Annotated in this window: 55 protein-coding genes, 1 tRNA gene and 1 pseudogene (1 of these 57 running past the window's edge); 21 read left to right on the forward strand and 36 right to left on the reverse strand. The window is 62.2% G+C overall.

The window, feature by feature from the left end:
* Positions 1 to 98 precede the first annotated feature (98 nt).
* The 6 genes from MJ643_RS20910 to queA all read right to left on the reverse strand — a co-directional run bounded on the left by MJ643_RS20910 (position 99) and on the right by queA (position 6,164).
* Positions 99 to 641, reverse strand: a complete 543-nt coding sequence (locus tag MJ643_RS20910) for a glycine zipper 2TM domain-containing protein (protein WP_013971012.1) — start codon at positions 639 to 641, stop codon at positions 99 to 101.
* A 119-nt stretch (positions 642 to 760) separates the two neighbouring features.
* Positions 761 to 1,669: a protein translocase subunit SecF gene (secF, locus tag MJ643_RS20915; protein ID WP_013971011.1), complete on the reverse strand. Its 909-nt coding sequence runs from the start codon at positions 1,667 to 1,669 to the stop codon at positions 761 to 763.
* A 10-nt stretch (positions 1,670 to 1,679) separates the two neighbouring features.
* On the reverse strand, positions 1,680 to 3,542 hold the full coding sequence (gene secD, locus MJ643_RS20920) for a protein translocase subunit SecD (protein ID WP_013971010.1): 1,863 nt from the start codon (positions 3,540 to 3,542) through the stop codon (positions 1,680 to 1,682).
* Between the two features lie 64 nt (positions 3,543 to 3,606).
* On the reverse strand, positions 3,607 to 3,942 hold the full coding sequence (gene yajC, locus MJ643_RS20925; protein WP_003259111.1) for a preprotein translocase subunit YajC: 336 nt from the start codon (positions 3,940 to 3,942) through the stop codon (positions 3,607 to 3,609).
* 42 nt (positions 3,943 to 3,984) lie between these two features.
* A complete protein-coding gene (gene tgt, locus MJ643_RS20930; protein WP_013971009.1) occupies positions 3,985 to 5,100 on the reverse strand; it encodes a tRNA guanosine(34) transglycosylase Tgt in 1,116 nt (371 codons plus the stop codon).
* 14 nt (positions 5,101 to 5,114) lie between these two features.
* On the reverse strand, positions 5,115 to 6,164 hold the full coding sequence (gene queA / locus MJ643_RS20935) for a tRNA preQ1(34) S-adenosylmethionine ribosyltransferase-isomerase QueA (RefSeq protein WP_013971008.1): 1,050 nt from the start codon (positions 6,162 to 6,164) through the stop codon (positions 5,115 to 5,117).
* Between the two features lie 107 nt (positions 6,165 to 6,271).
* Here queA and MJ643_RS20940 point away from each other — a divergent pair.
* Positions 6,272 to 6,356: transfer RNA gene (locus MJ643_RS20940), tRNA-Leu, on the forward strand.
* A gap of 50 nt (positions 6,357 to 6,406) precedes the next feature.
* On the opposite strand, the gene MJ643_RS20945 is transcribed toward MJ643_RS20940, so the two are convergent.
* On the reverse strand, positions 6,407 to 7,312 hold the full coding sequence (locus MJ643_RS20945) for a LysR substrate-binding domain-containing protein (protein ID WP_169774991.1): 906 nt from the start codon (positions 7,310 to 7,312) through the stop codon (positions 6,407 to 6,409).
* Between the two features lie 107 nt (positions 7,313 to 7,419).
* Here MJ643_RS20945 and MJ643_RS20950 point away from each other — a divergent pair, with 107 nt between their 5' ends.
* Genes MJ643_RS20950 through MJ643_RS20960 form a run of 3 tightly spaced genes read left to right on the forward strand, consistent with a single transcriptional unit; the run spans position 7,420 to position 9,968 of the window.
* On the forward strand, positions 7,420 to 8,661 hold the full coding sequence (locus tag MJ643_RS20950; protein ID WP_013971006.1) for a D-amino acid dehydrogenase: 1,242 nt from the start codon (positions 7,420 to 7,422) through the stop codon (positions 8,659 to 8,661).
* 27 nt (positions 8,662 to 8,688) lie between these two features.
* Entirely contained in the window at positions 8,689 to 9,039 is a 351-nt protein-coding gene (locus MJ643_RS20955) for a RidA family protein (protein WP_013971005.1), read from the forward strand.
* Positions 9,040 to 9,065: 26 nt separating this feature from the next.
* Entirely contained in the window at positions 9,066 to 9,968 is a 903-nt protein-coding gene (locus tag MJ643_RS20960) for a transporter substrate-binding domain-containing protein (RefSeq protein ID WP_013971004.1), read from the forward strand.
* Between the two features lie 121 nt (positions 9,969 to 10,089).
* Here MJ643_RS20960 and MJ643_RS20965 read toward each other — a convergent pair.
* From MJ643_RS20965 to MJ643_RS20990, 6 genes and pseudogenes are all read right to left on the reverse strand, one after another.
* Positions 10,090 to 10,224 (reverse strand): annotated as a pseudogene (locus MJ643_RS20965) (alanine racemase); the annotation flags it as partial.
* Positions 10,225 to 10,428: 204 nt separating this feature from the next.
* Entirely contained in the window at positions 10,429 to 11,856 is a 1,428-nt protein-coding gene (locus tag MJ643_RS20970) for an amidase (RefSeq protein WP_013971003.1), read from the reverse strand.
* A gap of 4 nt (positions 11,857 to 11,860) precedes the next feature.
* Positions 11,861 to 12,544: an amino acid ABC transporter permease gene (locus tag MJ643_RS20975; RefSeq protein WP_013971002.1), complete on the reverse strand. Its 684-nt coding sequence runs from the start codon at positions 12,542 to 12,544 to the stop codon at positions 11,861 to 11,863.
* A complete protein-coding gene (locus MJ643_RS20980; protein ID WP_169774992.1) occupies positions 12,541 to 13,197 on the reverse strand; it encodes an amino acid ABC transporter permease in 657 nt (218 codons plus the stop codon). Before MJ643_RS20980 ends, MJ643_RS20975 begins: the two co-directional genes overlap by 4 nt.
* Entirely contained in the window at positions 13,197 to 13,985 is a 789-nt protein-coding gene (locus MJ643_RS20985; RefSeq protein WP_013971000.1) for an amino acid ABC transporter ATP-binding protein, read from the reverse strand. Before MJ643_RS20985 ends, MJ643_RS20980 begins: the two co-directional genes overlap by 1 nt.
* Positions 13,986 to 14,062: 77 nt before the next feature.
* Positions 14,063 to 14,935, reverse strand: a complete 873-nt coding sequence (locus MJ643_RS20990) for an ABC transporter substrate-binding protein (RefSeq protein ID WP_169774993.1) — start codon at positions 14,933 to 14,935, stop codon at positions 14,063 to 14,065.
* 99 nt (positions 14,936 to 15,034) lie between these two features.
* Here MJ643_RS20990 and MJ643_RS20995 point away from each other — a divergent pair, with 99 nt between their 5' ends.
* The 3 genes from MJ643_RS20995 (at position 15,035) to MJ643_RS21005 (ending at position 17,750) form a co-directional block, all read left to right on the forward strand.
* The gene (locus tag MJ643_RS20995; RefSeq protein WP_044039531.1) at positions 15,035 to 16,144 is read left to right on the forward strand and encodes a GlxA family transcriptional regulator; all 1,110 of its coding nucleotides are present in this window, start codon (positions 15,035 to 15,037) and stop codon (positions 16,142 to 16,144) included.
* Between the two features lie 106 nt (positions 16,145 to 16,250).
* Entirely contained in the window at positions 16,251 to 16,739 is a 489-nt protein-coding gene (locus MJ643_RS21000) for a GNAT family N-acetyltransferase (RefSeq protein ID WP_013970997.1), read from the forward strand.
* Between the two features lie 123 nt (positions 16,740 to 16,862).
* The gene (locus MJ643_RS21005; protein WP_013970996.1) at positions 16,863 to 17,750 is read left to right on the forward strand and encodes a bestrophin family ion channel; all 888 of its coding nucleotides are present in this window, start codon (positions 16,863 to 16,865) and stop codon (positions 17,748 to 17,750) included.
* Positions 17,751 to 17,880: 130 nt separating this feature from the next.
* Here MJ643_RS21005 and phnE read toward each other — a convergent pair whose 3' ends face one another.
* From phnE to MJ643_RS21025, 4 genes are read right to left on the reverse strand one after another with little or no spacing between them, the layout of a single operon-like run.
* The gene (gene phnE, locus MJ643_RS21010) at positions 17,881 to 18,648 is read right to left on the reverse strand and encodes a phosphonate ABC transporter, permease protein PhnE (RefSeq protein WP_013970995.1); all 768 of its coding nucleotides are present in this window, start codon (positions 18,646 to 18,648) and stop codon (positions 17,881 to 17,883) included.
* A complete protein-coding gene (locus tag MJ643_RS21015) occupies positions 18,645 to 19,472 on the reverse strand; it encodes an ABC transporter permease (RefSeq protein WP_013970994.1) in 828 nt (275 codons plus the stop codon). The genes phnE and MJ643_RS21015 overlap by 4 nt, the downstream gene beginning before the upstream one ends.
* Positions 19,466 to 20,260, reverse strand: coding sequence for a phosphonate ABC transporter ATP-binding protein (locus MJ643_RS21020; RefSeq protein ID WP_013970993.1), 795 nt, complete (start codon positions 20,258 to 20,260; stop codon positions 19,466 to 19,468). The genes MJ643_RS21015 and MJ643_RS21020 overlap by 7 nt, the downstream gene beginning before the upstream one ends.
* A 20-nt stretch (positions 20,261 to 20,280) precedes the next feature.
* Positions 20,281 to 21,135 (reverse strand): putative selenate ABC transporter substrate-binding protein, encoded by an 855-nt coding sequence (locus MJ643_RS21025; RefSeq protein WP_013970992.1) that lies wholly within the window; start codon positions 21,133 to 21,135, stop codon positions 20,281 to 20,283.
* 127 nt (positions 21,136 to 21,262) lie between these two features.
* Here MJ643_RS21025 and selD point away from each other — a divergent pair, with 127 nt between their 5' ends.
* Positions 21,263 to 22,297, forward strand: a complete 1,035-nt coding sequence (gene selD, locus MJ643_RS21030; RefSeq protein WP_169774994.1) for a selenide, water dikinase SelD — start codon at positions 21,263 to 21,265, stop codon at positions 22,295 to 22,297.
* Complete coding sequence (gene mnmH / locus MJ643_RS21035; protein ID WP_013970990.1) at positions 22,297 to 23,409, forward strand: tRNA 2-selenouridine(34) synthase MnmH; 1,113 nt, start codon at positions 22,297 to 22,299, stop codon at positions 23,407 to 23,409. Before selD ends, mnmH begins: the two co-directional genes overlap by 1 nt.
* Positions 23,410 to 23,532: 123 nt before the next feature.
* Here the strand turns inward: mnmH and MJ643_RS21040 are convergent, their stop codons facing one another.
* The 15 genes from MJ643_RS21040 to hmpA form a co-directional block, all read right to left on the reverse strand.
* Entirely contained in the window at positions 23,533 to 23,919 is a 387-nt protein-coding gene (locus MJ643_RS21040) for a lysozyme inhibitor LprI family protein (RefSeq protein WP_023661248.1), read from the reverse strand.
* 18 nt (positions 23,920 to 23,937) lie between these two features.
* Positions 23,938 to 24,477: a hypothetical protein gene (locus MJ643_RS21045; protein WP_039613833.1), complete on the reverse strand. Its 540-nt coding sequence runs from the start codon at positions 24,475 to 24,477 to the stop codon at positions 23,938 to 23,940.
* Positions 24,478 to 24,489: 12 nt separating this feature from the next.
* Positions 24,490 to 25,053 (reverse strand): GNAT family N-acetyltransferase, encoded by a 564-nt coding sequence (locus tag MJ643_RS21050; protein WP_023661246.1) that lies wholly within the window; start codon positions 25,051 to 25,053, stop codon positions 24,490 to 24,492.
* Between the two features lie 210 nt (positions 25,054 to 25,263).
* Positions 25,264 to 25,515, reverse strand: coding sequence for a DUF3077 domain-containing protein (locus tag MJ643_RS21055; RefSeq protein ID WP_013970986.1), 252 nt, complete (start codon positions 25,513 to 25,515; stop codon positions 25,264 to 25,266).
* On the reverse strand, positions 25,512 to 25,658 hold the full coding sequence (locus MJ643_RS21060; RefSeq protein WP_169774995.1) for a hypothetical protein: 147 nt from the start codon (positions 25,656 to 25,658) through the stop codon (positions 25,512 to 25,514). The genes MJ643_RS21055 and MJ643_RS21060 overlap by 4 nt, the downstream gene beginning before the upstream one ends.
* Positions 25,659 to 26,151: 493 nt before the next feature.
* The gene (locus MJ643_RS21065) at positions 26,152 to 26,535 is read right to left on the reverse strand and encodes a YkgJ family cysteine cluster protein (protein WP_003259127.1); all 384 of its coding nucleotides are present in this window, start codon (positions 26,533 to 26,535) and stop codon (positions 26,152 to 26,154) included.
* Between the two features lie 159 nt (positions 26,536 to 26,694).
* Positions 26,695 to 27,822 carry a hypothetical protein gene (locus MJ643_RS21070; protein ID WP_047594629.1) on the reverse strand — a complete coding sequence of 376 codons (1,128 nt, stop codon included), beginning with the start codon at positions 27,820 to 27,822 and terminating at the stop codon, positions 26,695 to 26,697.
* Between the two features lie 132 nt (positions 27,823 to 27,954).
* Positions 27,955 to 29,163, reverse strand: a complete 1,209-nt coding sequence (alaC, locus tag MJ643_RS21075; protein WP_247727000.1) for an alanine transaminase — start codon at positions 29,161 to 29,163, stop codon at positions 27,955 to 27,957.
* A gap of 339 nt (positions 29,164 to 29,502) precedes the next feature.
* Positions 29,503 to 30,390 (reverse strand): heme o synthase, encoded by an 888-nt coding sequence (gene cyoE, locus MJ643_RS21080; protein WP_013970981.1) that lies wholly within the window; start codon positions 30,388 to 30,390, stop codon positions 29,503 to 29,505.
* A gap of 11 nt (positions 30,391 to 30,401) precedes the next feature.
* The gene (gene cyoD / locus MJ643_RS21085) at positions 30,402 to 30,734 is read right to left on the reverse strand and encodes a cytochrome o ubiquinol oxidase subunit IV (protein ID WP_003259128.1); all 333 of its coding nucleotides are present in this window, start codon (positions 30,732 to 30,734) and stop codon (positions 30,402 to 30,404) included.
* Complete coding sequence (gene cyoC, locus MJ643_RS21090; protein WP_023661242.1) at positions 30,734 to 31,357, reverse strand: cytochrome o ubiquinol oxidase subunit III; 624 nt, start codon at positions 31,355 to 31,357, stop codon at positions 30,734 to 30,736. The genes cyoD and cyoC overlap by 1 nt, the downstream gene beginning before the upstream one ends.
* A 3-nt stretch (positions 31,358 to 31,360) precedes the next feature.
* Complete coding sequence (gene cyoB, locus MJ643_RS21095) at positions 31,361 to 33,379, reverse strand: cytochrome o ubiquinol oxidase subunit I (RefSeq protein ID WP_013970980.1); 2,019 nt, start codon at positions 33,377 to 33,379, stop codon at positions 31,361 to 31,363.
* Between the two features lie 3 nt (positions 33,380 to 33,382).
* Positions 33,383 to 34,327, reverse strand: a complete 945-nt coding sequence (gene cyoA, locus MJ643_RS21100) for a ubiquinol oxidase subunit II (RefSeq protein ID WP_015268993.1) — start codon at positions 34,325 to 34,327, stop codon at positions 33,383 to 33,385.
* 559 nt (positions 34,328 to 34,886) lie between these two features.
* The gene (locus MJ643_RS21105; RefSeq protein ID WP_013970978.1) at positions 34,887 to 35,393 is read right to left on the reverse strand and encodes a disulfide bond formation protein B; all 507 of its coding nucleotides are present in this window, start codon (positions 35,391 to 35,393) and stop codon (positions 34,887 to 34,889) included.
* Between the two features lie 561 nt (positions 35,394 to 35,954).
* Positions 35,955 to 37,133 (reverse strand): NO-inducible flavohemoprotein, encoded by a 1,179-nt coding sequence (gene hmpA / locus MJ643_RS21110; RefSeq protein WP_023661240.1) that lies wholly within the window; start codon positions 37,131 to 37,133, stop codon positions 35,955 to 35,957.
* Positions 37,134 to 37,287: 154 nt separating this feature from the next.
* On the opposite strand from hmpA, the gene norR reads away from it, so the two are divergent.
* From norR to MJ643_RS21165, 11 genes are all read left to right on the forward strand, one after another.
* Positions 37,288 to 38,841 carry a nitric oxide reductase transcriptional regulator NorR gene (norR, locus tag MJ643_RS21115; RefSeq protein WP_169774996.1) on the forward strand — a complete coding sequence of 518 codons (1,554 nt, stop codon included), beginning with the start codon at positions 37,288 to 37,290 and terminating at the stop codon, positions 38,839 to 38,841.
* Between the two features lie 199 nt (positions 38,842 to 39,040).
* Positions 39,041 to 39,940, forward strand: coding sequence for a chemotaxis protein (locus MJ643_RS21120; protein ID WP_013970975.1), 900 nt, complete (start codon positions 39,041 to 39,043; stop codon positions 39,938 to 39,940).
* An 87-nt stretch (positions 39,941 to 40,027) separates the two neighbouring features.
* Complete coding sequence (locus tag MJ643_RS21125) at positions 40,028 to 40,339, forward strand: hypothetical protein (protein WP_013970974.1); 312 nt, start codon at positions 40,028 to 40,030, stop codon at positions 40,337 to 40,339.
* Positions 40,336 to 41,070 (forward strand): YkgJ family cysteine cluster protein, encoded by a 735-nt coding sequence (locus MJ643_RS21130; RefSeq protein WP_013970973.1) that lies wholly within the window; start codon positions 40,336 to 40,338, stop codon positions 41,068 to 41,070. The genes MJ643_RS21125 and MJ643_RS21130 overlap by 4 nt, the downstream gene beginning before the upstream one ends.
* 328 nt (positions 41,071 to 41,398) lie before the next feature.
* Positions 41,399 to 42,562, forward strand: a complete 1,164-nt coding sequence (locus MJ643_RS21135; protein ID WP_169774997.1) for an efflux RND transporter periplasmic adaptor subunit — start codon at positions 41,399 to 41,401, stop codon at positions 42,560 to 42,562.
* Positions 42,559 to 45,651: a multidrug efflux RND transporter permease subunit gene (locus MJ643_RS21140; protein WP_169774998.1), complete on the forward strand. Its 3,093-nt coding sequence runs from the start codon at positions 42,559 to 42,561 to the stop codon at positions 45,649 to 45,651. Before MJ643_RS21135 ends, MJ643_RS21140 begins: the two co-directional genes overlap by 4 nt.
* 9 nt (positions 45,652 to 45,660) lie before the next feature.
* Positions 45,661 to 46,335 (forward strand): heavy metal response regulator transcription factor, encoded by a 675-nt coding sequence (locus tag MJ643_RS21145; protein ID WP_169774999.1) that lies wholly within the window; start codon positions 45,661 to 45,663, stop codon positions 46,333 to 46,335.
* On the forward strand, positions 46,310 to 47,698 hold the full coding sequence (locus MJ643_RS21150) for a heavy metal sensor histidine kinase (protein ID WP_169775000.1): 1,389 nt from the start codon (positions 46,310 to 46,312) through the stop codon (positions 47,696 to 47,698). Before MJ643_RS21145 ends, MJ643_RS21150 begins: the two co-directional genes overlap by 26 nt.
* A gap of 201 nt (positions 47,699 to 47,899) precedes the next feature.
* A complete protein-coding gene (locus tag MJ643_RS21155) occupies positions 47,900 to 48,124 on the forward strand; it encodes a hypothetical protein (RefSeq protein WP_208209516.1) in 225 nt (74 codons plus the stop codon).
* A gap of 205 nt (positions 48,125 to 48,329) precedes the next feature.
* A complete protein-coding gene (locus tag MJ643_RS21160) occupies positions 48,330 to 49,664 on the forward strand; it encodes an OprD family porin (protein ID WP_169775001.1) in 1,335 nt (444 codons plus the stop codon).
* 223 nt (positions 49,665 to 49,887) lie between these two features.
* Positions 49,888 to 51,378 (forward strand): sensor domain-containing diguanylate cyclase, encoded by a 1,491-nt coding sequence (locus tag MJ643_RS21165; RefSeq protein WP_208209517.1) that lies wholly within the window; start codon positions 49,888 to 49,890, stop codon positions 51,376 to 51,378.
* Here MJ643_RS21165 and MJ643_RS21170 read toward each other — a convergent pair.
* Entirely contained in the window at positions 51,375 to 51,851 is a 477-nt protein-coding gene (locus MJ643_RS21170) for a PA2169 family four-helix-bundle protein (RefSeq protein WP_013970965.1), read from the reverse strand. The genes MJ643_RS21165 and MJ643_RS21170 overlap by 4 nt on opposite strands.
* 203 nt (positions 51,852 to 52,054) lie before the next feature.
* On the opposite strand from MJ643_RS21170, the gene MJ643_RS21175 reads away from it, so the two are divergent.
* Complete coding sequence (locus MJ643_RS21175; RefSeq protein ID WP_024086284.1) at positions 52,055 to 52,276, forward strand: DUF3820 family protein; 222 nt, start codon at positions 52,055 to 52,057, stop codon at positions 52,274 to 52,276.
* A gap of 121 nt (positions 52,277 to 52,397) precedes the next feature.
* Here MJ643_RS21175 and MJ643_RS21180 read toward each other — a convergent pair whose 3' ends face one another.
* The 3 genes in view from MJ643_RS21180 to ptsP are tightly spaced (each overlapping or abutting the next) and all read right to left on the reverse strand, a layout consistent with a single transcriptional unit that may run on beyond the window.
* Complete coding sequence (locus MJ643_RS21180) at positions 52,398 to 54,137, reverse strand: PTS fructose-like transporter subunit IIB (RefSeq protein WP_013970963.1); 1,740 nt, start codon at positions 54,135 to 54,137, stop codon at positions 52,398 to 52,400.
* On the reverse strand, positions 54,134 to 55,081 hold the full coding sequence (gene pfkB / locus MJ643_RS21185; RefSeq protein ID WP_024086283.1) for a 1-phosphofructokinase: 948 nt from the start codon (positions 55,079 to 55,081) through the stop codon (positions 54,134 to 54,136). Before pfkB ends, MJ643_RS21180 begins: the two co-directional genes overlap by 4 nt.
* On the reverse strand, positions 55,082 to 56,582 hold the 3' portion of the coding sequence (gene ptsP, locus MJ643_RS21190; protein ID WP_024086282.1) for a phosphoenolpyruvate--protein phosphotransferase. The gene runs 1,352 nt beyond the window's last position; the window shows 1,501 of its 2,853 coding nt (coding positions 1,353-2,853); its start codon lies beyond the right edge, outside the window; the stop codon is at positions 55,082 to 55,084.

Raw genomic sequence — 56,582 nt, forward strand, 5'->3', positions numbered from 1 at the left:
ATTTTGCGGCCTACGGGCTAAAGCTCAAAGCGTCAGTCTTAACTGACTGGCATTACCCCTCGGGGTGCTTTTTTTATGCCTGTCGAAGCCATGCGGCCTTACTGGCCGGCTTCACTCAGGATCAGCTTGCCATTCTTGTCCAGTGGAATGGTCGAACCGGGCTCGTGATCCATCTTCACCTGCCCGACCTTGTCGCCGATGGTGTACTTCACGTTGTAGCCCACCACCTTCTCACTGATATCGTTGACCGTATTGCAGCGGGTTTGCGTGGTGGTGTAGGTGTCACGCTCCTGCATGCCCTCCTGCACCTTGTTACCGGCATAACCACCACCGACCGCACCGGCAACGGTGGCGATCTTCTTGCCGCTACCACCACCGATCTGGTTACCCAGCAGGCCACCGGCAATGGCGCCCACCACGGTACCGGCGATCTGGTGCTGGTCCTTGACCGGCGCCTGACGCGTCACGGCGACGTCCTTGCAGACCTCACGGGGGGTTTTTACCTGTTGTTTGATCGGTTGCACGTCGGTGACCTGTGCATATTCAGGCCCCTTGTTGACCAAGCTGTAGGTCGCGACAGCACCTCCGGCAGTCACACCGACAGCACCCAGTACCGCACCCACAAGCATTGATTTGTTCACATGAACCTCCTGATCATCACCCGCGGGTCCGACCCGCCTTCTCCCAGCCTTGGAGTAAAAAAAAAGGCGCGAGTTCAACACTCGCGCCTTTTTGGCCGCCAAACGGCGTGGAGCACGCCTTATGGACGGTCGTCCACACCATCGGTCTTGGCTGGCGGGATCAGGTCTTCACTGCTCAGGTTCAGCCAGATCAGTACCACGTTGGCGATATAGATCGACGAATAGGTACCGGCCATGACGCCGATGAACAGTGCCAGCGAGAAGCCGAACAGGTTGTCGCCACCGAAGAACAGCAGCGCGGCAATGGCCAGCAAGGTCGAAACCGAGGTGGCGATGGTCCGCAGCAGGGTCTGGGTGGTGGAAACGTTGATGTTCTCGATCAGCGAGGCCTTGCGCATGACGCGGAAGTTCTCGCGCACCCGGTCGAACACGACGATGGTGTCGTTCAGCGAGTAGCCGATGATCGCCAGCACCGCTGCCAGCACCGTCAGGTCGAAGGTGATCTGGAAGAACGACAGGATACCCAGGGTCACCACCACGTCGTGGATCAGCGAGACGATCGCGCCCACGGCGAACTTCCACTGGAAGCGGAAGGCCAGGTAGATGAGGATGCCGCCCAGGGCCAGAAGCATGCCCATGCCACCCTGGTCGCGCAGCTCTTCACCCACCTGCGGACCAACGAACTCGACACGCTTGACCTTGGCCGGATTGTCGCCGCCAGCCTTCTGCAGGGCTTCAGCTACCTTGTTGCCCAGCTGCGGGTCATCACCCGGCATGCGCACCAGCAGGTCAGTGGTGGCACCGAAGCTCTGCACTACTGCTTCGTGGAAGCCGGAATTGACCAGCTCGGCACGCACCGCCTTGAGGTCGGCCGGGCGCTCGTAGGTCAGCTCGATCAGCGTACCGCCGGTGAAGTCCAGGCCGAAGTTCAGGCCCTTCTGCCACCAGCTGAACAGAGCCAGCACGGTGAGGAGCACGGTAACGGCGAACGCGACATTGCGCACGCCCATGAAGTTGATGGTTTTCATCGCAGCTCCCTCAAACCCACAGCTTCTTGATGTCACGCCCGCCGCAGGTCAGGTTGACCATTGCACGGGTCACCATGACGGCGGTGAACATCGAGGTGAAAATCCCGAGGGACATGGTGACCGCAAAGCCCTTGACCGGGCCGGTACCCATGGCGAACAGGATGCCGCCGACCAGCAGGCTGGTCAGGTTGGCGTCGATGATCGCGGTGTAGGCGCGGTTGAAGCCTTCATGAATGGCGCGTTGCACCGACATGCCGGCGTTCAGCTCTTCGCGGATACGCGAGAAGATCAGCACGTTGGCGTCCACCGCCATACCCATGGTCAACACGATACCGGCAATACCCGGCAGGGTCAGGGTGGCGCCCAACAGCGACATCAGTGCCAGCAGCAGGACCATGTTGCCTGCCAGGGCGATGGTGGCGATCACACCGAAGGCGCGGTAGATGGCGATGATGAACAGCGAGACGAACAGCATGCCCCACAGCGACGCATCGATACCCTTGGTGATGTTGTCGGCACCCAGGCTTGGGCCGATGGTACGCTCTTCTGCAAAGTACATCGGCGCAGCCAGGCCACCGGCACGCAGCAGCAGGGCCAGTTCGGACGATTCGCCCTGGCCGTTCAGGCCGGTGATGCGGAACTGGCTGCCCAGCGGCGACTGGATGGTCGCCAGGCTGATGATCTTCTTCTCTTCCTGGAAGCTCTGTACGGCAACGTCCTTCTCGACGCCGTCGACGGTCTGCTTGACGTAGCGGGTGACCGGCTTCTGCTCGATGAAGATCACCGCCATGCTGCGGCCGACGTTGCTGCGGGTAGCGCGGGTCATCAGCTCGCCACCGTGGCCATCCAGGCGGATGTTCACCTGCGGGCGACCTTGTTCGTCGAAGCTGGCCTGGGCGTCGGTTACCTGGTCACCAGTGATGATCAGGCCGCGCTCGACCGCGGCGGAACGGCCGCCTTCACGGAACTCGAACACCTCGGTGGTGGCCTTGGATGCGCCTGGCTCGGCACCGAAGCGGAACTCCAGGTTGGCGGTTTTACCCAGGATACGCTTGGCTTCGGCAGTGTCCTGCACGCCTGGCAGCTCGACCACGATGCGGTTGGCGCCCTGGCGCTGTACCAGCGGCTCGGCCACACCCAGCTCGTTGACCCGGTTGCGGACGGTGGTGAGGTTCTGCTTGATCGAGTATTCGCGGATCTCGGCGACTTTCGCCTGGGTCAGCGCCAGACGCAGCACGGCGAGCTCGTTGCGCTCGGTGGTGGTCAGGTCGAAGTCATTGAAATTCTTGCGGATCAGGACACGAGCCTGTTCGCGGGTAGCATCGTCAGCGAAGCCCAGCATGATGCCGCCATCCTGCTGCGGCAGGCTGCGGTAGCGGACGCGCTCTTTGCGCAGCAAGGTCTTGACCTCGCCTTCGTAGACTTTCATGCGGGCGTTCATGGCCTTGTCCATGTCCACTTCCAGCAGGAAGTGCACACCACCTGACAGGTCCAGGCCCAGCTTCATCGGGCTTGCGCCCAGGTTGCGCAGCCATTGCGGGGTAGTCTGGGCCAGGTTCAGGGCCACGACGTAATCATCGCCCAGTGCCTTGCGCACTACATCCTTGGCTGGTAGCTGGTCTTCCTGATTGGTCAGGCGGATCAGCCCGCTGCCCTTCTCACCCAGGCTCACGCCCTTGACGGCGATCTTGGCATCAACCAGCGCCTTGCTGACGCGGTCGAGGTCGGCCTGGTTCACCTGCAGCGCCGAACTGGCACCACTGATCTGTACCGCCGGATCATCCGGGTAGAGGTTGGGAGCGGAATAAATAAAACCGATCGCCAGTACCAGCACGATCAGTGCGTATTTCCACAGAGGGTATTTGTTCAGCATCACGCCGCCCGTTCAAGACGCGGGGCGCTTTGCGCGCCCCGACTGGAAAAATGAAACCGGTAACTCAGATAGCCTTGAGCGTACCTTTTGGCAGGGTGGCCGCGATGGCACCCTTCTGGAACTTCAGCTCGACGTTGTCGGAAACTTCCAGGACCACGAAATCATCGGAAACCTTGACGATCTTGCCGGCGATGCCGCCGTTGGTGACAACTTCGTCACCCTTCTGCAAGTTGCTCAGCAGGTTCTTCTGCTCTTTTGCACGCTTGGCCTGCGGGCGCCAGATCATCAGGTAGAAGATGACCAGGAAACCGACCAGGAAAATCCACTCGAAGCCGGTACCGGCTGGGCCGGCGGCAGGTGCAGCGGCGTCCGCGTAAGCGGCGGGGATCAAGAAGCTCATTGGGCACTCCTAATGTAATTTTCTAATAATGGATGCAGACAGTCAGTCCAAAGGCGGCACAGGAAGCCCGCGCTTGGCGTAGAAGGCGTCGACAAAGGCGGCCAATTTACCTTGTTGAATAGCCTCGCGTAAACCGGCCATCAAGCGCTGGTAATGGCGCAAGTTGTGGATGGTATTCAGCATGCTGCTCAGCATTTCGCCGCACTTGTCCAGGTGATGGAGATAGGCGCGGGAGAAGTTGGTGCAGGTGTAGCAGTCACAGGTCGGATCCAGCGGCGAATCATCGTGGCGATGGAACGCATTGCGAATCTTGATCACCCCTGTATCGACGAACAGATGACCGTTGCGCGCGTTACGCGTCGGCATCACGCAGTCGAACATGTCGACGCCGCGGCGCACACCCTCAACGAGATCTTCCGGTTTGCCTACCCCCATAAGGTAACGAGGTTTGTCAGCAGGCATCTGGCCCGGCAGGTAATCCAGCACCTTGATCATTTCGTGCTTGGGCTCGCCCACCGACAGGCCACCGATGGCCAGGCCGTCGAAGCCGATGTTTTCCAGGCCTTCCAGCGAGCGCATGCGCAGGTCCTGGTACATGCCGCCCTGGACGATACCGAACAGCGCCGCAGTGTTGTCGGCGTGGGCGTTCTTCGAGCGCTGGGCCCAGCGCAGCGACAGCTCCATGGACGCGCGCGCCACATCGTGCTCGGCCGGGTACGGGGTGCACTCGTCGAAAATCATCACCACGTCCGAGCCCAGGTCACGCTGCACCTGCATCGACTCTTCCGGGCCCATGAACACCTTGGCGCCATCGACCGGCGAGGCGAAGGTCACGCCCTCTTCCTTGATCTTGCGCATGGCGCCCAGGCTGAACACCTGGAAGCCACCAGAGTCGGTGAGGATCGGGCCTTTCCACTGCATGAAGTCGTGCAGGCCGTTGTGCTTCTTGATCACCTCGGTGCCCGGGCGCAGCCACAGGTGGAAGGTGTTGCCCAGGATCATCTCGGCGCCGATGGCTTCGATGTCGCGTGGCAGCATGCCCTTGACCGTGCCATAGGTGCCCACCGGCATGAACGCCGGAGTCTCCACGGTGCCACGTGGGAAAGTGATGCGGCCACGACGGGCCTTGCCGTCGGTGGCCAGCAGTTCGAAGGACATTCGACAGGTGCGACTCATGCTTGATCCTCGGGCCCGCGTGGCGCCGGATTGCGGGTGATGAACATGGCATCACCGTAACTGAAGAAGCGGTACCCCTGCTCGACCGCTGCCGCGTAGGCGGCCATGGTCTCGGGGTAGCCGGCGAAGGCCGAGACCAGCATCAGCAGCGTGGACTCCGGCAGGTGGAAGTTGGTGACCAGGGCGTCGACCACATGGAACGGCCGGCCCGGGTAGATGAAGATGTCGGTATCGCCACTGAAGGCCTTGAGCACGCCATCGCGCGCTGCGCTCTCCAGCGAACGCACGCTGGTGGTGCCGACTGCGATTACCCGGCCACCACGGGCGCGGCAAGCCTCGATGGCATCGACCACCTCCTGGCTCACTTCAAGCCACTCTTTATGCATGTGGTGGTCTTCGATCTTGTCGACCCGCACCGGCTGGAAGGTGCCCGCGCCCACGTGCAAGGTGACGAAGGCACGCTCTACACCCTTGGCGGCAATCTTCTCCAGCAACGCCTCATCGAAGTGCAAGCCTGCGGTCGGTGCGGCGACTGCACCGGCTCGTTCGGCGTACACAGTCTGGTAGCGCTCACGGTCGGCGCCCTCGTCGGGGCGGTCGATGTACGGCGGCAGCGGCATGTGGCCGACACGGTCGAGCAGCGGCAGCACCTCTTCGGTGAAGCGCAGCTCGAACAGCGTGTCATGGCGTGCGACCATTTCGGCCTCGCCGCCGCCATCGATGAGGATGACCGCGCCTACCTTGGGCGCCTTGCTGGCGCGCACATGGGCCAGCACCCGATGGCTGTCGAGCACGCGCTCGACCAGCACTTCCAGCTTGCCGCCGGAAGCTTTCTGGCCGAACAACCGCGCCGGGATCACCCGGGTGTTGTTGAACACCATCAGGTCGCCGGGGCGCAGGTACTCGAGCAGATCGGGGAATTGCCGGTGCGCCAGCGCGCCGGTTGGCCCATCGAGCACCAGCAGACGGCTGCCATGGCGCTCGGCCAACGGGTGGCGGGCGATCAGGGAATCGGGGAGTTCGAAGGAAAAATCGGCGACGCGCATGATGATGTTCGGTTCGGCAGGGCCGGGAAGTTTAGCCCAATGTGTGAAAATTGACCATGAAAGCCGATTGACCGACCAGCGGTGGCTCTCTATACTGCGCGCCACAAGCCCTGATGGCGGAATTGGTAGACGCGGCGGATTCAAAATCCGTTTTCGAAAGGAGTGGGAGTTCGAGTCTCCCTCGGGGCACCAAGATCCGGAAAAAACCGACCTTATGGTCGGTTTTTTTTTTGCCCGTCCGGTCAACGCCAGCGATCCAGCTGCCCCTGGGCACGGCTGCTGAAAATCGTCAGCAGCTCGCTCAATGTATGCGGTGACGGTTCGGCAGTGCGGGTCACCGCATACAAGGTAATCGGCAGCGCCGGGGCCAGCGGCCTGATCGCGGTCGCCCCAGGCGCCGCGCCAAGTGCGGTGAAGGGATCGATCACCGCCAGCCCAGCACCGGATTCGACCATCGCCCTGGCCAGTGAATAGGTTTGCACCGCAATGCTCACCCGTGGCGGCGGCTCCACCGCCTTGAGGTAGCTTTCGAGGCGCACCGACAGCGGGTCGGCGCTGGACAGTCCGATCATGGGCGCACCGGCCAGTGCCGCCAACCGCAGCGGCTTGCCTTCATCTTCCAGCGGCCAATAACCTGCCGGTGCCAATGCCACCAAAACCCCGCTGGCCAGCGCCTGAGCCTTGAGCGCAGGGTGATCTGGCTGTTGCAAGGTCAGGGCGACATCGATCTCCCGCATCAACAGGTTCTGCACCAGTTCGCGACTGTGGGCGCTGGACAACTCGCAGGCGATATCCGGATAACGCTGGGTCCATTCATGAATGGCCGGCGGCAGCAGCGACAGGGCCAGTGCCGGGGTCGCACCGATCCGCAGGCTGTGGCCTGGCGCGCGACGCAGGCTTTGCGCCAGGCGTCGCACCCCTTGCAGACTCTCCGTTACCTTGTCGACCTCACGCTCCAGCTCCAGCGCTTCGGGCGTGGGCTGCAGCTTGCCGCGCACCCGCAGGAACAACGGGAAGCCCAGTTGCTGCTCGGCGTGCTGCAGAACCTTGGTCACGGCAGGTTGGGAAACGTGCAGCAACTGTGCGGCACCGCTGACCGAGCCGGTCTGGCGGATGGCCTGGAAAATCTCGATATGGCGAAGGCGCATGGCAAGTCCATAACCTTTGTTTATGGCTCAGCGATCTTTATTCATTTTTCGCCACCTGTCACCTGGCCCTAACCTCAGCCTCGTTCCAACCACGACCAAGGACTGACATGGCTCAGCATGTATGCATCATCGGCGGTGGCGTCATTGGCCTGTCAACCGCTTACGCACTGGTACGCGACGGCTTTGACGTGACGCTGATCGAGGCTCGCGATTCGTTGGGCAGTGAAACCAGCTTCGCCAACGGCGGCCAGCTGTCCTATCGGTACGTGGCGCCCCTGGCCGACGCAGGTGTGCCATTGCAGGCCCTTGGCTGGATGCTGCGCGGTGAATCGCCGCTGCGATTGCGCCCGCGCTTCGATCGTGCCCAATGGCGCTGGATGGCAGCATTCCTTGGTGCTTGCCGCTCCTCGGTCAACCGCGCCAACGCAGGCCACCTGTTGCGCCTCGCGCTGTTGAGCCAATCGACCTTGCAAACCTGGCGAGAAGAGGATGGCCTGGACGGTTTCAACTGGCGGCGCAACGGCAAGCTGGTCACCTTCCGCCAGGCCAGCAGCTTCGAACATGCGCGCAAGAACCTTGCCGCGCCCCAGCAACAACAGGTGCTGTCGCACGCCGACTGCACCCGTCTGGACCCGGCACTGGCAGAGGCGCCCTTTGTCGGCGCCATCTATACCCCGGATGAAGAAGTCGGCGATTGCCACAGCTTTTGCCAGCAACTGGCGGCGCGCCTGCAGGCGTCGGGACGCTGCAAGTTCCGCCTGGGCCAGGCGGTGTCCGCAATTCGCCATGCGCATGGCGTGGTGAATGCGATTGAACTGGACGACGAAGTGCTGCCGGTGGAGCACCTGGTGGTTGCGGCCGGCCATCGCAGTGCGTTGCTGGCACTGCCGGGCATCGACCTGCCGCTGTATCCACTCAAGGGCTATAGCCTGACATTACCGATCGGCGCACAGCACAAGGCGCCGGACCTGAGCATCACCGACTACGATCGCAAGATCGTCTACGCCCGGATTGGCGAACAGCTGCGGGTGGCGGCGATGGTCGACATTGTCGGTTTCGATCCGTCGCTGGACCCCAAGCGCCTGGCCCTGCTAAAACGCCAGGCCCGTGAAACCTTCGCCAATGCTGGTGACTACGACTACGCCATCGAATGGGCCGGCATGCGGCCGGCGACCCCCAGCGGCGTACCGCTGCTGGGCGCAACGGCGTATAGCAATCTGTGGCTGAACCTCGGCCATGGTGCGCTGGGCTTCACCCTGGCCTGCGCCAGTGCACGATTGCTCAGTGAACTGATCGGCCAGCGCCGCCCCTCCATCGACCTGCAGGGTTTTACGCCCCGCGCAGCTTGAACGCTAACTCCTTAGAAGGACCACCCGATGACCATTAACCGTATCCAGCCCAATCCACGCTTGTCCGGCGCCGTGACCTTCGGCGACCTGGTGTTTCTCTCTGGCCAGGTGCCGGACGACGCCACCGATGCCGGCGGCCAGACTCGCCAAGTGCTGGAAAAGATCGACGCATTATTGGCCGAGGCGGGCAGCGACAAGGATCACTTGCTCAGCGCGACCATCTACCTGAAGGACATCGGTAAAGATTTCGCTGCGATGAATGAAGTGTGGTCCGCCTGGTTGTCGCCCGGCCAGGCACCAAGTCGCACCACCTTGCAGGCCGAACTGGCGCGTCCGCAGGTGTTGGTGGAAATAACCGTTATTGCAGCACGTCGCTAACCCCTCACCTACAACGGAGAATAACAATGCGAAAAATCACGTTGATCGGCTGCACCCTTGGCCTGTTGCTAGGCACCCAGGCCCATGCTGACGAAGCAGCGCTGGGGCCTACCCTGAGCAAGATTGCCAGAGCCAACAGCATTACCCTGGGCTATCGCGATGCTTCGGTGCCGTTCTCCTACGTGGGAGACCATTCGGGACAACCCATGGGCTACTCAGTAGACCTGGCGAAAAAGATCGTCGAGCGGGTACAGCAAAAGCTGGCACTGCCCCAGCTCAAGGTGAAGTACAACCTGGTGACATCGCAAACCCGCATTCCGCTGGTACAGAACGGTACCGTTGACCTGGAGTGCGGCTCGACCGGCGTCACCGCAGAGCGCCAGAAGCAGGTGGCGTTTTCCTACGGGTTCATCTATGTCAAAGGTCAATTACTGACAGCCAAAGACAGCGGAATCAAGAGTTTCACCGACCTGCGCGGCAAGAATGTGGTAACCACTGCAGGCACCACGAACGAACGCTATCTGAAAAGCTACAACGTCGATAACAAGATGGACATGTACGTGATCAGCGCCAAGGACCATGGTGAAGCTTTCCAGATGTTGCAGTCCGGCCGGGCGGCGGCGTTCTACATGGACGATGCGCTGCTCTACGGCGAACGCGCCAAGGCTCGCGATCCGCACAACTGGGTGGTGGTCGGGGAAGAGCAGTCGCGGGAAATCTACAGCTGCATGGTGCGCAAGGATGACCCGCAGTTCCTCGCGCTGGTGAACGCGTCGCTGGGCGAACTGTACAGCTCAGGGGAGATCAACGGGATCTACCAGCGCTGGTTCGAACAGCCGATTCCGCCTAAAGGCTTGAACCTGGAGTTCCCGATGACCAGCGAACTCAAGGCCATCTTTGCCAAGCCGGTGAGTGATCCGGTGCAGTAGCTTCTGCTCCCCGCTCATACCCATGAAGATTACGGGCCGGCAGGGACCTGCGAGCGCGGTACTGCCAAAAGTCGCTACTGCGTGAGCGTTACCACCACAGTAGCGACCACCCCCCCACTGGTTAGTCGGAAGCTTTATCCGTCACCAAGGTTTGAGGATTGCTACTCCCCCATACGGTAGTAGCAAGGTCCACCAGCAAAGTTCCGCTGAGTTCTTCAAGTTCACTCTGGGTAATTTCGCTGTCTCCTTGTTTACCGTTACGGCTCATGCCACCTGCGCTCAAGGCCAGGTGGACCTTCTCAGTCGCTGCCCATGTTTTTCTGCAATAGCGGCCATTTGTCGAGCATAATCGAGGCTACTGACCAGCTCCTCCATCTTGTACGGCAATGCCCCTTCCACCTCGGCCAGCTTGCAATGCTGCCAAGGTGATACTCAGGGATATGTCAAACCGTCACATGGATCACGCAACCGCTTTGTCTGCCAGCGCCCAGCCCTCAGGCCGTAGCGTGTGCCAGTCACTGACCTGTTGATAAGCATGGCCAATGCGCAGAATCAGCGGTTCGGCGAATGCCCGCCCCACAATCTGCATCGAGACCGGCATGCCTTTCTCATCGAACCCGATGGGCACCGCCACCGAACACAGGTTCAGCAAGTTGGCGAACCGTCCCAACAAGGCCAGCGGTGTGCCATATTCATCGACCTCATCCAGCGGCACACTGCCAATAGCGTTGGTCGGGAAAACGCAGGCGTCTATGTTGGTCATGGCCTCCTGCATGGCATGCCGAGCGGCACGGCGCTGATTATGCAACTGGATGTACGACGCTGCGTCGATGTCGCGACCACTGAGTATGCGACGTTGAACATGGGGATCGAAACGCAGATCGTCGCGCTCGAACAAGCTACCCAGGCTGGCATAACCTTCGGCGCTCATCAGTCCACCAGCGATGCGCATGCACTGTTCCAACGTGGTGGGTAGCGATTGCTCTATCAGTTGCACGCCCAACGCGGCCAGCTGCTCGAGCCCCAAATCGTAAGCCTTCAGCACCCCGGGCGCGACATGCGCTCGTTCGGCCTGTGGCAACACCCAGATGCGCAAACCGGCTACCGGCTTATTGAGACCGTTTGCGGCGCTGAATACAGGCGCCTGGGCCGAAACCGGATCCAGCGGGTCTGGCCCCAGCAATGCATCCAGCATCCACGCCGCATCCTCAACGGTATGAGTGATAGGCCCTACCGAATCCAGCGAAGGACACAGTTCGATCAAGCCATGGCGACTGATAAGCCCACGCGTGGTTTTCAGCCCGACCAGGCCGCACATGCCCGCCGGAATTCGTACCGAACCACCGGTATCGGTGCCCAACGCAGCGCTCGCCAATCCACTGGCCACGGCCACTGCCGAACCGCTGCTTGAGCCCCCCGGAGCGTGATGCACGTTACGGTCCCATGGGTTCCATGGCGTGCCCATCACCGCATTGGTGCCCCAGCCGCCGAAGGCGAATTCGACGGTATGGGTCTTGCCAAGAATTATTGCACCAGCACGTTCCAGGCGTTGCACTGCAGTGGCGGTCACCCTCGAAACACGCGGTTGCTGTGCCACTGACCCGCCCGTGATGGCCTGGCCATCGATCTCGAACAAGTCCTTGATAGCCAGAGGAATGCCATGCAGCGGTCCCAGGTGTATACCGGACGCACGCTGGCGATCAGCGGCGATGGCTGCGCTCAAAGCGCGCGAGGGATAGGTCTCGACATAGGCATTGAGCTGCTCGTCAAAGTGCTCGATGCGCGCCAGTTGCGCACGAACCAGCGCTTCGCTAGTCAGCGATCCCGCCTGCAGTGCCTGCTGCAACTGGGCAATGCTGTGGGAAGTAACTCGATCCATGATGCTCATATGTTCAACCTCGCACGGTTTTGCGCCCGCGTGAAAAGTGCTTTTCAAGCACGCGCGACAGCATTGAAAGAGGGAAGGCGATAACAAAATAGAAGAGTCCTACCAGCAGGAAGACATGCATTGGCAGGAAGGTTTCCGAAGCGATGGCCCGCGCCGCCAGCATCAACTCATCGGTGGCGATCAGAGCGCACAATGAGCTGTCCTTGAGGATTGACACGTAGGCGTTAAGCAGTGGTGGCAGTATGACGCGAATCACTTGCGGCAGGATGACGGTAGTAAACGCTCTGAGCGGCGTCAGTCCGATGGCGATAGCGGCTTCGCGCTGGCCGCGATGCAGCGAATCCAGGCCGCCACGAAGGATTTCCGCAACGTAAGCGGCACCCTGCAACCCCAGACCGATGGCCCCGGCCCAGTAGCCGGACAACGTCAACCCCAGGCTGGGCAATGCGAAATACAGGGCCAGCAGCAACGCCAGAAGAGGCACAGCGCGCATGCTCTGAATAAAGAACGCTGCCAGCCGTTTCAGGATGACACTCGGACTTCTCATCGCCCAGACCAACAACGCCCCCAGCACGACTGCCAGGGCGAACCCCACCAGGGACAATTCGGCAGTGATCCGTGCCCCGAGCAACAGGCGAGCACTCCAGTCGCTCCAGTACTCTGGGTACTGTTGGAAAAAGCTGATCATCGCGCGCTCCCAAAATGACGTTCGAGGCGAATGAATCCCACACCGATCGGTAGAATCATCGCGGCGTAGATGCACATCACAGCCAAATAGATCAGTGAAGTCTGGAAGGTGGATGTCACCAGATTGCGCGCAAGGAACATGATTTCCGGCACGGCGATGGCCGAGGCGATGGACGTGTCCTTGATCAATTGCGTGACGTAGTTGGCGAACGCTGGCAACGTCACGCGCAGGGCCTGGGGCAAGAGAATGCAGCGCAAAATCTGCATCCGGCTCAGCCCCACAGCCAACCCGGCTTCATGCTGACCGACATGCAGCGACTGCAAGCCGCTACGGAAAATATCGGCCAACACCGCGCTGCCCACCAGACTCAATCCAACGATGGCGGCCAGCCACGCGGGCAAGTTGATGCCAAGGTAGGAGAGACCGAAATAGATCAGGAACAAATGAGCCAGCGCAGGAACATTGCGCATCCACTCAATGAAACAGCCGATCACCCCATGCAACACCCGTGATCGACTGAACGTCAGCAACACCGCCAGCACTACCCCTCCGACACTCGCCAGCAGCAAGGTACATAGCACGATTTCCAGGGCGGTGAGCGCGCCTTTGAACAACAGAGGCAGTAGCCCGACAAAGACCTCGAAGTTCGCCATCAAGCGCCCTCCATGGCCATGCGCCCAAGAAAACTGCGGGTGCGCTCATGGCTTGGGTTGTCGATTACATGCGCCGAAGGCCCTTGCTCGATTATGTGTCCGCCATCCATGAAGATCACCCGATCCGCCACATCCCGAGCGAAGCGCACTTCATGGGTCACCATGATCATGGTGCGGCCCTCTTGCGCCAGCTCACGAATCACGGCCAGTACTTCCCCCACCAGTTCGGGGTCCAGTGCCGAGGTCGGCTCGTCGAACAGGATGACCTTCGGTTGTTGGGCCAACGCGCGGGCGATAGCGACTCGCTGTTGTTGTCCACCGGACAACTGCTCGGGGTAGACCTCGGCTTTATGCCGCAGATGGACTTTTTCCAGCATGGCATCGGCCAGCTCATAGGCCAGCTTTCGCGGCATACCCTGTGCCTTGATCGGCCCCAGCGCAACGTTGTCGCGTACGCTCAAATGTGGCCAGAGGTAAAAGAGCTGGAACACCATCGCGATCTCGCGACGCTGCGGAGCCATTTCCCGATCACTCATCAGACGTGTGCGTTTACCGTCCTTGACCTGGCCGATCAACTCATCCCCCAGCCAGATATCACCTCGAGTGGGTTTTTCCAGGTAATTGATGCAACGCAGGCACGTGGACTTTCCCGACCCGCTGGGGCCGATCAACGACAGGGTTTCACCGGCTTTCAACTCCAGGTTGATCCCTTTGAGTACTTCCAGATCACCATAACTTTTGTGCAGGTCATGCACTCGCAGCAACGCAGGTTCGGACGGGGTCGACATCTTGGTTAACCTCTTTTTTTTATAGACATGGCGATGAACCGGCACCGGGTACCGGGCCGATTCATCCGCTCAAGCGCTTACTTGCAGCCGGGCAGTTTCCAGTCCGCCGGACGGTCGACCCCCTGCCTCAGGTCCTTGCCTTCCGACACATACCAGACATCCTGAGTCAGGCCGTAGCGGGCACCGATCGTGCGCATTTCACAGCTTTTCCAGAGGGTCTGGATCTGTTCGTTCACGGCAGCCACCAGCTGCGGGCTGGCCTCTTTGTTGAAGCCGTAAACCACCTGACCTAGCCCCGTAAGCAGTGGGAAATTCGGATCGTTGTCGGTGAAGGCGTTGAAACGCAGGTGCCACTGCTCGTTGCGAAAAATGGCGTATTGCATGACTGGAGGATCACCGATCACTGCATCGATGCGTCCGGCGAGAAGATCGCGCACCGCAGCATCGGAGGTGTCGTACAACGCAACTTGCAACCCTTCGATCTTGCGCATCTCTGGGATGAACGAGAAACCGGTGATGGTGCCGACCTTCTTGCCCTGCAAATCTTTGAGGCTGCTCCAGTTGGTCTTGTCGGTCTGGGTGATGCCGTTCTTGAAATAGTGAATCGGGTCACTCACGGTCATGATCTTCGCGCGCTGCTCGGTCCAGCCCATGGTGCCGGCCATGACATCCACGCGGTTAGCTTGTACCGAAGCGATGGTGCTGGCCCAGTCCATCAAGGCAGGCTTGACCTTCAAGCCCAGCTTCTCAGATATTTGTTGAAGGATTTCACCGTCATAGCCGACCATCCGGCTGTCTTGATAACCGGTCCCCGGCATATCGCCAGTGAACGCGATAGTAAGGCTTCCAGGCTCTACCGTTTCCAGTGCGAATGCCGGCACCGAGGCCAGCATGGATACCAGCAAACCCGCGTAGATACCGGCAAAACGTCGAACGTTGGGCTTCTTCATCACGTGCTCCCAGATTGCTTTTTTTATGAACAGCATGGTGTTAGGCAGAAGCTCATCGTATGGTGATGATCGGGATAACTGGTTGGATGCTTTGCAGGAATGATTGAACATTTGCGACATTTCGGAGATGCACTGCCCAACGCCTCCAGCGCAAGCCTCGTGGAAGCGCTTGACAAGGGTCAGGCACGACATCCGCCAAGCCGACGCGGCGCCACCGAGTTGTCTATAGGTATCGTGCTATGGCCGCGCTTCCCCTTGCTGTCACTCTCGGGGCTGACCGATGCGTTGCGACATGCTGCCGATACCGGCGATCAGAGCCGCCCGATACGATGCCAATGGAAAGTCCTCGGTACCCCTGGGCAAAGAGTCATTTCCAGTTGCGGGCTGGATGTACCCATCGACAGTGAACTCACCGACCCTCATCAATTCGATTACATCGTGGTGATTGGTGGGCTACTGGACTACCTGGAGGCAGCGCCGAAGACTTATCCGGCATTCCTGCATCAGGCAGCCGCCGCTGACGTGCCTTTGATCGGCCTATGCACAGGCAGCTTCGTGCTCGCGCGACATAGCCTGATGGAGGGACGTACTGCCTGTGTGCATGCCTACCATTGCGATGACTGGAAACGTCTGTTCCCACGATTGCGCTTTGTCAGCAACAGTGACTTCCTCATCGACAAGGATCGGATCACCTGCGCAGGTGGTATCTCGGTGATCGAGTTGGCCATCCATCTTATCGGGATGCATTGCGGCCCGGATCGGGCCGGCAAGGTCGTTCACCAGATGACAGTTGCGAAAAGCAGTTCTGGCAGTTTCGTCGATCGGCGCAAGGCACTCGGCTACGCCAGCTCTTCGAACAGGCGCCTGCACGAAGCCGTGATGCTGATGGAAAAGCACATGACCGAGCCTTTGGATATCGACGCGATCGCGAACCTTGTCGGTACCAGTAAACGGCAACTGGAGCGTCTGTTTGTCGCCGAAACCAGTAGTACTCCGGCCCAGTTCTATCGCCAGGTTCGACTCAGGTTTGGCCGCTGGCTGCTCATCAGCTCGGATCGACATATCGGAGAAATCGCTTTCGAATGCGGTTTTGCCGATGCTCCCCATTTCATTCGGCATTTCCAGAACCTGTTCGGCATGTCCCCCGGCAAATTGCGCAAAGAGCTGATGCGAAACGCGACCCCGACCAAGGGGGAAACAGTTTCATGAATAGTGAACATTGACCCGTCGCGGGGCAGAATATGACTTCCCCGCCCCTTGTGGGAGCGGGCTTGCCCGCGAAGTGGCCCGACCAGCCAGCACACAAGGACTTGCCATGCACCTGACCCACCGCCCCGTACGGCCCGACGATATCCCTGGAATCTGCAGCTTCCCGCAAAGCCCGGCCGAACTGTTCTACATGTTCCCCAAAGCCAAGTACCCTCTCTCCCCCGCCCAACTGAACGATGCCATCGCCCAGCGCAGCGGCTCCACGGTGGTGGAGGGCAACGGCACGGTGCTGGCATTCGCCAACTTCTACAAGGCCGAACACGGCGGCGTGTGCGCCCTGGGCAACGTGGTCGTGGCCCACGCCGCACGCGGCCACGGCGTAGCGCGCTACCTGGTAACTACCATGATCGAACTGGCCCGCCAACAGTTCGCAGCCCGGGAGGTCTGGGTGTCGTGCTTCAACCACAACACAGCGGGCCTGCTGCTTTATCCACAGCTGGGCTTCGTGCCGTTCGGCATCGATGAACGGCAGGCGTGGGATGGCTCGCGGGTGGCGTTAGTGCAGATGAAACAGGTGTTTATCCAACCCGGCTGAGCCAGCGAGGCACTGCATGGGGCTGGACGAGAAGATCCAAAATCCCTTGCAACAATCACACACAGAACCTTCGCCCTACCTCGACGTCGGATCCTGCATCTGCCAATTTTCGAGGTAGCCCGCGTGAAAGACATCATTGTCCGCAAGTACCGCCTGGCGGTGAAGACCATCGGCTATATCGGCTGGTCGCTGTTCTGGCTGCTGATCTGGGATGTGCTGGTCACCATCGATTTCATGCTGTTCTTCAACAGCAAGTTCACCCTGCCGTTGATCCCGCTGACCTTGCTTGGCTCGGCGCTGGTGGTGCTGGTGAGCTTTCGCAACAGCAGCGCCTACAACCGCTGGTGGGAAGCTCGCACATTGTGGGGGGCGTTGGTGAACAGTTCACGCAGTTTCGCGCGGCAGGCGCTGACGCTGATCGATGACCCGGATGATGGCCTGAACCCGGTCAAGGCTACCCTGCTGCGTCGGCATATCGCCTATGTAAACTGCCTGGCGGCGCACCTGAAGGGCGAGCGCTGCCCGGATGAACTGATGGCGTTCATTCCGCCAGCGGAATTCGAGCGGCGCAACCGCTCGAACAATTTCGCCAACGACATTCTGAGTGGTTCGGCGGCGTTGCTGGCGCGGGAGTACCAGGCCGGGCGGCTGGACAGCATTCGCCTGGCAAGGCTGGAATCGACGCTGGTGGACCTGTCCAATGCCCAAGGTGGCATGGAACGGATCGCCAATACGCCACTGCCCTACCCTTACGTGTACTTTCCGCGGCTGTTCATCACCCTGTTCTGCCTGATCGTACCGGTGGGGCTGGTGGAGTCGCTGGGCTGGTTCACGCCGCTAGCATCGACGGTGGTGGGCTTCATGCTGCTGGCCATCGAGCGGATCGGGACGGATTTGCAGAGCCCGTTCAGGTTCAGTGAGCATCAGATCCAGATGGACAGCATTTGCGAGACGATCGAGCGGAATCTGGAGTCGATGCAGCGGGAGGCGCAGTGTGGGGAGTTGGCTTAGTGCCAGACCTCAACTGCCCTATCGGCGGCAAGCCATCTCCCACAGGGGCCGTGGAATCCTGTGACCTTGCACCGTATCTGTGGGAGCTGGCTTGCCGGCGATAGGGCCGCAACGCGGCCCCGGCTATCTGTCAGGCCCGCACATAGCGCTGGCGCAACACATCACTCAACGCATCCACCAGTAACACCAGCACCAGCATCCCCATGATCACCGTGCTGGCCTGGGCCTCCTGGAACAAACTCAAGGTTGTGTACAGCATCTGCCCCAACCCGCCAGCCCCGACAAATCCCAGCACGCTCGCCATGCGGATGTTGTTTTCCCACCGATACAAGCTATAAGCCAGCAACTGCGGCCACAGATTGGGCAAGGTGCCAAAGCAGAATGCCGCCACCTGGCTACCGCCCTGCAAGCGGATGGCAGCTGCGGGCTCCGGCGGTGCGTTCTCCAGCGCCTCGGCAAACAGCCGCCCCAGCACGCCAGCGGTATGCAGCGCCAAGGCCAGGGTGCCAGCATTCGGCCCAAGCCCGGCCGCCAGTACCGTCAGCGCGGCCCACACCAGTTCCGGGATGGCCCGCAGGGCATTCAGCAACAACCGCGCACAGGCCTGCAGCGGCCAACCGAACCGGCCAGCGGCCGGCAGCGCCAACAGCATGCCCAGCAGCATGGCCAACAAGGTGCCCAGGCCGGACATGGCCAAGGTTTCCAGCGCCCCATGCGCTACCGCGCGCAGATGCCCGGCAGACAGGTCAGGGTGCAGGAAACGCCCGGCATATTCGCCCATCTGCCCCAGCCCGCCGTTGCCGACCAGCGCCTGCAAGTCCAGCTTCAGGTAGGCGAACGAGGCCATCACTGCAGCCACGATGGCGCCGAGCACCAGCCAGTTGATGACCCGGTTCATGCAAGCCTCCAGCGCAGGAAGCGGCTGAGCAGGTCGGCCAGCATCACCAGGACCAGGAACGTCAGCAGCATGCTTGCCACTTCCGCTCCCGCGAACATGCGCATCGACAGGTCGATCTGCTGCCCCAGCCCGCCAGCACCGACAAAGCCCATCACCACTGAGGCGCGTACCGCGCACTCCCAGCGGTACACGGTGTAGGACACCACTTCGGACACCGCACTGGGCAGGATGCCGTAGAAAAACGCAGCCAGGCGGCCACTACCCGCCTGCAGCAAGGCATGCGCCGGGCGCTGGTCGACCGATTCGAAGATCTCGGCATACACCTTGCCAAGCATACCGCTGTAGGTAATGGCGATAGCCAGCACGCCCGCCGTCGGCCCCAGCCCGACGGCGCGCACGAACAGCAACGCCCAGACGATTTCCGGCACACTGCGCAAGAAAATCAGCAACCAGCGTACCGGCAGGCGTAGCAGACGCGACCACAACCCGGCGCGACCGCCATGTGAGGCGGCATGCAGCGACAAGGCTCGGCTGGCCAGCAACCCGGCAGGGACCGCCAGCAGCAACGCCAACGCCATGCCGGCCGTGGCCACGGCCAGGGTCTGCAAGGTGGCCTCATAAAGCAGGGAAAGGAAGTCGGCATCGTGTGCTGGTGGCCAGAAGGCACTGGTGAAACTGGCGATCTGCTGGCGATTCTCCGCTTGAAGCAGGACCGCCGGGTTCAATTCGCTCAGCTGCACGCCAGGCCACAGCACCGCCACAGCCAGCAGGGTCAGCAGCAACCGATGCAACAGCGCCGGGTCGCGGGCATCAAGTTTCAACATCGCGGTATCTGCACGGTCAGGGTCGGCCCCTGGCTCGGTGGTGAGGCCAGTTGTTCATTCGCATACAACGCATCCAGCAACTGCTCGGTCACCGCTTGCGCCGGGCAGTCGAACACCACCTGCCCTTCGCGGATACCAATCACCCGCGGAAAGTGCGCCAGCGCCAGGTCCACGGCATGCAGGCTCGCCACCAGAGTGACGCCATTGGCCTGTGCGTGGCGGTTGAGCAAGGCCAGACTGTGGTCAGCCAGCACCGGGTCCATGGCCGACACCGGCTCGTCGGTCAACAAGACCTGCGGCCGCTGGTACAGCGCCCGGGCAATGCCCACACGCTGCAACTGGCCACCGGACAATTGCCCGCACTGTACGAAGAGTTTGTCGGCCAACCCCAGCTCGGCCAGTACCTGGCGCGCCCCCGGCACATCGCAGGGGTACAGCAGGTTGAACAGGCCACGCAGCATGCCCCACTGCCCCAGGCGGCCGGCCAGCACTGCCGTCACCACCCGCTGGCGCGGCGGCAAGGGCGGTGCCTGATGCACCAGGCCTACCCGCGCACGCAGGCGCTGGCGGGCTCTGGAGGACAACGCCCATGGCTGCTCGCCGAGCAGTTCCAGGCGCCCGCTGCTGGGCTGGACGGCGGTCGCCATCAGGTGCAACAAGCTGGACTTGCCCGCCCCCGACGGGCCTATGATGGCGACGCGCTCGCCCTGGCCGATGCTCAGGCTCACGGCATCAAGCGCACGCACCTGGCCATGGCGCAGCCCGGCCTCGTGCAGATGGATCGCCACATTGGAAGCCACTGTCGATATCACTTGAGCAGGCCGGCCTCGCGCGCAGCCTGCTCGGTGCCCACGTAGTTCTCAGGTTTGGTCTCGATGAAGCGGCTGGCCGCCTGCAGGTCGAGGATCGCCTTGTGCTCCGGGTTGGCCGGGTCGAGGTCGAGGAAGGCTTTCTTGATCTTCTCTTTCAGCGCCGGGTCCATGTTGCCGCGCACGGTCCAGTTGTAGTCGAAGTAGGTCGGGGTGGTGGCGAAAACCTTCACCTTGGCGGTATCGACCTTGCCGGCATCCACCAGCTTCTGCCAAACGCTGGCATTGAGCACGCCGCCATCGACCTTGCCGGCCTGCACCCAGGCCACAGTGGCATCGTGGGCGCCGGAGTAGGCAACGCGACCGAAGTAGTCTTCAGGCTTGATATTGTCCTGCTTGAGCATGAAGTAACGCGGCATCAGGCTGCCCGAGGTGGATGAGATGGAACCGAAGGCAAACGACTTGCCCTTGAGGTCGGCCAGGCTCTTCACATCAGGGTTGGCGGTGATGAATTTGGAAGTGAACTGCGCATCCTGTTCACGCTGCACCAGCGGCGTGGCGGCAGGGTCCTTCAAGTGCACCTGAACGAAGGTGAAGCCCCCCAGCCAGGCCAGGTCCAGGCGGTTGGAAGCCAGCGATTCGACTACCGCCGGGTAATCGGCCACCGGCACGAACTTCACCTCCATGCCCAACTGCTTGGCCAGGTACTCGCCCAACGGTTTGAACTTGCGCTGCAGTTCGGTCGGTGCTTCGTCAGGGATGGCGCTGACCCGCAGAGTGTCGGCGGCCTGGGCGACAACGGCGCAGCAAGACAGCACGAGGCCGGCGGCGAGCGCCAGAGGGCGTTTGAGCATGGGGTGTTCTCCGGTTCAATAGCGGGGAAATGTCGGCCTATACGCCGACGACGGGAATTATAAGAGGCGCAGGCGCAAAGGCCAGCTTTGCTACAATCGCGCATCAAATTGACCTCCTGAGGTGCACATGAGCGAGCCGATTCGCCTGACCCAGTACAGCCATGGTGCCGGCTGTGGCTGCAAGATATCCCCCAAGGTGCTGGATGTGATCCTCGCAGAAAGCGGCGCCCAGGCCCTGGACCCGAAACTGTGGGTGGGCAACGCCTCGCGCGACGACGCTGCCGTGTACGCGCTGGATGACGAGCGCGGCGTGGTTTCGACCACCGACTTCTTCATGCCGATCGTCGATGACCCGTACGACTTCGGCCGTATCGCCGCCACCAACGCCATCAGCGACATCTACGCCATGGGCGGCGACCCGCTGATGGCCATTGCCATTCTCGGCTGGCCGGTCAACGTGCTGCCACCAGAAGTGGCCCGCGAAGTGATCCGCGGCGGCCGTGCGGTATGCGCCGAAGCCGGTATCCCGCTGGCCGGCGGCCACTCCATCGACGCCCCCGAGCCGATCTTCGGCCTGGCCGTCACCGGCGTGGTCAGCAAGCGTCACCTCAAGCGCAACGACACCGCCAGCGCAGGCTGCCGCCTGTATCTGACCAAGCCACTGGGTATCGGCATCCTCACCACCGCCGAGAAAAAGGCCAAGCTGCGCACCCAGGACCAGGGCCTTGCCCGCGACTGGATGTGCACCCTCAACACGCCCGGCAGCCGCTTCGGCAAGCTTGACGGGGTCAGGGCCATGACCGACGTCACCGGTTTCGGCCTGCTCGGCCACCTGGTGGAACTGGCCGAGGGCAGTGGCCTTACCGCTCATTTGGACTATGCCGCCGTCCCGCGCCTGCCCAGCGTCGACCACTACCTGGCCGAGGGCTGCATCCCCGGCGGCACTCTGCGCAACTTCGACAGCTATGGCCACAAGATCGGCACCCTGAGCGACGACCAGAAGCATCTGCTATGCGACCCGCAGACCAGCGGTGGCCTGCTGGTGGCGGTTAACCCGGAGGGTGAAGCCGAGTTCCTCGCGGTGGCCGCCGAACTGGGCCTGCAACTGGCGCCGATCGGCAAGCTGGTCGAGCGACAGAGCCACGCGGTCGAGGTGATCTGATGCGCCCCGACTGCACCGACTTCCGCCAGTTGTTCCTCGACGACGTGCCGATGATGGACATGCGTGCACCTGTCGAATTTGCCAAGGGCGCCTTCCCGGGTGCCGTCAACCTGCCACTGATGAATGACCAGGAGCGGCAAAAGGTCGGCACCTGCTACAAGCAGAAGGGCCAGGCTGAAGCCATCGTTCTGGGCCACAAGCTAGTCAGCGGTGAGATCAAGCAGGCACGTCTGGAGGCCTGGGCAAAGTTCGCCGAGGATCACCCGGAAGGCTACCTGTACTGCTTCCGTGGCGGCCTGCGCTCGCATCTTGTCCAGAAAGTGCTGCGCGATGAGAAGGGCATCCACTACCCCCTCGTCGAGGGCGGCTACAAGGCCATGCGCCACTTCCTGCTGGAGACTACCCAACAGGCGGTCGCGCAATGTGATTTCGTGCTAGTGGGCGGCCTGACCGGCACCGGCAAGACCGAAGTGCTGCACCTACTGGACAACGAGCTGGACCTGGAGGGCTACGCCAACCATCGCGGTTCCAGCTTTGGCAAGCGCGCCACTGCACAGCCAGCGCAGATCGACTTCGAGAACAGGCTGGCCATAGACGTGTTGAAAAAACGCGCCCGGGGTATCGAGCAGTTCGTGCTGGAAGACGAAGGCCGAATCGTGGGCAGCTGCACCGTACCGCTGGAGTTGTACCAGGGCATGCAGCAATACCCGCTGGTGTGGCTGGAAGACAGTTTGGCCAACCGCGTGGAGCGTATCCTGCGCGACTACGTGATCGACCTGAGCGCCGAGTTCGTCAGCCTGCATGGTGAAGAAGATGGCCGGCGGCTATTTGCCGAGACACTTCTGCAGAGCATGGGCAGGATTCAAAAGCGCCTCGGCGGCGAGCGCCATCAGCGGCTGTCGGAAATCCTGCGCCAGGCGCTGGACGAGCAGCAGCGCAGTGGTTCGGTAGAGTTGCACCGGGTCTTCATCGAAAGCTTGCTGAGCGAGTATTACGACCCGATGTATGCCTACCAGCGTGCAGCGAAAGCAGAGCGTATCGAGTTTGCCGGGGATGCGGTGGAAGTGCGCGAGTATCTCAAGGCCCGGGCGCTGCGCGAACCACGCAAGTAAAAACGGGGCCGCTTCGCGCCCCATCGCCGGCAAGCCAGCTCCCACAGGTATTGCACTGCCTGACAGGGTATGCGCTCCCTGTGGGAGCTGGCTTGCCGGCGATAGGGCCAGTACTGGCAGTACTCACTGCCCAGGGCTGAGCACGCGCTCCAGCTCCGCCGCCCGGTCGCGGGTCATGTCCATCACACAGGACCCACCTTCCAGCTGTGCCATGGTCCCGCCACTGGCCTGCACATGGAACCCGCAATTGCCATCGCGGTAGGCAAGCCACTTGCGCTGCACATCACGCAGGCTCTTCTGCTGCCCGGCATCCAGCTTGCCCATCAATTGCTTGTACACCCGGTTCAAACGCTGGTCCTGCAACTGCGTCTCGGCCCGAATGCACTCGCTCATGGCAACGGTACTGGACGCCTTGTCCATGCACTGCCCGTATCCCGGCGTGTAGTCATCCGCCTGGGCCAGCGGCAGCACACAGGCCAATGCCAGGCCCGTCAGGTAATGCTTGGTCATAAACTCTCCTTGTGGGCATCACAGCGTCTGCGGCTGTTCCGGTGGCATCAGCACCTTGCCCGGCTCGAAGCGCAGCGACGGCATCTGCGTTGCCGCATAAAACATCACGCCAAGCGCCGCGATCAACACCACATCCAGCCAGCTCCAGCCCGGCATGTCGTCGGCGCTGCGTGCCCTCCAGCAATGCCAGGCCTGGCCCATGCAAAACACCACCATTGCCGCCAGCCACAGGTAGAAACCGGCACCAAAACCGGTCAGGTCATGGAACTCATAGCTCTGATTGTCCGGCAGGCGGTCAATTCCAAAGCTGCTGGCCGCCAGATACACAGCCACCAGCCCGACCAGCAAGGCCAGACGACGAAAGCGCCGATGGGCAAGGATTGCCAGGGCCAGCAGCGGGTTGGCAAACCACTGGTACAACCCGAAGGGCATGCCCCAAGGCCCGTACAACAGCATCTGCAGGGCCGGCATGTGGCGGTCACCACTCATCAGCGCGCCGTCGAAGAACAGTGCGAGCAGGTAAAGCAGCAGGCTGGCGCTCAGGTAGAAAACTGGCAAGAGATTTACTTCCTATGCAACCGGTGGCTCTAGCAGAAGGCCATAAATACCCGAATCGGACAACTCGCCGGCAACGCACCAACGCGCACGCAATGTGCCTTCCAGCACAAAGCCCTGGCGCTCCAGAGTGCGTGCCGAACCTTGGTTGCGCGGGTCGATCTCGCCTTCCAGGCGGCGCATGTGCAGGGTGTGGGCGAGGTAATCGATGAAGCAGGTCAGTGCTTCGTCCATGTAACCCCTGCCCTGCACCGCGCTGGCCAGGCAGTAGCCGATTTCACCACGGCGAGAGACATCGTCGATATTGAACAGCTGGACCATACCGATCAGTTCGCCGTTGTCACGGCGGTACACGCCAAGCTTGAGCTGGTCACCATTGGCATAGGCTTCGCGGTCGGCGGCCAGGGCGCTTTCGGCTTCGGCCAGGTCTTGCCAAGGTGCATGGTGCCAATAGCGCATGACCTCGGGGTCGGCCATGATCGCCAGCCATTGCGCGGCATCGGCATGGCGCATGGGGCGCAATTGCAGACGCGGGCTGTCGAGGCAGAGGTCACTGGGGAAACTGCGGGGTGGGGTCACGCCGGATCTCCTGTCCATGGCTGGGGAGATGACAGTTTAACGTCAAGCGATCGGTTCAAGCATCCCGGGGCTGCTGCGCAGCCCATCGCCGGCAAGCCAGGCTCCCACAGGTGCACCACAGGCCCGGAGCCTTGCACTATACCTGTGGGAGCCTGGCTTGTCGTGGCGACGAACCGCGTCGATGGGCCGCAAAGCGGCCCCAAAAATCGTTCAGGCGCCCCGATTCAAGCCCATTTCCATATCATTGATCAGCGCCTTGGCCATGGCACTGAGGATGCGCGCCGCGCTGCCGGCGATCTTGTCGCCCTCCATCTCGGCCTCTTCGTTCAAATGCTTGATACAGCCGATCAGCACCGACAATTCATCGAATGCCAGATCAAGCGGTACACCCGGCTCTACCCGGTACAGCTCAAGGAATTTCTCCGCACCTACGGTGGTGCGGGATTTGAGGTGGTCGCTCATGCCTGGGCCTCCTGCGCCTTTATGTGGGCTAACAAGGCGTGCAGCAGGGCAGTTTGCGTCGACATGTTTTCGAGAAGGGTGGAACGCAGGTCCGGGGCTTCTGCGTCGAGGTATTGGAGGATGGTGTTGGAGAGAATGTCCATGACCTGGGTAGCCTGGGACTTCGCGGCTTGGTAAGTAAGGTCTGTAACGGGTGGATCAGGTACAAGTTTTTTCATAGTCATCTCGGAAATATTTTCAGAGGCAACCACTCGCATCCTTCTCACAGATAAGGTGGCAGCCGTACGCGAGGTGAGAAGACCAGTGTCCGAGGCACCGGCCAGACCGAAGTCTGCACGCGCACGGCTGCCATAACTGGCAAGCCATCTCGAAACACCGGGCTTCTCACACCCGATCGCCAATTGTGACGACGCCGAAACGTTATCTCTGAGGTAGCTACTTGCCTATCAGACGGCATCCGACTGAGGCCGTAGGATAATTCCTAATCCCTGGCAACCTGAAGCATTTGGTTTCAGGTTCAGAATCTTCTTACAGCTGATGGCCCTTTCGCGGGTAAACCCGCTCCTACAGGGTACGGTGATACCTGTAGGAGCGAGTTTACCCGCGAAAGGGCCGGTACAGGCTAACGAAATACGATCAGGCCACCTCAGCCCCATCATCCGGCCAATGCGGTTCGTTGGCCCCGGGCGGGGTCAGTGGTGGCAGGCCATACGCCGCCCGCGCATCGTCGCAGCTGGGGTTATGCACCCCACCCTCCCACGACGCCTCGAACTCGCGGCAGGGGCTGGAACGGTTGGCGTAGATGGTGCAAGCCACTTCCTGGCCGATCTCGCCCTGCAGGCTGATGCAGCGGCAGGGTTTGGCATCGGTGCCGATCATGGCAACACGGGTGGGGTTGATCTGTACCACCAGGTCGTCCGGCACAAGGCCCCCGGCGGACTGGCATTCGCCCCAGAAAAAGGACACACGGAAGTACCCGCAGCAGGCGCCGCAGTCAAGGCAAGGGTTGTATTCGGACATGATGGCACGGAGGGAAGGTTGTTGTTATCGGGGCTGGCCCGCGGCGCCATTTTCAATCCAAGCCGGGGCGGCTGGATAGAGGGGAATGCAAAAAATATTTGCCGCTGATCCGGCAATTGAACACGGGCGACCAACGACTTCCCCGGCCGCCCGTTCAAGTCAGCGTAATGCCTTGTAGGTGTTGACATCCCAGCGCTGCAGGCCAAGGCCCTCGGTCGGTTCATAGCCATCACCACACACCTTGCTGAAGTGAATGCAGGTCTCGCCGCAATACACCAAGCGGTCGTCATCTTCGCCCTCGGTAAGTACGGTATACGACTCGCTACGCATGGCCTTGTAACGCCCTTCGGCAGCGGCCATGACCATGTGATATCGCATCAACTGCTCGTCGCTCAGGAACAGGCGCCTGTCCAGTTGCACACCCCAGCGGGTCAGGCAGACCTCGGCAAAATGACGAACGATCAATCCCGGCTCCGCCAGTACCTTGCCATCACTCGCACCGTCGATGGAGGCGTTGCCCACCAGCGTGGCGTGGCGGCCTGGTATCGGGTAGATGCATATCCGTGTACCCGGTTCGACCGAAGGGATCACGCAGGCAAAGCCTTTGGATCGCTCGTCCCGCGAATAGAAACCCACATACTCGCGGACATTGCCCGCCAAGGTTACCCGCTGGCTTTGCAGGTTACCGATGCCCGGCACCGGGTCGATGGCGAAGATATTCACAGGTATGTCCCGCAATACAGGGTCCTGCGCCATGGCGTTGGCCAGCATGTGGCAACTGATCCCTCCCCTGCTCCAACCCACCAGGTTCACCTGGGTCGGCAAGCGCGGCTTGCGGAACAGGTTGATGATGCGCTCTTGCAGCTCCTGTGGCGTCGGGTGGCGTTCGCCGTAGTCATAGGTGCGCCAGAACCAGGAAGCTGTAGAGGTGGCATCCGGGATCGGAACCCCGGCCTCCTTCAGCCGCTCGTATTCTTCCTCGCTCAGCTTGGTGCGCTGCCAACTGCTTTCGCCTTTGATCACCTTCAGCACATGGTTGACGTTCTCTTCCCAGCCGCTGCCGAACAACTGGCCGCTCCAGTTGAAATAACCACCGGGCTCGACGAACAGATTGTCATCCTGCAGGTTGCCGCTGCCGGGGCCGTCAACGGCAATCCAGTGAGCGAACTCGCGGCCCTGGTCATTGCTGGCCAGGGTCGAGACCAGCTCACCATTCCAGAAGTTGGGGTTGGCATCGTCGAAGCGGTGGGAGCCGGTGCCGCAGAAATAGGCGGTGAAGACACTCATCTTTCGGGTCTCTGAAGTGAGAAATGAGTGCAGAAAAATAGTTATCTGGGTAGCTGTAGAGCAGTAGGAAAGCTGCTCCTACAGGTACGGCGCAGGCCGTGCGGCATGTGCCGTACCTGTAGACATGGGGGCTTACTTACGAGTCAGGCCATCAGCCCGGAACATCTGCCGGATCCCGCGAATCGCCTGGCGAATACGATCCTGGTTCTCGATCAGGGCAAAACGCACATGGTCATCACCATAATCACCAAAACCGATCCCCGGCGACACACAAACCTTGGCTTCGGCCAGCAGTTTCTTGGAAAACTCCAGCGAGCCCAGGTGCGCATACTCCGGCGGGATCTTCGCCCATACGTACATCGAAGCCTTGGGGTTCTCGACCATCCAGCCCAGCTCGTGCAGCCCTTTCACCAGCAGGTTGCGGCGCTGGCGGTACTGCTCGGCAATGTCTCGTACGCACTGCTGGTCGCCTTCCAGTGCTGCAATGGCAGCCACCTGCAGCGGGGTGAAGGTGCCGTAGTCGTGGTAGCTCTTGATCCGCGCCAAGGCACTGACCAACTCGGGGTTGCCGACCATGAAGCCGATCCGCCAGCCGGCCATGTTGTAGCTCTTGGACAGGGTGAAGAACTCCACCGCGATGTCCTTGGCCCCCGGCACCTGCATGATCGACGGGGCCTTCCAGCCATCGTAGACGATGTCGGCATAGGCCAGGTCATGGACCACCAACACGCCATACTGCTTGGCCAGGGCCACCACGCGCTCGAAGAAGTCCAGCTCCACGCACTGAGCGGTGGGGTTGGACGGGAAGCCGAGGATCATCATCTTCGGTTTGGGGATCGACTCGCGGATGGCCCGCTCGAGTTCGTTGAAAAAGTCCACGCCCGGCACCAGCGGTACCGAACGCACCTGGGCACCGGCGATCACCGCACCGTAGATATGGATCGGGTAGCTGGGGTTGGGCACCAGCACTGTGTCGCCCTGGTCGAGGGTGGCCAGCATCAGGTGCGCCAGGCCTTCCTTCGAGCCGATGGTGACGATGGCTTCGCTTTCCGGATCGATGTCGACCTCGCAGCGTTCCTTGTACCAGTTGGAGATGGCCCTACGCAGGCGCGGGATGCCGCGGGAGGTGGAGTAGCCGTGGGTGTCTTCACGCTGGGCGACCTGCACCAGCTTCTCGACGATGTGCGGTGGGGTAGCGCCATCGGGGTTGCCCATGCTCAGGTCGATGATGTCCTCGCCACGGCGGCGGGCAGCCATCTTGAGCTCGGCAGTGATGTTGAAAACGTAAGGGGGGAGACGATCGATGCGCGCAAAGCGACGCGGCGAACCTGGGTTGGCCATGGCTTCCTCTGAGTACGTAAGCGCCCGGAACCGTCCGAGCGACGCTGGCCGATATGGCGGCCTGGATCAGAAGATAATGCCGATACAGCATTCCTGTAAAGGACAATTTCCTGTTTTCATAGATCTTTTCAGATGTATTTTTTGAAAATAAGAAATTTATATTCTGCTGTGCCGGCCTCTTCGCGGGTTTGCCCGCTCCCACAGGATTACTCACTTGTCCCGAGACCTGCGCCGTACCTGTGGGAGCGGGCGAGCCCGCGAACGAGGCCGGCACAGAAAAACGCCCATAAAAAAAACCCGGCACAGTGGCCGGGCTTTTTCGTGAAACAGGCAGCAGTATCAGCGTGCGTATGTCATCAGCACGTCCGCAGCGGTCTGGCTGTCCACACCCATCATCACACTCAGGGCAGTGACGGTGAGGATGGAGAAGCCGAACACCTTGCGTGCCCACTTGCTGTCGTCCTCGGCCTTGTAGCCAGCCCAGGCCATGTACAGCCAGTACAGGCCCATGGCTGCTGCCACGGCCAGATAGCCGAGGCCGGCGTAACCGCCGAGGGTAAGCATCAGGGTTGCGAGCACGAAAGCCAGCACGTACAGCACGATCTGCTTCTTCGCCGCGAGGATGCCACGTGCCACCGGCAGGACCGGAATGTTGGCAGCGCTGTAATCCTTGAAGCGGAAGATCGCGATTGCGAAGCTGTGCGGCATCTGCCACAGGCTGAACATCACCAGCAGGGTAAACGCAGCCAGGTCGAAGCTGTTGCTCACGGCGCAATAGCCGATCACCGGAGGCATGGCACCAGACAGGCTGCCGACCAAGGTGCCGTGCACCGATTTACGCTTCAGCCACAGGCTGTAGAAACCGACGTAGACGATGAAGCCGATCAGCGCACAGAACGCCGACAGCGGGTTGGCCTGGACATACAGCAGGCTGAAACCCGCCACCCCGAGCAGGGTGGCGTAGATCAGCGCGAGGGGCAGCGACATGCCGCCCTGGACCATGACGCGGTTCTTGGTGCGCTCCATCTTGTGGTCGATGTCACGGTCGATGCAGTTGTTGAACACGCATCCGGACGCAACCACCAGCGAAGTACCGATCACCACCGCCAGGAACAGGGCGAAATCCACATGGCCCTTCGAGGCAAGGAAGAAACCGCCTGCCACGGAAAGCACGTTACCGAAAATGATCCCCGGTTTGGTGATTTGGATAAAGTGCTTAACGGACATGCAGTCTTACCTCACTTGGCCAACATTTCGAAGTGGATGCTGAACATGATCCACAGCGACAGGCCGACAAGCAGAGCGATCACCAGGGTGGTGAACAGGAACGTCGAAACGTTGTTGCGTTGCTCTTTCGAGCGGTCCATGTGCAGGAAGTACACGAGGTGCACTACTACCTGAATCACGGCCATGGCAACAATGATCAGAACGGTCAGGTTCTTCGGCAGGCTTGGCGACATGGCCAGGCCGAACGGGATCGCAGTCAGGATGATCGACAGGATGAAGCCGATCATGTACGACTTGACGCTGCCGTGGTTACCTTCGTGATGAGTGTCGTGTGCGTTAGCCATTACAGAACTCCCAGCAGGTAGACGACGGTGAATACGCAGATCCAGACCACGTCCAGGAAGTGCCAGAACAGGCTCAGGCAGCTCATGCGGGTCTTGGCGGTCGGCGTGATGCCGTGCTTGTTGATCTGGTACATCATGATTGCCATCCAGATCAGGCCGGCGGTCACGTGCAGACCGTGGGTACCTACCAGGGCGAAGAAGCCCGACAGGAAACCACTGCGGTTCGGGCCGTAGCCCTCGGCGATCAGGTGATGGAATTCGTAGATTTCCATCGCGATGAAGCCTGCACCGAACAGGAAGGTCACAGCCAACCAGCCCAGTACGCCAGCTTTCTTGCCGTCGAACATCTTCAGCATGGCGAAGCCGAAGGTGATCGAGGACAGCAGCAGGAACAGCGTTTCAACAGCTACGAAATCGAGCTGGAAGATGTCATGACCCGACGGGCCGCCGGCAAAACTGCCGGACAGCACCGCGTAGGTGGCGAAGAGCGACGCAAACAGGATGCAGTCGGTCATCAGGTACAGCCAGAAACCGAGTACGGTCATCTGGCCCGAGTCGTGGTGGTGGTCGTCATGCCCATGGTCGTGACCATGAGCAGCACCGTGCATTACTTGACTGGACATTGATTACACCCGCTCAAACGATTCGACACGTGCGCCGGCAGGCAGAGCACCTGCTTTGGCCAGCGCTTTCATGCGCTCGCCTTCGATGCGCGCCACTTCTTCGGCCGGAACCATGTAGCCCTGGTCGTCACGCGCAGCGTGGCGAACGAAGACAGCGATGGTTGCAACCAGGCTCGCGCCAACCAGCCACCAGATGTGCCAGATGAAGGCGAAGCCGAAGACGGTCAGGAACAGGCCCATGAACAAACCGGTGGAGGTGTTGCTCGGCATGTGGATCGCTTCGTACTTGGCCGCAGGCTTGTAGGCAACACCGGCTTCCTTGGCTTCGTGCCAGGCGTCCAGGCCAACCTTCTCAGGCATGTGGGCGAAGTTGTAGAACGGAGGTGGCGACGAAGTCGACCATTCCAGGGTACGGCCGCCCCATGGGTCGCCGGTCACGTCCAGGTTCTGGTTGCGGTCGCGAACCGATACGTACAGCTGGATCAGCTGGCAGGCGATACCGAACAGGATCAGCACGGCGCCGACAACGGCTACGTACAGGTAGGGTTCCCACAGCGGGTTGTCGGAGTGGTTCAGACGACGCGTCATGCCCATGAAGCCCAGGGCGTACAGCGGCATGAACGCTACGTAGAAGCCCGAGATCCAGAACCAGAAGGCAGCCTTGCCCCACTTCTCGTTCAGGGTGAAACCAAAGGCTTTCGGGAACCAGTAGGCGAAGCCGGCGATGTAGCCGAATACCGCACCACCGATGATCACGTTGTGGAAGTGAGCAATTACGAACAGGCTGTTGTGCAGCACGAAGTCAGCACCTGGAACAGCCAGCAGAACACCAGTCATGCCACCGATGGAGAAGGTGATCATGAAGCCCAGGGTCCACATGATCGGCGCGGTGAAGCGCAGACGGCCCTGGTAGATGGTGAACAGCCAGTTGAACAGCTTCACACCGGTCGGAATGGAGATCAGCATCGTCGCCAGGCCGAAGAAGGTGTTGACGCTGGCGCCGGCACCCATGGTGAAGAAGTGGTGCAGCCATACAGCGAAGCCCAGCACGGCGATGGCGCCCGATGCGTAGATCATCGAGTGGTGGCCGAACAGACGCTTGCCTGCGAAGGTGGAGGTAACTTCCGAGAACACACCGAAGGCCGGCAGGATCAGGATGTAAACCTCAGGGTGACCCCACGCCCAGAACAGGTTGACGTACATCATCGGGTTCCCACCAAGCTCGTTGGTGAAGATGTGGAAGTCCAGATAACGGTCAACAGTCAGCAGAGCGAGTGCAGCGGTCAGGATCGGGAAGGAAGCCACGATCAGCACGTTGGCCCAGGTGCAGGTCCAGGTGAAGATCGGCATGTCCATCAGTTTCATGCCAGGTGCGCGCATCTTCATCACGGTGACGAGGAAGTTCACGCCGGTAAGCGTCGTACCCAGGCCTGAGAGCTGTAGCGCCCAGATGTAGTAGTCGACACCCACCCCAGGGCTGTACTGAATGCCCGCGAGCGGCGGATAGGCAACCCAGCCGGTCTTGGCGAATTCACCAACGCCCAGCGAGATGTTGACCAGCAGCACGCCTGCCAGCAGCAGGTAGAAGCTCAGGGAGTTCAGGAACGGGAAGGCAACGTCACGTGCACCGATCTGCAGAGGAACCGCAAGGTTCATCAGGCCGGTGAAGAACGGCATCGCCATGAAGATGATCATGATCACACCGTGAGCGGTGAAGATCTGGTCATAGTGTTCAGGCGGCAGGTAGCCTTCGGAGCCACCGGTAGCGGCAGCCAGCTGGGTACGCATCATGATGGCGTCGGCAAAGCCGCGCAGCAGCATGACCATCGCGACGATGATGTACATCACCCCGATTTTCTTGTGGTCGACAGTCGTCAACCACTCGCTCCACAAGTAGGTCCACTTGCGGAAGTAGGTGATAGCACCGACGACAGCGATACCACCGAGCGCGATCATGGCAAGCGTCACCATGACTATCGGCTCGTGATAGGGTATCGCCTCCAGGCTTAGTTTACCGAACATCTCTTACTCCTCTGCACCGGCAGCTGGTTGCATACTCGATTCCACACCCTTGGTAGTGGCCAGATCTTTGCTGCCTGCTTCTTCGTGGCTCGGACGACCGCGGTTCATGCCTTCGTACTTGTCGACGATCAGCTGGAACTGGTCAGGCGAAGCCTCGCTATACAGCGCGACTGGGTTGTTTTCGCTTGGTTTGGCCAAGGCGTCGTATTCGGCCTTGTCCAGCTTCTTCGGCGACTGCTTGACCTCGGCGACCCACTTGTCGAAGTCTTCCTGAGAGGTGGCAGTAGCCTTGAATTTCATGCCGGTGAAGCCAGCACCGCTGTAGTTGGCGCTGATACCGTCGAACTCGCCGTTTTCGTTGGCGATCAGGTGCAGCTTGGTGGTCATGCCGGCCATGGCGTAGATCTGGCCGCCCAGGCCCGGGATGAAGAACGAGTTCATCACGGCGTCGGAAGTGACGCGGAAGTTGACCGGGGTGTTAGCCGGGAAGACGATCTTGTTGACCGTGGCAATGCCCTGCTCCGGGTAGATGAACAGCCACTTCCAGTCCAGTGCGACCACGTCGATCTGCACCGGCTTCACATCGGAATCCAGCGGACGGTACGGGTCCAGCTTGTGGGTGGAGTGGTAGGTGAAGTAGCCCAGGGCGATGATGATCAGGATCGGGATGATCCACACCGCGGCTTCGATCTTGGTCGAGTGCGACCAGTCGGGGGTGTAGGTGGCAGCCTTGTTGGAAGCACGGTACTTCCAGGCGAAAACCACGGTCATGATAATGACAGGAATCACCACCAGCAGCATCAGGCCGGTAGCGATCAGGATCAGGTTCTTTTGCTCAATGCCGACCTGACCTTTCGGGTCGAGCAGGGTCCAGTTGCACCCACTGAGTAAAAGCATGCCTAAAAAGGGCAATATGCCAAACAGTCTGGGGTAACGCTTTTTACTCATCTCACGACCTCTAGATCAGCTTGCTTCAATGCAATTTGTGTTTTGGTAGCCAGCACTTCGTCCTGCCAAGTGAGGCATTTCGCGCCCGAACTCGCTCCTGCCCGGGGTCCGACTGCAGGACCTTGGCGTCAAGCGGGTTAGCGGTGCTTATGGTTTCGTAGGCAACAGGCCTGTACTTCAGACCAAGTCCATTTGGTGCGGGAAAACGCGGAGGGGGATCCGCCCGGTATCGCCGTTGGGCGAAACTTGACGAAGTCAGCAAAAAGGAGCGCTGGGGCTTCCTTCAATCCTGCGACTCGCAAGCAGTGCCGAACGGAAATTGGGGGCGATTGTAGATAGGTCGCCAACCCTTGACTATGACTTATTGAGCAACAGTCCTTTACAGAATCTGCAACAATACCGCTCAAAAATTCAACTTCGCGACAGTTTGTCGCACCCCGCTTGATAGCCCCCAAAGCCGCATTCTGCAAGGCCTCCGAGTTGATCTGGATCAAGCGGTGAGCGAATTTTCCCTCTTCTCATGCGGCGTAAAAGACCCCATGCAATTCGGTACTTTTGTCTAACCCTGGCGTCGGTTGCGATAGATCCCGAGTGGAACCAGCACAGCCGTCAGGACGAACGCCACCAGTGCCCATTGCGCCAGCGACAGACCAAGGATCGGCGGGTATGGCGTGCTGCAGAAGCCGTCGACCTGGAACACCAGCGGCCAGAGCTTGGCCAGCGGCAGGTCGTCCACGATCGGCTGCAGGGTGTCGATGCCACAACTGACCATGGGGTTGGCGAGTATATACACATGGTTGCCGGCCGCAACGATTCCGCCGATGGCGCTGAGCACCACCAGTACCTCGAAGAAGGTGAGGCTACGGCGCCCGGGCATCGCCGCGGCGATGAAGGCGAACACGGCGATGAACAACAGCGCATAACGTTGCAGGATGCACAGCGGGCATGGTGCCTCGCCCAGGACTATCTGCATGTAGAGGGCGCCACCGATCAGCGAAATGCAGATCAGGCCCAACAGTACCAGAAAGCGCCGTTCCCGATTCAGGCGCGATGTTTGTTCGTTCATTGCCGGTTCCTTCGATGGATAGTGGCAGCGTGATCCGCCTGCCTGGCGCAAGTCTACACGCTGTGCAGGGCCTTTGAGCGTGCCGAGGAAGCGGCGTGATAGCGCTGCGCAGGGCTATCCGGTGTGGCTGAGACCGGCCGCAACGACGTCGGTTCAACGCAGGGCGGCAAAAAAGCGGCTGCCCGGGTGCCGCGCAGGGGCAAGCCCCTCGACACCCGGGAGTGAAGGATACCGTGATTAAAGGAGGATTAAAGATGAAAGCTGCACAGCCGCTTTCATCTCTCCTTTATATATAGGCAGGAAGGTGAAGTGCGGCCCAGCGGCTGGCAAGCCAGCCCCCAGGCGGCGAATGCGATCGACCGTTTCGTTCTCGATTACCCACGGGCGGGAGCAGTGCTGCAAGGGAGCTGGCTTGCCAGCGGCTGGGATGAATATGCTGTAAGCCTGTACCGACCTCTTCGCGGGCTTGCCCGCTCCCACAGGTACGCCACAGACTTCAGATCCTGTGGGGTACCCTGTGGGAGCGGGCAAGCCCGCGAAGAGGCCAGTGCAGGCGCTACATCACTCCAGCGCTGCCGCCGGCCCGAAGAACTCGTAGCGGCTCTGCTGCTCTGGCACACCCAGGCCCTTCAACTGGCGCTTGACCGCCGCCATGAAGCCCTTGGGCCCGAGGAAGTAGGCATCCACGTCTCGCTCTTGCGGCAGCCACTCGGCCAGCAGGTCTTCGCTCAGCAGGCCCACGGCATCAGCCGCGCCGCCACCCTGCGGTTCTGCATAGCAGTAGAAGCGCTTGAGCTGCGGGTGACGCTCGGCCAGCTCGTCGATCCAGTCGCGGAAGGCATGCACGGCGCCGTTACGGGCGCAGTGAATGAAATGCACCTCACGCTGGGTTTGCAGTGCCGCCTGCAGCATTGGCAGGGTCGGGGTAATACCCACGCCACCGCTGATCAGCACCAGCGGCTTGTCGCTCGCTGCCAGGGTGAAATCGCCAGCCGGCGGGAACAGCTGCAGGGTATCGCCCACCGCCAACACATCGTGCAGGTAGTTGGAGACCTTGCCACCCGCCTCGCGCTTGACGCTGATGCGGTATTCCTTGCCGTCGCACAGTGCCGACAGGGAGTAGTTGCGGCGCTGCTCGGCGCCGTCGATGTCCAGCTTCAGGCCGATGTACTGGCCAGGCTCGGCCCTGAGCACCGGTTTGCCATCCACCGGGGCAAAGTAGAACGAAACGATTTCGCTGCTTTCCTGCTCACGGCGCACCAGGCGGAATTCGCGGGTGCCGCGCCAGCCGCCTTCGGCCTCTTCCTTCTGTTTATAGAGGTTCTCTTCCGCGCCGATCAGGATGTCGGCCAACTGGCCATAGGCCGCGCCCCAGGCGTCGATCACGGCGGGGGTGGCGATTTCCTTGCCCAGCACTTCTTCGATGGCGCGCAGCAGGCAGCTGCCGACGATCGGGTAGTGCTCCGGCAGAATCTGCAGGGCAACGTGCTTGTTGATGATCTGGCCGACCAGGCCGCCAAGTTGCTCCAGCTGGTCGATATGGCGGGCATACATCAGCACGCCGTTGGCCAGGGCGCGCGGTTGGTCACCGCTGGCCTGGTGGGCCTGGTTGAACAGCGGGCGCACTTGCGGGTACTCGCTGAGCATCATCTTGTAGAAGTGGGTGGTCAGCGCTTCGCCGCCGCTTTCCAGCAGGGGGACAGTGGCCTTGATGATTGCACGTTGTTCGGCATTGAGCATTGCAACAACTCCTGAGCCTGTGGCTTCAAATGACTGCCCGAGCTATTACATCAATCATGCCAACTCTTATCTCCAGCAAAATCAGGGGCTTGACGCAGGTCATGTCAAAACGACCCACCTCGACGTATAGTCATATCGACCCACAGGAGTCCATATGACCACGAAGCCCCTGCTCACCACCCTGCTGCCCCTGGTCAGCGACCTTTCCCGCGACCTGCCCGACCAGGAACGCTATCGCCGCCTGCTGCAGGCCATGCGGGGGTTGCTGCCCTGTGATGCCGCCGCGCTGCTGCGCCTGGACGGCGAGTGGCTGGTGCCGCTGGCAGTGGACGGCCTGAGCCCCGATACCCTGGGCCGGCGCTTCCGAGTCAGCGAGCACCCACGCTTCCAGATCCTGCTCAGCAGCCGGGAACCCACCCGCTTCGCCAGCGACTCCGAGCTGCCCGACCCTTACGACGGCCTGGTCAACGCCCCTGATGCCAACCTGGAAGTACATGACTGCATGGGTTGCCCGTTGATGGTCGACGAGCGCCCTTGGGGCCTGGTTACCCTCGATGCCCTCACCCCCGGGCAGTTCCAGAGCCTGGAGCTGGGCGCCCTGCAGGCCTTCGCCAGCCTTGCCGCCGCCACGGTCACCGTGGCCGAGCGCATCGAGCACCTGGCCCTGCGCGCAGAAGACGAACACCATCGCGCGGAGATCTACCGCCAGGCCAGCGGCCAGGACAAAGAGCTGATTGGCCAGAGCCCCGCGCACAAGCGCCTGGTCGAGGAAATCCGCCTGGTCGGTGGCAGTGACCTGACCGTACTGATCACCGGTGAGACCGGCGTCGGCAAGGAGTTGGTGGCCCAGGCCCTGCACCAGGCCAGCAACCGCGCTGACAAGCCGTTGGTCAGCCTCAACTGCGCCGCCCTGCCTGACACCCTGGTAGAAAGCGAACTGTTCGGCCATGTACGCGGAGCCTTCACCGGCGCCCATGGCGAGCGCCGCGGCAAGTTCGAGCTCGCCAATGGCGGCACATTGTTCCTCGACGAAGTCGGTGAACTGCCACTGACGGTGCAGGCCAAATTGTTGCGCGTACTGCAGAGCGGCCAGTTGCAACGCCTGGGCTCGGATCGCGAACACCGGGTGGATGTGCGCCTGATCGCAGCCACCAATCGCGACCTGGCAGCAGAGGTACGTATTGGCAACTTCCGCGCCGACTTCTACCACCGCCTCAGCGTATACCCGCTGCACGTTCCGCCGTTACGCGAACGTGGGCGGGATGTGCTGCTACTGGCTGGCTACTTCCTCGAACAGAACCGTTCGCGCCTGGGCCTGAACAGCCTGCGCCTGAGCAGCGAAGCCCAGGCCGCGCTGCTGGCCTACGACTGGCCAGGGAACGTGCGTGAACTGGAACACCTGATCGGCCGCTCGGCGCTCAAGGCGCTGGGCCAACATTCCGACAGGCCACGCATCCTCACCCTGGAAGCCATCGACCTGGACCTGCGCACAACCGCAACGCCCGGCACCCCGCCCTCCCCTGCCGCGCCCTTGCCAGCGGCACCGCTACCCGAAGGGGGCCTGCGCGAAGCCGTCGACGACTACCAGCGCCAGCTGATCGAGGCCTGCCTGCAGCGGCACCAGGAAAACTGGGCAGCGGCTGCCCGGGAACTCGGCCTGGACCGCGCCAACCTTAGCCGCCTGGCCCGTCGGCTGGGGCTGCGCTGATTGAAACCAGCGCGGTACCTGTGGGAGCGGCTTTAGCCGCGAAGAATCCAACGCAGTGCATGGCACCGGCTGCGCCGGTGTTCGCGGCTAAAGCCGCTCCCACAGGGTCCCGAGCATTCCTTGGCTCGGTGCAAAATGACTAAAGCCAAGCCCGAACAGGCCGATAACCGGTTATCCCCTGTTCGCCACGAAGGTCACCATGGCCACGCAAAATGCCCGCGCGGACTCGCTGTCCCTGCTGCTGTTCACCCTGCGCAGCGGCAAGTTGATGGCAATCAACCTGCTCAAGGTCAGCGAGATAATCCCCTGCCCACCGTTGACCAAGCTGCCCGAATCGCACCCCCACGTGAAGGGCGTGGCAACCCTGCGCGGCAATTCGCTGTCAGTCATCGACCTGTCCCGCGCCATCGGCGAACGGCCGCTGGCCGACCCTGACGGCGGCTGCCTGATCGTCACCGAGATCAGCCGCTCGCGCCAGGGCCTGCATGTGCAGGCGGTCAGCCGCATCGTGCATTGCCTGAGCACCGACATCAAACCACCCCCTTATGGCTCCGGCAGCCGCTCGTTCATCACCGGCGTGACCCGGGTCGACAACACTCTGGTGCAGGTGCTGGACATCGAAAAAGTCATCCACGCCATCGCCCCGCCGGTGCCCGAACCGCATCACGGCACCCTGAGCGAGGAAGACGCCAGCCTGCTGGCTGCCGCCAATATCCTGGTGGTGGACGACAGCCAGGTAGCCCTGCAACAGTCGGTGCACACCCTGCGCAACCTCGGCGTCGAATGCCATACCGCGCGCAGCGCCAAGGACGCCATCAACGTGTTGCTGGAGCTGCAGGGCACCGCGCAAGAAATCAACGTGATCGTCTCAGACATCGAAATGAGCGAAATGGACGGCTACGCTTTCACACGCACCCTGCGCGAAACCCCCGACTTCCAGCACCTGTACATACTGCTGCACACCTCGCTGGACAGCGCAATGAGCAGTGAAAAGGCGACCCAGGCCGGGGCCAATGCCATCCTCACCAAGTTTTCCTCGCCAGAGCTGACCGATTGTCTGGTGGTGGCGGCGCGCGCCGTGGTGTTCGCCGAGCGCTGATATATTCGGAGACAAACTCCCCGGCTTGCCGTCGGGGTCGAGTCAGGCATAATTCGCGCCCCTCGCAAGTAACTTGCCGGAACCCGTATGAAGTTTTTCAGCTCTATCCTGATCAGTTTCGCCCTCTTCAGCGGTATCGCCCAGGCCTCCAGCAGCCAGGCCTGGAACGAGCAGCGCCAGCAGATGCTCAAGGCTTGCCTGGCCGCCAGCCAGTTCAAGGATGCTCACGCCCGCAGCAAGCCCGCCGAGTTCGATGATCAGGTCGGCATGAGCGCCCTGCTGATCGAAGGCGTCTACCCCCAGAAGCACATGCAGCAGCGCACCGGCACCGAGCTTTGCTTGTACGACCGCCAGCACCAGCGCGCCTTCGTCAGCGAGTGGAGCCCGGAAGCCAAGTGACCGACAGCCTGCGTTTCGCCTGTACCGGCTGCGGCAAGTGCTGTACCGGCCACCACGTGCCCTTGACCCTGGCCGAAGCGCGCCGCTGGGCGGACAACGACGGCCAGGTGGTGGTGCTGATCGAAGCCTTCGTTGCGGACGGCCCTGGCATGCCAGTAGAACAGCGTGATCATGTGCTGCGTCGTTCCCATCCCGTGCCCTGCGGCGACAGCGAAGTACGCGTCTCGGTGACCTTTGCCGCGTTCAACCCCGGGCGCTGCCGCAACCTCGACGACAACGACCTGTGCACCATCTACGACCAGCGCCCGCTGGTCTGTCGCATCTACCCGGTGGAAATCAACCCACATATACCGCTGCGCCCGGGCAGCAAGGACTGCCCGCCGGAAGCCTGGCAACAGGGGCCGGAGCTGATTCACGGCAGGCAACTGGTCGATGCCGGGCTGGAGGCGCTGGTGCAGGCCTCGCGCCAGGCCGACCGCGATGACATCGCCGCCAAGGTGGCGGTGTGCCAGGCGCTGGGCATGACCACCAGTGCGCTCAAGGGCAACGGATTTACTGCCTACCTGCCTGACATGGGGGCCTTCCGCGCGGGTCTGGAGCAGATACCGGAGGCTGGCCTGGCACAGTGGGCCCTGCACGTGGAGGACGCGGCGCTGGTGGCGAGCTTGCAGGAACATGGTTTGCGCACCACCAGCGAGCCCCCGGTGTATTACGCCTTCATCAGCTTCTAGCTATGCCTTGGCGGGGGCAACTGTCCTGTTCCAGATCTATGAACCGGCGCCATCCCTGTGGGAGCGGCTTTAGCCGCGAACACCGGCGGAGCCGGTGCCATGTACCGCGCTGGATTCTTCGCGGGTAAACCCGCTCCCACAGGGAACGCGGATCGCCCAGCTGATCAGTTCTCTGCGCGACAGCGCAGCGCAAAAGGCGAACGATCTCCTGCGGCGCAGGCGAAACTGACAGCACTGTCAGCCGGCGGTCACGCTGCCGACCCGGTTCGGGGGCTATAAGATTGAATACAGCCCACTTCCCTCCCCTATGGCCAAGGTGCCCGCACCGATGCGACGTCCGTCCCGCCCTGTCATCCTCGCCGCCCTGGCGCTCCTGGTCCTGGCGGTAGCGGGCCTCTGGTTCGGCCAGCGCCAGCCAGTACCTGCCACCCGCGCGCAAACCGCCATCCCGGTGCGCGTGGTCAGCGTCGTCCAGCAGAACGTGCCGCGCTATGCCAGCGCCATCGGCTCGGTGCTGTCGCTGCACAGCGTCGAGGTGCGCCCGCAAGTGGAGGGGGTACTGACCCAGGTGCTGGTCAAGGAAGGCCAGTGGGTGAAGGAAGGCGACCTGCTGGCCACCCTCGACGACCGCGCCATCCGCGCCAACCTCGACCAGGCCCGTGCCGAACTTGGCCAGAGCCAGGCGCAGATCCAGGTAGCCAACGTCGACCTGCAGCGCTACCGCCTGCTGAGTAGCGACAACGGCGTGTCGAAGCAGACCCTCGACCAGCAGCAGGCCCTGGTCAACCGCCTGCAAGCCACGGTCAAGGGCAACCAGGCGGCCATCGCCAATGCCGAGGTGCAGCTGTCGTACACGCAGATCCGCTCGCCAGTGACCGGCCGGGTGGGTATTCGCAACGTCGACCCCGGCAACCTGGTGCGCACCAGCGATACCCGCAGCCTGTTCAGCGTCACCCAGATCGATCCGATCGCCGTCGAATTCGCCCTGCCGCAGCAAATGCTGCCAACCCTGCAAAGCCTGCTGAAGGCGCCCACCCCGGCACTGGTGCAGGCCTACATGGATGCCGACGGCGAACGCAGCCTGCTCGGTGAAGGCCACCTGGCACTGATCGACAACCAGATCTCCGCCACCACCGGCACCGTGCGGGTAAAAGCCGAGTTCGACAACAAGGACGGCCGCCTGTGGCCGGGCCAGCTGGTCACCATCCGCCTGCGCACCGCCGTGGAAGAAAACGCCCTGGTAGTGCCGCCTCCGGTGGTACAGCGCGGCGTCGACGGGCACTTCGTCTACCGCCTGGACGGTGACAAGGTCACCAGCGTGCCAGTCAAGGTGCTGTACCAGGACAGTGGGCTCAACATCATTGCCGGGGTCAAGCCGGGCGAGCGCCTGGTGCTCGATGGCCAGTCGCGGCTCAAGCCAGGTTCGCGGGTCGAGGTGGCTCCCGATGCCCCCGCGCCGTCGGAAATGGCCGACCGGCGGAGCCAGCCATGAACACGCGCAACGGTGTTTCGGCCTGGTGCATCGACCACCCCATCGCCACCCTGCTGCTGACCTTCGCCCTTGTGCTGCTGGGGGCCATCGCCTTCCCGCGCCTCCCGGTGGCACCACTGCCGGAAGCCGACTTCCCGACCATCCAGGTCACCGCCCAGCTGCCCGGCGCCAGCCCGGAAACCATGGCCTCGTCGGTGGCCACGCCGCTGGAAGTGCAGTTCAGCGCCATCCCCGGCATGACCCAGATGACCAGCAGCAGCGCACTGGGCTCGACCAACCTGATCCTGCAGTTCACGCTCGACAAGAACATCGACACCGCCGCCCAGGAAGTGCAGGCGGCCATCAACACCGCCACCGCGCGCCTGCCGCAAGACCTGCCCAACCCGCCGACCTGGCGCAAGGTCAACCCGGCCGACAGCCCGGTGCTGGTGCTGACGGTAAGCTCCAGCCAGATGCCTGGCAACGACCTCAGCGATTACGCCGAAACCCTGCTCGCGCGCCAGCTGAGCCAGATCGACGGGGTCGGCCTGATCAACATCACCGGGCAACTGCGCCCGGCGATCCGCGTGCAGGCGCAACCCGAGAAACTGGCCGCCATCGGCCTGACACTGGCCGACTTGCGCCAGGCCATCCAGCAGACCAGCCTGAACCTGGCCAAGGGGGCTCTGTACGGCGAGCACAGCGTTTCGACCATCGCCGCCAACGACCAGTTGTTCCATCCCGACGACTACGCCCAGCTGATCGTCTCCTACCGTGACGGTGCACCAGTGCACCTGAGGGACGTGGCAAAGGTGATCAATGGCGCCGAGAACGCCTACGTCAAAGCCTGGTCCGGCGACCAGCCCGGGTTGAATCTGGTGATTTTCCGCCAGCCTGGCGCCAACATCGTCGATACCGTGGACCGGGTACTGGCTGCCCTGCCCAAGCTGCAGGAGATGCTGCCAGCCTCGGTCGAAGTGTCGGTGCTGCAGGACCGCACCCAGACCATCCGTGCCTCGCTGCATGAAGTGGAGCTGACCCTGATGATCGCCGTGGCCTTGGTGATCGGGGTGATGGCGCTGTTCCTGCGCCAGTGGTCGGCGACCATGGTGGTGTCCAGCGTGCTCGGCGTATCGCTGATCGCCAGTTGCGCGCTGATGTACATCTTCGGCTTCAGCCTGAACAACCTGACCCTGGTGGCCATCGTCATCTCGGTGGGCTTCGTGGTCGACGATGCCATCGTCGTGGTGGAGAACATCCACCGTCACCTGGAGGCCGGCGACGACAGCCGCACGGCAGCGCTCAAGGGCGCCGGGGAAATAGGCTTCACCGTGGTGTCGATCAGTTTCTCGCTGATCGCTGCGTTCATCCCGCTGCTGTTCATGGGCGGCGTGGTCGGCCGGCTGTTCAAGGAGTTCGCCCTGACCGCCACCGCCACCATCCTGATTTCGGTGGTGGTTTCGCTGACCCTTGCGCCAACCCTGTGCGCACTGTTCATGCGCCGCCCGCCCGGAGAGCACAGGGGCGGCTTCGGCGAGCGGCTGGTCAGGTGGTACGAAAAGGGCCTGGACCGCGCCCTCGCCCACCAGCGTCTGACCCTCGGCGTGTTCGGCCTGACCCTGGCCCTGGCGGTGGCCGGTTACGTGGGCATCCCAAAGGGCTTTTTCCCGCTGCAGGACACCGGCTTCATCCTCGGCACCAGCGAGGCGGCGGCGGATGTGTCGTACCCGTCGATGATCGAGAAGCACCAGGCGCTGGCCAAAATCATCGAGGCCGACCCGGCGGTGCGCGCGTTCTCCCACTCGGTGGGCGTCACCGGCAGCAACCAGACCATCGCCAACGGCCGTTTCTGGATCGCCCTCAAGCCGCGTGGCGAACGCGAAGTGTCGGCCAGCGAACTGATCGACCGGCTGCGACCCAAGCTGGCCCAGGTACCAGGCATCGTCCTGTACATGCGTGCCGGCCAGGACATCAACCTAAGCTCCGGCCCGTCGCGTACCCAGTACCAGTATGTGCTCAAGAGCAACGACGGCATGGCGCTGAACCTGTGGACCCAGCGCCTGACCGAGCGCCTGCGGGAAAACCCGGCGTTCCGCGACCTGTCCAACGACCTGCAACTGGGCGCCAGCGTCACCCGCATCGATATCGACCGCCAGGCCGCGGCACGTTTCGGCCTGACCACCACCGACGTCGACCAGGCATTGTACGACGCCTTCGGCCAGCGGCAGATCAGTGAATTCCAGACCGAGACCAACCAGTACAAGGTGATCCTCGAACTGGATGCCCGCCAGCGCGGCAAGGCCGAAAGCCTCAACTACTTCTACCTGCGCTCGCCGCTGACCAACGAGATGGTGCCGCTGTCGGCAGTAGCCCATGTAGCGCCGCCCAGCACCGGGCCGCTGTCGATCAGCCACGATGGCCTGTTCCCGGCAGCCAACCTGTCGTTCAACCTGGCCCCAAGCGTGGCCCTGGGCGATGCGGTGACCATCCTCGAGCGCACCCAGCGCGAGCTCGGCATGCCCGACTCCATCAGCGGCAACTTCCAGGGCGCGGCCCAGGCCTTCCAAAGTTCGCTGTCGAGCCAGCCGTGGCTGATCCTGGCTGCGCTGGTGGCGGTGTACATCATCCTCGGCGTGCTGTACGAAAGCTTCGTCCACCCGCTGACGATCATCTCCACCCTGCCCTCGGCCGGCCTCGGCGCGCTGATCCTGTTGTGGGCCTTGGGCCAGGACTTCAGCATCATGGGGCTGATCGGCGTGGTGCTTCTGATCGGTATCGTCAAGAAAAACGGCATCCTGCTGATCGACTTCGCCCTGGAGGCCCAACGCCGCCAGGGCTTGACCCCGAAGCAGGCGATCCATCAGGCCTGCCTGACGCGCTTCCGGCCGATCATCATGACCACCCTGGCCGCCTTGCTCGGCGCGGTGCCGCTGATGTTCGGCTTCGGCACCGGCTCCGAACTGCGCCAGCCACTGGGCATCGCCGTGGTTGGTGGCCTGCTGGTGAGCCAGGCGCTGACGCTGTTCACCACCCCGGTCATATACTTGGCCCTGGAGCGCCTGTTCCACCGCCGCCAGGCCGCCCGTGCGGCGGCGCCCAGTGCCAGTTAGGACAAGACCATGCGTGTGCTGATCATCGAAGACGAAGAAAAAACCGCCGACTACCTGCATCGCGGCCTCAGCGAGCAGGGGTTTACCGTGGACCTGGCGCGGGACGGCATCGAGGGCCTGCACCTGGCCCTGGAAGGTGACTACGCGGTGATCGTGCTGGACGTGATGCTGCCGGGCATGGACGGCTATGGCGTGCTGCGCGCCCTGCGCGCGCGCAAGCAGACGCCGGTCATCATGCTGACCGCCCGTGAACGGGTCGAAGACCGTATCCATGGCCTGCGCGAGGGCGCCGACGATTACTTGGGCAAGCCGTTTTCCTTCCTCGAACTGGTCGCCCGCCTGCAAGCCCTGACACGCCGTAGCAGCAACCATGAACCGCTGCAGGTGCAGGTGGGTGACCTGTGGATCGACCTGATTGCGCGCAAGGCCACGCGCGCCGGCCAACGCCTTGAGCTGACGGCCAAGGAGTTCTCGCTGCTCAGCGTGCTGGCCCGCCGGCAGGGCGAAATTCTGTCAAAGACAGCGATTGCAGAGCTGGTCTGGGACATCAATTTCGACAGCGACGCCAACGTCGTCGAAGTGGCGATCAAGCGCCTGCGCGCCAAGCTCGACGGGCCTTTCGACAACAAGTTGCTGCACACCATCCGAGGCATGGGCTATGTCCTGGAAAACCGTGCGGGGTAATTCCATCGCGCTGCGCCTGTCGGCGCTGTTCATCCTGGTGGCGCTGGGCGTGTTCCTGCTGATCGGTTCGGCGCTGTACCGCCAGGTAGACCGCAGCCTCGACCTGCTGCCGCAAGCCGAGCTGGACGCGCGCTTCAGCGTGCTCGAGTCCACCCTCAACCGCTTCGGCACACCGGAGCACTGGGTCAAGATCAACAACAAGCTCGACCTGCTCAGTGAAGAGGACAAGCGCATTCGCTTCTGGGTGGTCAGTAGCAACCAGGCCTACGAATACGGCCACCCCAGCGAGCTGGTCCGCGCCTTCGCCGAAGGCGCGCAGGGCATGCGTGACCTGCGTCTGCCCGACCGGCCCTACCCTTACAAGGTGCTGGTCAGCGAACTGCCGGCCCTGGGCGAGCGGCCGCCGCTGCGCTTTCTGATCGGCATCGACACCGAAACATTCTGGCAGGCGCAGCACAGCCTGCTGGTAGCGATTGTCGGGCTGGCGGTGCTCGGCGTGCTGCTGGCCTCGCTACTGGGCTACTGGGTGGCGCGTATCGGCCTGCGCCCGCTGCTGGCATTGTCCGTTGAGGCCCAGGCCCTGGCCCCTCCGCGCCTGGACGGGCGCCTGCAGACCCACGCCCTGGCCCCGGAACTGGCGCAGTTCGCCGGCGCCTTCAATGCTGCGCTCGACCGGGTAAGCCAGGCCTACTCGCGGCTGGAGGCGTTCAATGCCGACGTCGCCCACGAACTGCGCTCGCCGCTGACCAACCTGATCGGCCAGACCCAGGTTGCACTGACCCGAGGGCGCAGTGCCGAGCATTACTTCGAAGTGCTGCAATCGAACCTTGAGGAGCTGGAGCGCCTGCGCAGCATCATCAACGACATGCTGTTCCTGGCCAGTGCCGACCAGGGCAGCAAGGCCACTGCCCTGACCCAGGCCTCGCTGGCCCAGGAAGTGGCGACCACCCTCGACTACCTGGACTACATTCTCGAAGATGCACAAGTCAGCGTGAGTGTGAGCGGTGACGCCCAGGCGCCCATCGAAAAGGCCCAACTGCGCCGGGCGCTGATCAACCTGCTGAACAACGCCGTGCAGCACACCGCACCGCACCAGGTGATCGAGGTGCAGATCGCTGCCGGGCCGGAGCAGGTCAGTATCGCCGTGAGCAACCCGGGGCCGGCGATCGACGATGAGCACCTGCCGTTGTTGTTCGAACGCTTCTACCGGGTGGATGCGGCACGTAGCAATAGTGGTGGGGGTAACCATGGGTTGGGGTTGGCGATCGTCAAGGCGATTGCGCTGATGCATGGTGGGGAGGTGTTCGTGCGTAGTGCCGCTGGGGCCAATACCTTTGGTATCAGGCTGCCCACCCATGCCTGACAGGAGGCCACTCCTACAAAAGTAAAGACCGCGTAGGCCCTCTAGCATACGGGTTTGCGGCGAAAGTCCAATTGCTTTTACTGCGATAGTTACCTTTTGCGCAACAGTGCTTATCGCTCTTCGCTCTGTTTCAAGTGCATTGAAAGGACTAACTTTACCCCCGTCCTCATTAGCACTTGCATCGCAAGAAGGTAGTTTCAAATGTCCAACAGTATGGGTATTGCCAGCGTCTTCGTCCTGTCTTCCCTGTTGTTGTCGCCCCTGGCCATGGCTGAAGAATCCAAGGCTTTCGTCACCCGTAATGCTGAGTTCGCCGCAGTCCACCAAGAGGCCCGCGAAGCCGTAGCCGCACAGCAGTTAGACACCGCAAAAGACGCTAACCAGACAGCTTCCAAGGTTTCTGTCGATGCCAATGCCGACAGCTGATCAAGTGCTGTCGCTGCTCCCGTTTTCCCTTGGCTACGCCATGGGCACTACCAGTGCCGATATGTTAGCCTTTTAAAGCCGCTGCCGATCAGCGGCTTTTTTTATGTGCTTCAACTATCAGCCAAGCTGTAACGTTCACCTATAAAAAAGACGCACATTCGAAAATAAAAACTGCCCCACCGCCAGACCCAAGGAGCTAGTACCGGTGCCTTCCGCGTTTCGTTTTACCCCGCTGTTCATTGCGTTGACTGCAACGATCCCTTTCGCCGCCCAGGCAGATGAAGACAAGGCTGATGGCTTCATCGAAGGCTCGTCCTTAAACCTGCATTTCCGTAATGCCTACTTCAACCGCGACAACCACAACGCCGGCGTGCGCGACACCCGCGAGTGGGGCCAAGGTGCGGTTGCACGTTTCGAGTCGGGCTATACCCCGGGTATGGTCGGCTTTGGCCTGGACGCCCATGCCATGCTGGGCCTGAAGCTCGACGGGGGCGGCGGCCATGCTGGCACCAGCATCCTGCCGACCCACCAGAAGAACGAAGACGAACTGGGTGCTGCCCCGCACTCCTTCTCCACCGCCGGTGCCGCAGTCAAGCTCAAGGCGTTCGACACCGAGCTGAAAGCCGGTGACCTGTTCCTCACCAACCCGGTGATCGCTGGCGGCGAAACCCGCATGCTGCCGCAGACCTTCCGTGGTGTGAGCCTGACCAACACCAGCATCGACGGCCTGCTGCTCGAAGGCGGCCAGGTGAGCTTCACCAAGCCGTACAACCAGAGCGGCCACCGCCGCATCGACACCTACTACGGTTCGTTGGGCGAGCATGACAAAAGCAAGCACCTGAACTGGGCCGGCGCGTCGTGGAGTGGCACCCCGAACATCACTGCCAACCTGTATGCGGCCGAACTGAAGGACATCTGGAACCAGTACTACGCCGATTTCGACTACACCTATGTGGTCAACGACCTGGTCAGCCTGAACCCGGGCGTGCACTTCTATCACACTCAGGACACCGGCCAGGCACTGCTGGGCAAGATCGACAACAACACCTACAGCGTGCATTTCACCGTCAACGCCGGGTTCCACAGCGTCACCGCCGCCTACCAGCGGGTCAATGGCAACACGCCGTTCGACTACATCAACCTGGGCGACAGCGTCTATTTGGACAACTCGCGCATGTACTCGGACTTCAACGCACCGAACGAGCGCTCGTGGAAGCTGCAGTACAACTATGACTTCGCTGGTGTGGGCATCCCAGGCCTGAGTACGGTGCTGTCGTACTCGCGCGGTGAAGCCGACCTGACCAAGGCGGTCCAGGACACCACCCACTACGACTACTACCGTGCCGATGGCAAGAACGCCATGCACTGGGAGCGCGACGTGGACGTGAAGTACGTGTTCCAGGAGGGTGACCTGAAGGACCTGTCGGTGCTGGTGCGCTATGCCACCCACCGCGGCAGCCAGGGTTATGCGTCGATCGACAGCAACAGCGACAACGATGAACTGCGGGTGATCGTGGATTACCCGTTGAACGTGTTCTGATCCAGCCCCGGGTGCGAGGGCTTCGCCCTCGTTTCGCCGGCAAGCCAGCTCCCACCTTGACCGCATTGACCTCAAGCCTTGTGCGGTACTTGTGGGAACTGGCTTGCCGGCGATGGGCTGCGCAGCAGCCCCTGCGTGATTCCGTCGGACAAATCTTGTCCGACAATCCCCGCTTCCCTAGAATGTCGCCGCCGCGAATGGCCCTGCCCACGCAGTAGCGAGCATGACCTCCCGATCACCGCGTTTCGCACTCTACAGGTCACACCCCGAGCTGCTCCTCAACCTGGGCAGTTGCCTTGCCGTGCTCGCCATCGTGGCCATCGTCAGCTACCTGCTGGCGCGGGAGCGCGACAATATCGAGCTGTCGGCGATCCGCTCGTCCAACAATATTGTCCAGCTGATCGAAAGCGACATCCTGCGCAACGTCGAACTCTACGACCAGTCGCTGCAGGGCCTGATCTGGGCGGTCGGGCGCAAGGAGCTGCCGGAAATACCCGGCCCGGTGCGCCAACGCCTGCTATTCAATGAAGCCTTCGTCGACCGCAAGCGCGGTGACGTGCTATGGCTGGACAAGCAAGGCAACGTGGTGGGCGATTCCACCAGTAGCGTGCCACGCAAGGCCAACTTCAGCGGTACAGGGGTATTCCAGGCCCATCTGCACAACGCCAACCTCGGTCTGCTGGTCGGCCCGCCGTTCAAGGCCAGGCTCGGCGACCTGGACTGGTGCATCAGTTTCAGCCGGCGCATTTCCGGGCCCAATGGCGAGTTCGTCGGCCTGGCCGCGGGGGCACTGCGCCTGTCGTACTTCAGTGACCTGTTTCAGCGCCTGGACATCGGCGACGATAGCAGCATCAACCTGCTCAACACAGACGGCCAACTGTTGGCCCGCCAGCCCAGCCGCGCGCAAGACCCGGCGATTGGCAGCAATTATGCCGAACGGCCCAATTTCAAACGCATTCTCAGCGAGCAGAACGGCAGCTTTACCGCACGCTCCAGCCGCAACGGCACCCCGCGCATGTACACCTTTGCCCGGGTCGCTCAGTTGCCGTTGATCGTGCTGGTCGTGCGTTCGGCCGATGAAGTTTTCGAGTCGTGGCGCCGCACTGCGATCGTGGTCGGCGTCGCCACAGGGGTACTGTGTGTGGGTATCCTCTGGCTGACCCTGCTGCTGGGCCGCGAGTTGCGCCGCCGGCAAGAAGCCGAACAGGGTCTGGCCAACCTGGCCGCCACCGACAGCCTGACCGGCTTGCCCAACCGCCGCCACCTGGACCAGGTACTCCGTCAGGAATGGGCCCGCGCCCAGCGCAATCGCAAGTCATTGGCAGTGCTGATGGTGGATGTGGACCACTTCAAGGCATTCAACCAGCGCCACGGCCACGCCGGTGGCGACCATGCCTTGCGCGAAGTGGCCAGGACCATCGAGGCGTGCATCCGCCGCCCGGCCGATCTGGCGGCGCGCTATGGCGGTGAAGAATTCCAGGTGGTGTTGCCGGAAACTGACCTGGCCGGTGCGCAACTGCTGGCGGAGCGCATCCGCGCCAGCGTCGAGGCGCTGGCACCATTTGCCGACGATGCCCACTCTGTCACGGTGAGCATCGGCATCGGCCTGTCAGGCACCCAGCACGACCTGGCGGGGGTGCTGGGTGCTGCGGACGAAGCGCTCTACCGAGCCAAGGCCAAGGGCCGCAACCGGGTAGAGGGACCTGCGGACTAGCTGCGGGCGCGCGCGGCGTTGCGCAAGGCCCTGACCTGATCATGGTTACGCTGCACACCTTGCAGCTGTTTTTCCACCAAGGTGTAGGTCTGGTCGCTGGCGGTGCGGCCCAGCTTGACCAGTTTCTCGCGAGCTTCCTTGTAGGCCTTGAGGGCATGGTCCTCGCCCCGCTCCACCTCGTTCAGCACCGCTTCCTCATCCTTGCCGGTGACCATCGCCTTGAGGTTTACCCAACCCCGATGCAGGTCACCGCTGATGCTGGTAGAGGTTTCCGGGTCGCCCCCCAGGCGACGCACCTCGCTCTGCAGTTCGCCGGCCGCATTGGCGCACTCACCGGCACGCTGAACGAAGAACGCTTTAAGTTCGGGGTTCTTCACATCATCGGCAGAGGCCTTGAAACCTTTCTCACCATCCTTGCTGTACTCGATCAGGTCGTTGAGCACGTCGATCACGTCTTTGTTGGGATTGCTCATGGCACAAACTCCTTGGCAGGTGATAGTCATCTGTATGGGAGCAGCGTTCGTGCCAAGCGAGGATTATCTACAAATTCCTTAACAATCAATAAGATAGAAACACAAGGTCTGAGTTTGATCACGGCGTTCTGCATGATTGCCGCTTGGGCCTTCGTGCAGATTGCAGTATGGTCGGCGCTTTTCAACAGCCAGGTGCGCCGATGATGAAGCCGGAAACCCTCGAACTGCTGGTCACCCGCACCATGCCGTTTGGCAAGTACCAGGGACGAATCATTGCCGACCTGCCAGGGGATTACCTGGCCTGGTTTGCGCGCAAGGGTTTCCCGTCGGGGGAATTGGGTGGCTTGCTGGCGCTGATGCACGAGATCGATCACAACGGGCTGGGCGATCTGCTTGTGCCGTTGCGGCAGAAGCACGGGCGTTGACCTGTTCCGGCCTCTTCGCGGGTGAACCCGCTCCCACAGAGACCGCGCCGGACCTGATGCCTGTGCAGTCCTGTGGGAGCGGGTTCACCCGCGAAGAGGCCAGTAAGGCCCGCTAAAATCTCTAACCCTTCACCGGCGCTACCGCCAACTCCACCCGCTCACTCTTCTTGATCACCGCATACACCACCGCCGTCAGCAGGCTGCCCGCCACGATCGCCAACAAGTACAGCAGCGCATGGTTGATCGCATTGGGGATCAGCAGCACGAACAGGCCGCCATGCGGCGCCATCAGCTTGCAGCCGAAGTACATCGACAATGCCCCGGTCAATGCCCCACCGGCCACGCTGGCCGGGATTACCCGCAGCGGGTCCTTGGCGGCAAACGGGATCGCCCCTTCGGAGATGAAGCACAGCCCCAGCGCCAACGCCGCCTTGCCCGCTTCACGCTCGCTCTGGGCAAACTTGCGTCGGGCCAGGAAGCTGGCGATACCCAGGCCAATCGGCGGCACCATGCCGGCGGCCATGGTCGCCGCCATCGGTGCATAGCTCGATGAAGCCAACAGCCCCACCGAGAAGGCATAGGCGGCCTTGTTGATCGGCCCTCCCAGGTCGACGCACATCATGCCGCCCAGCAACAGACCCAACAGGATGGCATTGGTGGTGCCCATGCTGTCGAGAAATTGCGTGAGCCCTTCCAGCATCGCCGCCACTGGCTGGCCAACCACGTAGATCATCACCAGGCCGGTGAACAGGCTGGCCAGCAGCGGGATGATCAGGATCGGCTTCAGTGCCTCCAGGCTGCTGGGCAAGCGCGCCCAGCGGGCAATGGCCTTGGCGCTGTAGCCAGCGAGGAAGCCGGCGACGATACCCCCGATGAAACCGGCGCCCAGAGTGCTGGCCAGCAGGCCGCCGATCATGCCGGGCGCCAGCCCCGGGCGGTCGGCGATGGACCAGGCGATGTAACCCGCCAGCAGCGGCACCATCAACTTGAACGCAGCCTCGCCGCCGATCTGCATCAACGCCGCCGGCAAGGTGCCCGCTTCTTTGTAAGCCTCGATACCGAATACGAACGACAGGGCAATCAGCAGGCCGCCAGCCACCACCATCGGCAGCATGAACGACACGCCGGTGAGCAGGTGCTTGTATACCCCGCTCTTCTCGCCCTTGGCTGGCGTGCTCGCCGCTGCGGCATCGCCGCTGTTTTCCACCTTGGCATCAGCCAGGGCCTTGTCGAGGGTCGCGCGGGCTTGCTTGAGGGCGATACCGGTGCCGCAACGGTAAATGCGCTTGCCAGCGAAACGCGCGGTGGGCACTTCGATGTCGGCGGCCAGCAGCACTACATCCGCTGCAGCGATGGCTTCGGCAGACAAGGGGTTGCGCGCACCGACCGAGCCCTGGGTCTCGACGGTGAGCTCGTAGCCCAGTTGCTGCGCAGCCTGCTGCAAGGCTTCCGCGGCCATGAATGTATGCGCGACGCCAGTCGGGCAAGCCGTGACGGCGACGATGCGTGCGCCAGCGCTGCCAGTTTCAGCCGGAAGGCCTGGCACCGTGGCCAGCAGATGGGCGCTGGAAGCCGCCTCATCGAGGAAGCCTTCGCGGTCGGCCAAAGCCTGGGATGGCGTGCTCTGGTACACGCGCTTGCCGACGAAACGCTCCAGGTCCACCGGGCCGGTGCTGACCACCAGCACCCAGTCGGCCTCGGCGATCTGCGTGGCGCTCAGTTGCCGCTCGGGGTGGCCGGCATCCTGCACTTCGACGCTGGTACTCCAGCCCCGCCGCTGGGCTGCGGCGGACAGCAAGCGCGCGCTCAGCACGCTCGACACCTGGCCGTTGGGGCAGGCAGTGACAATGGCAATATTCATCGGCAACCCTCTTTTTGTTCTGTCAGTTGCACGGCAGCTTCCAGACGCGCCAGTTGCTCGCGGTCACGGATGCCGAAACCAACCTGGGTAACAGCCTGTGCAGCGATGGCGGTGGCACGGGTCAAGGTCTGCGCCGGGGCTTCGCCCTGCAGCAGGCCGTGGACCATGCCGGCCACCAGCGAATCACCTGCACCCACTGTGCTGGCAACCTGCACCTTGGGCGGGCAAGCATGTACGGCATGGCCGCGGGTGAACCAGCTGACGCCCTGCTCTCCCGCCGACACCACCACGTGTTCGACGCCACTGGCCAGCAGGCGCTCGGCAGCAGCGCGCTGCTGCGCCGGGTTATCCACAGCCAGGCCGAGCACCTCGCCCAACTCTTCGGTATTGGGCTTGACCAGCCAGGGCGAGCTCTGCAGGCCGGCACGCAGGGCTTCACCGCTGCTGTCCAGAGCCACCTTCAGGCCTTGCGTCTTGAGCTGTTCGAGCAACTGTCGGAACCAGTCGGCGCTGATCCCACGCGGCAGGCTACCAGCCACCACCACCGCATCGTGGCCCGGGGCAACCTGCGCCAGGCAGCGCAGCAATGCACTGCGCGCCGCTTCGTCGACTTCCGGGCCTTGGCCGTTGATGTCGGTGACACGGCCATCGGCTTCGACCAGCTTGATATTACTGCGGGTTTCGCCCGGCACGCGGACAAAGCAGTCGACGAAGCCGCGCCAGTCGATCAGCGCCTCGAAAGGCTGCAGGTTGTCACGCCCGAGGAAGCCGCCAACAGTGACGGTGTGGCCCAGGTCGGCCAGTACCTGGGCAACGTTCAGCCCCTTGCCTGCGGCGTGGCTGTGCTGCTCCTGGCTGCGATTGACCTGCCCTGGGCGCAGGGTACCCAGGCCGATGGTGATATCCAGCGCAGGGTTCAGGGTGAGGGTGAGGATCTTGGCCATTCAGTAACGCTCCACCAGCGCGCGAACCGCTGCGGCGCTGTCCTGTTGCAGGGCCTCGCGCGCCAGGGCGCGGGCCGTCTGGTGATCGGCCTGGCGAACCAGGGCCTTGACTTCGGCAATGCTGCGCGCGGCGACGCTGAGTTCGTCCACGTCCAGGCCCAGCAGCACGGGCACAGCCTGCGGGTCGGCCGCCAGCTCGCCGCACACGCCCACCCACTTGCCATGGGCATGGGCGGCGCGCACGGTCATGTCGATCAGGCTGAGCACCGCCGGGTGCAGGCCGTCGGCCTGGGCCGAGAGGCTGGGGTGACCACGGTCGATGGCCAAGGTGTACTGGGTCAGGTCGTTGGTGCCGATGCTGAAAAAGTCCACTTCGCGCGCCAGTTGTGGTGCCAACAGCGCTGCCGAGGGCACTTCGACCATGATACCCAGTTGCAGGTCGGCTACCGGGATCTCGGCGCGCAGGCGCTCGACCATGGCGCGCGCCTCGCGCCATTCATGCACCTGCCCGACCATCGGGAACATGATGCGCAGCGGGCGCTGGTCGGCAGCGCGCAGCAGGGCGCGCAACTGGTCTTCCATCACCTGCGGGCGCTGCAGGGTAAGGCGTACGCCGCGCACACCGAGGAACGGGTTTTCCTCGGCAGCGATCGGCCAGTACGGCAGCGGCTTGTCGCCACCGACATCGAGGGTGCGCACCACCAGCGGGCGCCCGTCGAGGCCATCGAGCACACGACGGTACTCGGCTTCCTGGGTCGCCACGTCCGGGGCCTGGGTGTGGGCCATGAAAATCAACTCGGTGCGCAGCAGGCCAACGCCTTCGGCGCCCTGCTCCACTACCTTGGCGATGCCGTTGCTCTCGCCGATGTTGGCAAACACCTCGACAGCGTGACCATCGCGAGTGACCGCCGGCTCGAAGCGGTTGGCCCAGGCGGCCTGCAAGCGTTGCTCGCGCAGGTCGCGCTCGGCCAGGGCCTTTTGCAGTTCATCCGCCGGCGGCGCCACGCTGACCACGCCACGCTGGCCATCGAGCAGCAACGGCGTGCCGCTGTCCAACAGCAGTATCGACGCCCCCGCGCCCACCACCGCCGGAATGCCCAAGGCACGGGCGACGATGGCACTGTGGGCGGTGGCGCCACCCTGGGCGGTGACGATACCGGCGACGCGGCTCGGGTCCAGCCGGGCGACATCGGACGGGCCGACTTCGGTCATTACCAGCACGTAGGGTTGCTCGGGTTCAGCCTGGGCCTGCACGCCACACAACTGCGCCAGCACGCGGCGGCCGATGTCACGCAGGTCGGCAGCACGTTCGGCGAGCAAGGCATCGTGCAGCGACTCCTGTTGACGCGCCGCCGCCTCGATCACTGCCATCCATGCTGCCGCGGCGCTTTCGCCCTGGCCCAGGCGCTGCTCGACATCATCGCTCAGGGCCGGGTCTGCGAGCATTTCCTGATGGGTGACGAAGATTTCGCCAATGGCCTTGTCGCTGCGCTGGACCAAA

This window comes from Pseudomonas sp. PNPG3 (genome assembly GCF_023093815.1).
Lineage (GTDB): Bacteria > Pseudomonadota > Gammaproteobacteria > Pseudomonadales > Pseudomonadaceae > Aquipseudomonas > Aquipseudomonas asiatica.

Bases quoted from the DNA above. Each gene is read 5' to 3' on its own strand.
- MJ643_RS21150 (WP_169775000.1), top strand. From the start codon at position 46,310: ATGTCCTGGAAAACCGTGCGGGGTAATTCCATCGCGCTGCGCCTGTCG.
- MJ643_RS21040 (WP_023661248.1), bottom strand. From the start codon at position 23,919: ATGACCAAGCATTACCTGACGGGCCTGGCATTGGCCTGTGTGCTGCCG.
- MJ643_RS20960 (WP_013971004.1), top strand. From the start codon at position 9,066: ATGCGAAAAATCACGTTGATCGGCTGCACCCTTGGCCTGTTGCTAGGC.
- MJ643_RS20985 (WP_013971000.1), bottom strand. From the start codon at position 13,985: ATGTCGACCCCGTCCGAACCTGCGTTGCTGCGAGTGCATGACCTGCAC.
- MJ643_RS21170 (WP_013970965.1), bottom strand. From the start codon at position 51,851: ATGAGCAATCCCAACAAAGACGTGATCGACGTGCTCAACGACCTGATC.
- MJ643_RS21065 (WP_003259127.1), bottom strand. From the start codon at position 26,535: ATGTCCGAATACAACCCTTGCCTTGACTGCGGCGCCTGCTGCGGGTAC.
- MJ643_RS20955 (WP_013971005.1), top strand. From the start codon at position 8,689: ATGACCATTAACCGTATCCAGCCCAATCCACGCTTGTCCGGCGCCGTG.
- MJ643_RS21025 (WP_013970992.1), bottom strand. From the start codon at position 21,135: ATGCTCAAACGCCCTCTGGCGCTCGCCGCCGGCCTCGTGCTGTCTTGC.
- yajC (WP_003259111.1), bottom strand. From the start codon at position 3,942: ATGAGCTTCTTGATCCCCGCCGCTTACGCGGACGCCGCTGCACCTGCC.
- secF (WP_013971011.1), bottom strand. From the start codon at position 1,669: ATGAAAACCATCAACTTCATGGGCGTGCGCAATGTCGCGTTCGCCGTT.
- MJ643_RS20975 (WP_013971002.1), bottom strand. From the start codon at position 12,544: ATGATCAGCTTTTTCCAACAGTACCCAGAGTACTGGAGCGACTGGAGT.
- MJ643_RS21120 (WP_013970975.1), top strand. From the start codon at position 39,041: ATGGCCACGCAAAATGCCCGCGCGGACTCGCTGTCCCTGCTGCTGTTC.
- cyoB (WP_013970980.1), bottom strand. From the start codon at position 33,379: ATGTTCGGTAAACTAAGCCTGGAGGCGATACCCTATCACGAGCCGATA.
- MJ643_RS21140 (WP_169774998.1), top strand. From the start codon at position 42,559: ATGAACACGCGCAACGGTGTTTCGGCCTGGTGCATCGACCACCCCATC.
- MJ643_RS21105 (WP_013970978.1), bottom strand. From the start codon at position 35,393: ATGAACGAACAAACATCGCGCCTGAATCGGGAACGGCGCTTTCTGGTA.
- MJ643_RS21175 (WP_024086284.1), top strand. From the start codon at position 52,055: ATGAAGCCGGAAACCCTCGAACTGCTGGTCACCCGCACCATGCCGTTT.
- MJ643_RS20970 (WP_013971003.1), bottom strand. From the start codon at position 11,856: ATGAGCATCATGGATCGAGTTACTTCCCACAGCATTGCCCAGTTGCAG.
- MJ643_RS21155 (WP_208209516.1), top strand. From the start codon at position 47,900: ATGTCCAACAGTATGGGTATTGCCAGCGTCTTCGTCCTGTCTTCCCTG.
- secD (WP_013971010.1), bottom strand. From the start codon at position 3,542: ATGCTGAACAAATACCCTCTGTGGAAATACGCACTGATCGTGCTGGTA.
- hmpA (WP_023661240.1), bottom strand. From the start codon at position 37,133: ATGCTCAATGCCGAACAACGTGCAATCATCAAGGCCACTGTCCCCCTG.
- MJ643_RS21000 (WP_013970997.1), top strand. From the start codon at position 16,251: ATGCACCTGACCCACCGCCCCGTACGGCCCGACGATATCCCTGGAATC.
- MJ643_RS21165 (WP_208209517.1), top strand. From the start codon at position 49,888: ATGACCTCCCGATCACCGCGTTTCGCACTCTACAGGTCACACCCCGAG.
- MJ643_RS21145 (WP_169774999.1), top strand. From the start codon at position 45,661: ATGCGTGTGCTGATCATCGAAGACGAAGAAAAAACCGCCGACTACCTG.
- MJ643_RS20945 (WP_169774991.1), bottom strand. From the start codon at position 7,312: ATGCGCCTTCGCCATATCGAGATTTTCCAGGCCATCCGCCAGACCGGC.
- alaC (WP_247727000.1), bottom strand. From the start codon at position 29,163: ATGGCCAACCCAGGTTCGCCGCGTCGCTTTGCGCGCATCGATCGTCTC.
- mnmH (WP_013970990.1), top strand. From the start codon at position 22,297: ATGCGCCCCGACTGCACCGACTTCCGCCAGTTGTTCCTCGACGACGTG.
- cyoE (WP_013970981.1), bottom strand. From the start codon at position 30,390: ATGTCCGTTAAGCACTTTATCCAAATCACCAAACCGGGGATCATTTTC.
- MJ643_RS21055 (WP_013970986.1), bottom strand. From the start codon at position 25,515: ATGAGCGACCACCTCAAATCCCGCACCACCGTAGGTGCGGAGAAATTC.
- MJ643_RS21060 (WP_169774995.1), bottom strand. From the start codon at position 25,658: ATGGACATTCTCTCCAACACCATCCTCCAATACCTCGACGCAGAAGCC.
- MJ643_RS21015 (WP_013970994.1), bottom strand. From the start codon at position 19,472: ATGTTGAAACTTGATGCCCGCGACCCGGCGCTGTTGCATCGGTTGCTG.
- MJ643_RS20995 (WP_044039531.1), top strand. From the start codon at position 15,035: ATGATTGAACATTTGCGACATTTCGGAGATGCACTGCCCAACGCCTCC.
- selD (WP_169774994.1), top strand. From the start codon at position 21,263: ATGAGCGAGCCGATTCGCCTGACCCAGTACAGCCATGGTGCCGGCTGT.
- queA (WP_013971008.1), bottom strand. From the start codon at position 6,164: ATGCGCGTCGCCGATTTTTCCTTCGAACTCCCCGATTCCCTGATCGCC.
- MJ643_RS20980 (WP_169774992.1), bottom strand. From the start codon at position 13,197: ATGGCGAACTTCGAGGTCTTTGTCGGGCTACTGCCTCTGTTGTTCAAA.
- pfkB (WP_024086283.1), bottom strand. From the start codon at position 55,081: ATGGCCAAGATCCTCACCCTCACCCTGAACCCTGCGCTGGATATCACC.
- MJ643_RS21070 (WP_047594629.1), bottom strand. From the start codon at position 27,822: ATGAGTGTCTTCACCGCCTATTTCTGCGGCACCGGCTCCCACCGCTTC.
- MJ643_RS20950 (WP_013971006.1), top strand. From the start codon at position 7,420: ATGGCTCAGCATGTATGCATCATCGGCGGTGGCGTCATTGGCCTGTCA.
- MJ643_RS20990 (WP_169774993.1), bottom strand. From the start codon at position 14,935: ATGAAGAAGCCCAACGTTCGACGTTTTGCCGGTATCTACGCGGGTTTG.
- phnE (WP_013970995.1), bottom strand. From the start codon at position 18,648: ATGAACCGGGTCATCAACTGGCTGGTGCTCGGCGCCATCGTGGCTGCA.
- cyoD (WP_003259128.1), bottom strand. From the start codon at position 30,734: ATGGCTAACGCACACGACACTCATCACGAAGGTAACCACGGCAGCGTC.
- MJ643_RS21180 (WP_013970963.1), bottom strand. From the start codon at position 54,137: ATGAATATTGCCATTGTCACTGCCTGCCCCAACGGCCAGGTGTCGAGC.
- MJ643_RS21135 (WP_169774997.1), top strand. From the start codon at position 41,399: ATGCGACGTCCGTCCCGCCCTGTCATCCTCGCCGCCCTGGCGCTCCTG.
- cyoA (WP_015268993.1), bottom strand. From the start codon at position 34,327: ATGAGTAAAAAGCGTTACCCCAGACTGTTTGGCATATTGCCCTTTTTA.
- MJ643_RS21125 (WP_013970974.1), top strand. From the start codon at position 40,028: ATGAAGTTTTTCAGCTCTATCCTGATCAGTTTCGCCCTCTTCAGCGGT.
- norR (WP_169774996.1), top strand. From the start codon at position 37,288: ATGACCACGAAGCCCCTGCTCACCACCCTGCTGCCCCTGGTCAGCGAC.
- tgt (WP_013971009.1), bottom strand. From the start codon at position 5,100: ATGTCCTTCGAACTGCTGGCCACCGACGGCAAGGCCCGTCGTGGCCGC.
- cyoC (WP_023661242.1), bottom strand. From the start codon at position 31,357: ATGTCCAGTCAAGTAATGCACGGTGCTGCTCATGGTCACGACCATGGG.